Below are 57,671 nucleotides of genomic sequence, written 5' to 3' on the forward strand. Positions count from 1 at the left end.
TTACAGCGCAAGCCCAATGACTTCAAAACGAAAAGTGAAATCGTCCTTGTATACATGCAGAGTGACGAACATGAATTGGCTTTTGATCTGGCAAAAGAAGTTTACGAAAGAATCCCGAACAATCCGTTAAATGCCAATAACTATCTATCATGCCTTTTTTACAAGGATCGTCATGATGTGGATCGTGGCTTATTAGAAGAACTCGCACTAAGGCTGAAATCCAACTCTTCCAACAGGGCACAGGAAATGTATTCCTCTGCCCGGGCAAAGATTCTCGCCAATTACGACGGAGACCTACACGGAGCATTTCAACTTATCGAGGAGTCTATTACGCGTTATCCAGATGTTAACTATCCGGTTCTCACATTGGCTGATCTCGCAATTCAACATAAACAGCTATCGAAGCTGGAGCGGGCAATAAAGCTTTTGGACTCTACCGAAACCAAAAGCAAGCAGACATACAGAACTTACATACGTTATAAAGCAACGTATCTGGCCATGAAAGGGCAAAAAAGCAGCGCAGTAGCACTTGTTAACAGGGAGCTGTCAGGCATCAGACGCGAGTCTCTCACCAAGCTATGTGAGCGACTGATGGCCATTTAATGGAGCGGTTGGCGAAGTTACGGACCCTCTGCCGGAGTTGAGTGGAGGCGTTCGCTACTGAGTGCTTGGATGACAATAGATCATTCATACATACATGCCAATGGAGCATGAGGTGGGATACTACAGCTTGAGTGTATCCTGCTCCAGCGAGGCCACGCCCTATGAATACAGCGGTGAAAGCGCCGTTTCGGACAGTCTCGCTCAACTTTAGCATCAGCTCGGCCTCCCGGATGGCCTTCGCTATAGCGTCGGTGCTACTCATCGCTTACATCCTCCCTTGATTTCTAGCGAGCCTAGATGCCCAAAACTGAGTTCCATACCTCGCTTGACCAAAACCGAGTGGTGGTGGCACGGTTCAACAGCAACAGCCCCTCAGCAAAATGAAGAACCAACACGAATCACTACTACGAAACCATTTTATGGGGTATAGTGCCGCCCGGCTGCGCTGCTCAAGTCAGCCGCTCAAAGCGGGTGTCGTATAATGGTATTACTCCAGCTTCCCAAGCTGATCACGCGGGTTCGATTCCCGCCACCCGCTCCAATTTCCTGATTTCACATGTTCCTGCGTATAGCGGAGAGCAGTGAAAACCAAAAAACCGGCCTCTTAGCCGGTTTTTTTTATGCCTGTAAGTTTTCGTATAGCGGTCGGCCATGGGGAAATGACGGCTTAACGCGCAAGCCGCTGCCGTGAGTCAAATCTCCTCTGAGCATTTGACTCACCGCGCAGGACCTTCAAACGCGAAACTGATCCATCAGTTTCATCTGGTGAGTCGCCAAGGCGTTGAGTTGGTGGCTGACCTGCGCCGACTCGGTGGCCTGACCGGCAAGGGTCTCGGTGACGGTGCGAATGGCCGAGACGTTGCGGTTGACCTCTTCGGCAACGGCGCTCTGCTGTTCGGCCGCGCTGGCGATCTGCAGGTTCATGTCGCTGATCACCGTGACTGCGTCACTGATTTTGCTCAGAGCCTGAACCGCTTGATGAATGTGCTCAGCGTTCTCCTGGGCCTTGCTGTGGCTTGAATGCATGGTCTGCACGACGCCGCGAGTGCCGCTTTGGATGCGCTCGATCACGTGGCGAATCTCTTCCACGGAATCCTGGGTGCGCTTGGCGAGGTTGCGTACCTCGTCGGCGACTACCGCAAAACCGCGCCCGCTTTCGCCGGCACGCGCAGCCTCGATGGCGGCATTGAGGGCCAACAGGTTAGTTTGCCCGGCAATGCTGCGGATCACTTCCAGCACCGAACCCACCTGCTCACTATTGACCGCCAACGCTTCGACTTCGGTCACGGCATTACTGACTTCTTCGGCCAGCAGGGTGATATCGCGTGTGCTGCGCTCGATGATCGTCAAACCGTCCTTGACCGACTGGTCGGCACCTCGAGCAGCACTGGCCGCACTTGAGGCATTGCTCGCAACGTCCTGGGCGGTGGCGCTCATCTCGTTGGAGGCTGTTGCCACCTGATCGATTTCGCGGAACTGCACCTGCATGCCATCACTGGTACGACGGGCGATGCCTGAAGACTGGTCGGCGGTTGCACGGGCTTCGGTGACGCTTTGCTTGATCTCGGCGATGGTCGGTTGCAGTTTGTCGAGGAAGCGGTTGAACCAGCTGACCAGTTCACCGAGTTCATCGCGCTTGGCGTATTTCAGGCGCTGTGTCAGGTCGCCGTCACCGCTGGCAATGTCCTTGAGCATGGCCGCCACACTGTTGATCGGCCGAGTCACGCCCGAGGCCGTCAGCCAGATCAGCAGCAGACCCAGTAGACCCGCGAGGGCTGCGACCAACAGAGCCTTGACGGTGCCACTGGTTTTCGCGGCGTCGAGCACGGCCTGCAATTTGACCGCGTCGGCCAGGAGCACCTGTTCTGGCAAGTCGATGACCACACCCCAAGGGGTAGCACCGGGGATCGGTGTCACCGGAAAAATCGCCCGGATCACGTCGCCCTGTTTGACCACGCTGACCTTGTTGGTGCCGATCGCCCGGAGGATGTCCTTACCGTCGCCGCCCAAGACCTGCTCAATGCCTTTGCCCAGGGTGCCGGCGTCGACGCTGTTGGCTGTCAACAAGCCACTGCCCGAGACAATCAGCATGTGCCCGGCGCCGTCGAACAGTTCTTTCTGGGAGCTGACCGCCTCTGCCTGTAGCGAACTCAGGGCCAGGTCCACACCCACCACACCGATGACCTTGCCGTCGACACGAACGGGCACGGCGATGGTTGTCATCAACACCAGTTTGCCGCCGACCGTGTCGGCGTAGGGCTCAAGCAGGCAGGTCTTGCCACTATGGAGCGCGCAGGTGTACCAGGTGTTGTAGGGCATGCCGCTGAGGTTCAGTTCAGTCTTGGTCATGTCGCTTTCGAGAATGACGGTGTTCAGGCTGGTGTCATCGGCACGGCTCCAGTAAGAGGAAAACCGTCCCACTTCGTTGGCACTGTGCTTGGCGTCATTGGCAAACTCAGTGTCTCGACCATCCAGTGCGTTAGGCTCGAAGGATAGCCAGATACCCAGCACGCCGGTGTTGCGTTCAAAGACGGTGCCCAGGCTGTGGTTGAGCTCTTCGCGCAGCGCGGCGGCGTCCAGTGAGCGGTGACCGGCCATGGTGCGTATGTCGACGACTTGGTCGGCCATTGCATTGACGATCAGCAGACTGTCACCAAATGTCTTTTGTACCCGTAGCGCTTTTTCCGTCGCCTTTGCCTGTAACAGGTTCTGCACACTATCAGTGAGCATTTTCTTGCTTGAGGCGCCGACCAGTTGGTCATTCTGGTTAGTCTGGTAAAAATTCATCCCGACGATCAATCCAACCACACCCAGCAGGCAAAGTCCTGAGAGCAATACAATCTTCAGGCGGATAGAAAAGTTATCGAACATAAGTGTTCTCATAGTGGACCGGCCGGGAGGATGGCGAGAGCCGCATATGGTGTTACCCGCCATATTCTTGTAGTTATATATTTGTAACGGCCTTGGGCCTCGTAACTTGAGACCGAGGCCTTTTTGGGTCGAGGCCGCACGGATCGCCGATGATCGTGATCGGTTAGCCCCATGTACCGAATACGTACCAGAACCGTTACCCGATGAGACTGGAGATAGTCGCGCCGGGGAGTGTATAAAATATCCACTTCAACCCGGATATCCGCATCATGCCTGCCAACAGTCGCGCGTGTTCAGATCAGGTCGATGCTGACCTGATCAAGATCACTCGTCTATTCGCCACGCCTATCGCCAGCTTGATCCACCCAGAGCATGAGCTTCTGAACGAACAACTGCGGTCGATCATCCTGGAGCGTTCGGCACACGACCTTGGCACATTGCACAGTAACGATGGCGGCTGGCAATCTCAGGACGACTTCGCCACGTGGGCTGGTGAGCCTGGCGCAAAACTGGTCGCCTTCGCACAGGAGCTGGCCAACCAGCTGTCAGCCATCAGCTCGCCGGAGCACGGTCTCATAGAAGCTCATTTGCAGTGGCGCTACAGCGCATGGGCAAATATCAACCGCAAGGGCCACTCCAACTCATTACATGCGCACCCGGGGGCATTTTGGTCTGGAGTGTATTGGGTAGACGATGGCGGTCGCGGGCACAATCCTGAACTCGGAGGCGAACTGGAATTCATCGACCCGCGTGGGATCACACCGGCGCTGCTCAATCCCGCCCTGCGCATGCGCATCGCGGGTTGTCTGGCGGCAGGCTACGCGAGCACAGTCACGCCCTCAAGCGGTACGCTGCTGATGTTTCCCTCCTGGCTAATGCACGCTGTGCGTCGCTACGAAGGTGATCGGCCGAGGATTTCCGTGGCGTTCAACTTTGCTATTTGAGCCGACGTTATCGCAGTGCCATCAAGGACAGACACCGGTTTCCTGTTCTGGAATCACAGGTCTGTCCTGACGTTCGAGCCTCTTCACACCCCGCCCTTCAATTTCCGCACTGCCGTTATCTCCGGCAAATCCACGCGTCTTACATAAACCCGCAGTGGCTCGGTGATGTTCAGCCGGTCATCAATGTTCTGCTCCAGCAACAACGCCAACAGGTCGCGCTTGAGTGTCATGACCTGGTTATCACCAGCTTGCCAGACGAATTCGTGAGTCGGCGTGATGGTATGGTCGGGCACGTCCATGCCAAAGGCGTCTTCGCTGAAACGAACGATGTACCGGTCCGCTTTGTGGTGGTAGCCGACAAAGCCTTTAAGCAGGTCGGAAGCGTCACAAATGACGCTCGAGGTAATGCTCATGGTTAGCCTCTGGGACGTATCAAAGTGCGCTGCGGAAAATCGCTTCGATCTGAAGCTGTTCAGCCGGGCGCGGATTGGTCAGGCCGCAGGCGTCTTTCAAGGCGTTGGCAGCCAGGGTTGGAATGTCTTCCTCCTTGACGCCCAGTTCTCTGAGGCCCGCAGGGATGTCGATGGCACGGGACAGATTGCGAATCGCGGCGATGGCCGCCCGGCTGCCGTCGTCGGGGGAGAGGCCGCGCGTGTCTTCACCCATGGCGTGGGCAATGTCGGTCAGCCGTGACGGGCAGACGCTGGCGTTGAAGCTTTCGACATGGGGCAGCAAGATTGCGTTGCACACGCCGTGGGGCAAGTTATAGAAGCCACCCAATTGGTGAGCCATCGCGTGCACGTAACCCAAGGAGGCGTTGTTGAACGCCATGCCCGCGAGAAACTGCGCATACGCCATGTTTTCCCGCGCAACCATGTCGCTGCCATTGGCCACGGCCTGGCGCAGGTTATCGGCGATCAGCGCCATGGCTTTCAGGGCGCAGGCATCGGTGATCGGGGTAGCGGCCGTTGAGACGTAGGCTTCAATGGCGTGGGTCAGTGCGTCCATGCCCGTGGCTGCCGTGAGCGCTTTAGGCATCGCGACCATCAATCCGGGATCGTTGACGGAGAGCACGGGGGTGACATTACGGTCGACGATGGCCATTTTGATGTGGCGGACTTCGTCAGTGATGATGCAAAACCGCGTCATCTCGCTGGCTGTGCCCGCCGTGGTGTTGATTGCAACTACAGGCAACTGCGGCTTGGCCGACTGATCGACACCTTCGTAGTCGCTGATGTGCCCGCCGTTGGTCGCGCACAATGCGATACCTTTTGCGCAATCGTGGGGCGAGCCGCCGCCGAGGGAGATTACGAAATCGCAGCCGCTGTTCTTGAGCAGCGCCAAGCCCTTCTCAACGTTACCCACGGTAGGGTTGGGTTGTGCGCCGTCGAACACCAAGGCATCGATGTCCTGTTCGGCCAACAACCCGACGATTTTCGCCGCAACACCGGCCTTGGCCAGCCCGACGTCGGTTACGATCAACGCTTTGTGAAATCCGAAGTTGCGGATGGCGGTCATCGCTTCGGCCATGCAGCCAATGCCCATGATGTTCACCGCAGGAATAAAGAAAGTGCTGCTCATGGCAAGTCCCCTGTAACCAAGCCAAGCCAGTCGATCCGGTTTGGCGAATGCGTGCAGCATCTTCTGATTGCAAACATTTCGCATTGATCTGGCTCAATACCGGCATCAACGTCGGGATCAGCCGATAGGCGTGATAAAGTCCCGGCGCTGCCTTTCCCCGACCTGACGACGAACAGAGACTATGGACTTCACGGATTTTGACGCTGAGCTTGCAGACTGGAATGAGCTGCGGGCGACCACCCCATTTTCCGGTTTGCTGATCGGAAACGGCGCGAGCATGGCGGTGTGGAAGAACTTTTCTTACGACTCGCTCTTCGAAAAAGCCGAGACCACCCGTAACAAACCGTTGAGCCATACCGAACTCGCCGTATTCAAGGCCATAAACACCAGCAATTTCGAGCCGATCCTGAGTGCGCTGAAAACCACCATGAGGGTCAACGCAGCACTGACCATCAGTTCTTCATCGCCACGTAATCGGTATTTCGCGATTAAAGAAGCCCTGATCCACGCCGTGCGTTCAGTCCACATTCCATGGCGTCTGGTGGAAGAAAGTACCCTGACCCGTCTCAATCAAGAACTCAGCCAGTACCGTACTGTTTATTCGACCAACTATGACTTGCTCTGCTATTGGGCCGTGATGCAGTCGCCGCAGGCCTTCAACGACCTGTTCGACGATGACGCCACTTTCGACCTCAGCAATACGCCGACCAATGCCACGCGCATTCTTTATCTGCACGGCGGCTTGCACCTTGTGAAAAACCTTGATGGCAGCGTTCGCAAACTGCTGTCATCGGAAAGCACCCTGCTGGGCAGCTTCGCCATCAATGCCCTGGACGACGTGCCGCTATTCATCAGCGAAGACAACAGCGAGAACAAGCTGAAGATGATCCGCCACTCGGATTACCTGTCTTTCTGCTACTCGCAACTTGCGACTCATGAAGACGCCCTGTGCATCTTCGGCCACGCCCTTGGCACCCAGGACAAACACATCGTCGACGCGATCAGGCATGCCGGGGTCAAGACCATCGCCCTCTCCATTTACCCGCGCAGCGCCGCCTTTATCCAACACCAAAAGCGGCACTACAGCAGCGTCTTCGCGGGGCTGGATGTGACCTTGAAGTTCTTCGATGCCAAGACCCACCCGCTGGGCAGCCCTGAATTGTCGGTGCCCGTCGAACGTCTGAATACGACTGTAAGCGCACTGAAACCAGTGGGCTCAAAGCGCTGAGAGCAATTCACGCCTGAAGAAGCACCCGAACTGTACGGATAAATCTCTCTGTAGCTGTGAGGGCGCGTGCGGGTCGGTTTGTGGCTAGATGAGATGTTCTTGTATCCCATAACAACAAGGCCACGTTTCGATCATGTCCTCTCGCGAAAACACCGGTATGGCCTTGGGCCTGATCGGGGTGATTATTTTCAGTCTGACGCTGCCCATGACCCGCATCGTGGTCCAGGAAATCCACCCACTCCTCAATGGCCTGGGCCGCGCATTACTGGCGGCGATTCCAGCTGCGGCGCTGTTGCTTTGGCAGCGCGAAAAGTGGCCGACCTGGACGCAGATCAAAGGTCTGAGTCTGGTAGCGCTTGGAGTGATTGTCGGTTTTCCGGTGCTGTCCGCCTGGGCGATGAAAACCCTGCCTGCGTCCCACGGCGCGCTGGTCAATGGCCTGCAACCCTTGTGCGTGGCGATCTATGCGGCGTGGCTCTCACATGAGCGCCCATCGAAAGCCTTCTGGGCCTGTGCGGCATTGGGCAGTGCGCTGGTGCTCGGCTATGCGTTGATCAGCGGTGCGGGGAATATTCAGGCGGGCGACGTGTGGATGCTGGCGGCGGTGGCCATCGGCGGGCTGGGTTATGCCGAAGGCGGCCGTCTGGCCAAGCAGATGGGGGGTTGGCAGGTGATCTGTTGGGCCTTGGTCCTGTCCAGCCCGCTGCTGCTCGGGCCGGTGATTTATCTGGCATTGCAGCATCAAGGACCGATCTCCACCGGCACGTGGTGGGCATTTGGTTATGTGTCGATTTTCTCGCAATTCATCGGCTTCTTCGCCTGGTATGCCGGCCTGGCCATGGGCGGCATCTCGCGAGTCAGTCAGGTGCAACTGCTGCAGATTTTCTTCACCATCGTCTTTTCAGCGCTGTTTTTCGGTGAGCACATCGAGCCAATTACCTGGGTGTTCGCGGCCGGCGTCATCGCTACGGTGATGTTGGGACGCAAGACCACGGTCATTGCGCCCAAGCCGATCACCACCCGAGTCTAATCAGCTGATGTAGCCGTCTGCCTGGAGCAGGGTTTCCAGGCAGTGTTCCTGAATACCGTAGAACGCTTTCAATTCCTGGATTTTGCTCAACAACTCCGGCTGTTTGAGCGGCTCGGCGCGTTTGACCGCAAGAATCATTTTGTTCTTGTTGGTGTGCTCCAGCGAGATGAACTCGAACACCTTGGTCTCGTAACCGCAGGCTTCAAGGAACAGGGCACGCAAACTGTCGGTAACCATTTCTGCCTGCTGGCCCATGTGCAAACCGTATTGCAGCATTGGCCGCAACAGCGTCGGGCTTTGAATCTGCAAGCGGATCTGTTTATGGCAGCACGGCGAGCACATGATGATCGACGCCCCGGAACGAATACCCATGTGGATCGCGTAATCGGTGGCGATATCGCAGGCGTGCAAGGCAATCATCACGTCGATGGCACTGGGCGCCACAGTGCGCACATCGCCATGCTGGAACACCAGCCCCGGATGCTCCAAACGCGCAGCGGCGTTGTTGCACAGCGTGACCATGTCCTCGCGCAACTCGACCCCGGTGACATGGCCTTCTGCGTGCAAGGTGTTGCGTAAGTAATCGTGAATCGCAAAGGTCAGGTAGCCCTTGCCCGAACCAAAGTCCGAGACCTTGATCGGCTGATCCAGCGCCAGCGGCGAGGTGCTCAAGGCGTGGGAAAACACCTCAATGAACTTGTTGATCTGCTTCCACTTACGCGACATGGACGGGATCAGTTCGTGCTGTTTATTGGTCACGCCCAAGTCGGTCAAAAATGGTCGATTCAGCTCCAGAAAGCGCTTCTTCTCACGATCATGCTCGACCGAGGGCGCTTCGCGCTGCTGCTGGGCCTTGCTGGTGAACAGCGTACTTTTACCTTTTTTGCTGTATTCCAACTGCACTTCGTCAGTCAACGATAACAAGTGCGCGTTCTTGAACGATTCGGGCAATAAACCCGCGATCACCTCGACCCCTTCCGCCAGCGGGAAATTCTTGGTGATGTCGCGGGTTTTATAGCGATACACGAACGACAGGTGCGGCAGCTCCTTGATCGTCGTCAGCTTGATGATGATGCGCTGCAACTCCACCTCAGCGCCGACGTACTTGGCCAGTACCAGCTTGATAAAGGAGTTCTGCGACAGACTGGTGTCCAGCAGGCTCAAAAACTGCGCACGATGATCCGGCACAGACTGGGTGGACGTTGCAGTGGCTGACATTGGAAAGCGCCTCGGACGGGCTAAAAATAACGAGGCGGCCATTTTAGAAGAGTTGATGGTAGAAACGTACGATTATTTTCTTATAGGTAAAGCGCCCTATAGCGAGCCAGACAAAATATGACGCGAACATTTCCTACAACAACTGATGAAATAACTTCCGAGCCAAATCCCAAAACGTAAAGTGCGCAGACTGAAATCCGGCTATATTTAAGAGCGTCTAATGAGCAAACAGACTGCAGTGTCCGCTATTAATTTTTATTATCACGCACAGGAAGTGCCCACTCTATGAACAAGCTTATTGAACTAAAAAACGACGACACCTTGGAACACGCTGTAACAAAACCGCTCGATTACTTGAAAATCTCCACGACAGCAGAACAAAATGGTGGCCGCGGCTCAGCGCTAATTCTGACAAAAGAAGACATTCTGACTATCAAGCGTTATGAAAAACAAAGTTTGAACTTCCCGTTGACACTTGCTGAGGTGGAGAACCACCTCGGTTTCAAAACCAGTAACATTAAGGGCCTTGAGCCCATAGACATCCTGCAGACCTATACGAGCATCAACGCCCACGCCAAGCGTTGGGCACCCCTTGAAAGTGAAATAAAACTGGTTGGCACATCACTGGATATATTTGCAACCAGCTTTACCGTATCCGGCCAAAGAATTCTGAACATCATCGACAGAATGGACATTCTGGACCAACTGGAGTTGACCGTCGCCGACCTGTCACTTGAAAGCATTCAGGACCTGCCATTGGCACCCTTGAATCCAAAAGACCAGAAAATCAAAACGGCGCTGGTTTCTTATTTAAATATAATCGCAGCCGACATCGCGAAATCAAAAAAAGAAACCCATGACGTAAAACAAAAAATCACACATTTTGCAAAGACGCTTGCGGAACAGTTGATCCCGAGCGTGAACGATAAAATCACCCTCACGAGCACGTCCAATCTCAATCAGAAAGTGACAGATTTGGAAAAGGATATTGACGAACTGACGAGCGTGATCGATCAAAAAAACAAAGAATACAAATCGCTAACTACTAACGTCGCATGGGGAGGGTTTGGGGGCCCTATAGGTCTCATCGTTGTCGGTGGAATTCTTGGTGCTAAAGCGGAAAAAATCCGCAAGGAAAAAAATAGTCTTATCGCTGAAAAAAACAAAAAAATCAGCTCCCTTAAAATAAAACGTCCACTCGTTGCCGCTCTGCACGGGTTGAGTTTACATTTCCAAAATATGGAAATTCGCATGTTGGATGCCGAACAAAGCTCGAAGAACCTTGAAGACATGTGGGCCGTTCTGGCCAAGTACATCGATCGTTCTGCGGAAGAACTCGAGAGCATCAATAACACCCATGATCTTTTGACGTTTGCCGTACGATTTGAGCGCGTCGTTTCTCCGTGGCATACCATCAAAAATTACACCCACGAATTACTGATTGCGTTCGAAAGCGCACTCACCGAATACAAACTTAGCCGGCATTATTTATTCATAAGGATATGAAATGAACGTTTATCAACTGAACACCTCTTTGCCATTTTCCAGCCCTGACTTGTCGGTCATGGCGGCGTCCAAACAACTGATCAATGTGCAAGCCATGTCTCTGCGACTGGCGTTCCTTTCGGCAATGGACGACAAACTTCAGCACCTGGATATCACCATCAACCGTGCGGATCAGGTATTCCGGGACGAATTAAGAAATGTCTTCGTCATATTGGACACTACCCACCTGGCGCCTATCGACACCAAAATCCAGCAAATCAAAGACAGCGATCGATTAACGGCAGCCCAACAACAACGCGGCATTGATCTGCTGAACCAAGAGAAAATGCGGATTATCGCCACCGTAATCACCTCCATTCAAAAAGGCGCCAGATCCATCTCCCGGGGTGCCGATGACATCAGTGCAATCAACCTGAAATTGAAAGACGGCACGTTACACACTACATTGCAAAACCGAATCAACACACTGACCCAGAAAAACGCCGGGCTTAATGTTCAGCTCAGCAACATTGTCGATGATCGACGCACGCTGAGTGAAGCCATCAAGGTTTTTGAAAAATATAATATAGCGGACCTGTTCAAGGACACGTTACCTACCGCCGCAGAGTTGGGTGCCTTGAATATAGAGATGCCAGAAATTGCGGCGATTCAGCTGGCGGCAGGCCGACTGGAGAAGTTACTGGAGCATGTCAGTCGCACGCTTAACTACGTAGACCTCATCAACGAGAGGGATAAGCTGCGCAATCGTTATAACGCCCTTACTACCCAATCCCGTGATATTGACGCTGAGATCAACACCCTTATCGATCAGTCCAATCAACTTATGGGGTTGGCCAATGTCGAGCAGACCAAAACCGTTTGGGTGCAAGAGGCCCAAAAAGTCGCTAAATCATTTCAGATCTTTCTAGGTTCAAACAGCAATGACGTTCTGCTCGACGAGAATTTTTCTCAGCACCTTGTTCAACTGAAGGCCTATGTGCATTCTTTTTACACTGTAACCCGCACACTCTAATCAATCTCTCGCCGCAAAAGCAGATGCCTGGGAAACCGTCATCTGCTTTCACTTGCCGGTCACCCCAGCACCACCAACCGATTCGGCAACTCATTGCGCGTCTGCGTCACAGGCACATGGGTCGCCAACAATTCGCCGCAGGCTTCAATGCAACCCAGGAACCCTTGCAAGGTCTTCCCGTCACTGACCTGTTGAGTGAACACCTCGATCAGCGCTTTCCAGACAGTGTCGTCCACACGGCTGCTGATGCCCCGGTCTACGATGATTTCAACATAGCGCTCAGCTTCACAGACGAAGATCAGGATGCCGGTACCGCCGAGCGTATGGTGCAAATTCTGCTCGAGGAATTGGCGGCGAGCCAGGTTACCAGCACGCCAATGGCGTACGGATTTGGGGATCAAACGGGTTGTCACCGCCGGAACGCGCATGATCAGTGCGGCAACGATAAAAGTGGCCATCTGCACCAACAGCAGCTGATTGGCGTTCAGCCAGCCTGGGTAATAGTTGATCAGTCCAGGCAGCAACAGCGCCACTAGCCCAGCCCCGATCAACGGCGCGTACGTGTAATCGTCGGCCTGTGCGGCCAGCACCGTGACCAGTTCGGCATCGGTTCGTTGTTCGACCCGGCGAACGGCCTCGGCGACCTCGCGCTGTTCTTCTTTATTCAGTAAAGCCATGTGCGATCACCTATAGGACCCATCATTTACCAATTACCGGACGCGCCGCCGCCGCCGAAGCTGCCACCACCGCCACTGAAGCCGCCACCACCAGAGCGTGAGCCTCCAGAGCCAAAACCGCCCATGCCGCCCATGCCGCCCATGAAGCCACCGCCACCGCCTCGTCCTCTGCCCCAGAGCATGTTCATCACGATAAAGATCAAGAACAGCGCCAGGTACACCATGTTCTGCATAGCATCGCCGGAGCCATTGTCGGCGGCGGGCTCGGCCAGCGGGTTGCCTCCGAGCACCTGGATCATGGCCTGCACGGCCTGGCTGATGCCGCCGGAGAAGTTACCGGCCTTGAACGCCGGGGTGAGTATCTGGTTGATGATCACCGAAGACTGGGCATCGGTCAGGCGTTCTTCAAGGCCGTAGCCCACCTCAATCCGCACTTTATGATCATCGCGGGCAACAATCAGCAACGCGCCATTGTCTTTGCCCTTTTGCCCGACACCCCAGAAACGGCCGAGTTGGTAACCATAATCCTCAATGCTGGTGCCTTGCAGGTTGGGCAGCGTGACCACCACAACCTGCTCGCCGGTCGCCTGCTCATGAGCCTCAAGCATGTGTGACAGTTGCGCTGTTGTTTGCGCATCTATCAGGTGCACGGTGTCGACCACGCGTCCGGTCATGGGCGGAAACACCAGCGCGGCCAGAGTCACCGTGGCGCAAGCCAACAGTAAACCCACCAGGGACAGCCGCAGGGCGCGCATCAGAATTTCACTTCAGGGGCTTTCTCGGAGCCTGGCGTCGTGGCTTCAAAGTTCGGCCGGATCGGCAGATCGCTGTACATCACGGTGTGCCAGAGGCGACCGGGGAAGGTACGAATTTCGGTGTTGTAGCGCTCGACCGACGCGATGAAGTCTTTGCGCGCCACGGCGATGCGATTTTCCGTGCCTTCAAGCTGCGATTGCAGGGCAAGGAAGTTTTGGTTGGATTTCAGGTCCGGGTAACGCTCGGAGACCACCATCAGACGACTCAGCGCACTAGTGAGCTCACCCTGAGCTTGTTGGAACTGCTTGAGTTTTTCCGGATCGTTCAAGGTGCTGGCGTCGACCTGAATCGACGTGGCCTTGGCCCGCGCCTCAATGACAGCGGTCAGGGTGGTCTGTTCCTGTTTGGCATAACCGCGCACAGTCTCGACTAGATTGGGGATCAGGTCGGCCCGACGCTGATACTGGTTCTGCACCTGCGCCCAGGCAGCCTTCACCTGCTCGTCATAGGTCGGAATGTTGTTGATGCCACAACCGGCCAATAACGTGCTCAGCAGCATCAGCGCCGTCATGGACCAACTGAAACGAAAGCCCCGTTGTGTTTGCATGTCCTTTTCTCCCCGTTTGAAATGCTTATTCATTCTGACCCGACAGACTGACTTTAGCCAAACCAGACGATCCGCTGCATAATCCGCGGTCAAGACTGGATTGCTAACGCGCAATACGCTAAAACTCCCTGCGCTAAAGATGCTCTGCGCGACAAAGAGTTCAGTGGCGACCCCTTCGCCCTGATCGACAATAAGCGCAACAGGCTCAATACCCAACATTTGGCTGACCAGTACTTAACGTAAGTTGCTGAAGAACGCCTTGAGAAAATAGTCATGAATAAGCTGTGTTTGCTGGGCCTTGTCGTCGGCCTGGCCAGTCACTCGGTAATGGCCGAGACCAATGACACCACCCTGCAGACTAAAAACGTCTTCATTTCCGACCTGATGAAACAAATGACCCTCGATGAAAAAATCGGGCAGTTGCGACTCATCAGTATCGGCCCCGAAATGCCGCAGCCGAATATCCTCAAGGAAATTGCTGCCGGCAGAATCGGCGGCACGTTCAACTCGATCACCCGTTCCGAAAACCGTCCTTTGCAGGAAGCGGCAGTTGCGAAGAGTCGCCTGAAGATTCCCATGTTTTTCGCCTACGACGTGGTCCACGGCCATCGTACGACCTTTCCGATCAGCCTGGGTCTTGCGGCGAGCTGGGACATGGACGCGATAGCCTTGAGCGGTCGTACGTCAGCCATTGAAGCCAGCGCCGATGGCCTGGACATGACCTTCGCACCGATGGTCGATATCTCCCGCGATCCCCGCTGGGGCCGCAGTTCGGAAGGGTTTGGCGAGGACACCTACCTGGTGTCGCGCATTGCCAAGGTGATGGTCAACGCTTATCGCGGCGAGCATCCCGGTGGCGCTGACAGCCTGATGGCCAGCGTCAAACACTTTGCGCTGTATGGCGCGGTAGAAGGCGGTCGTGACTACAACACCGTCGACATGAGTCCGGTGCGCATGTACCAGGACTACCTGCCGCCTTACCGCGCCGCGATCGATGCCGGTGCAGGCGGGGTAATGGTCGCCCTCAACTCGGTCAACGGCGTACCGGCCACGTCCAATACCTGGTTGATGCAGGACCTGTTGCGCAAGGAGTGGGGCTTCAAGGGCGTGACCGTCAGCGACCACGGCGCCATCAAGGAACTGATCCGCCACGGTGTGGCCAGCGACGAACGTGAAGCCGCCAAGCTGGCGATCAGGAACGGCATTGACCTGAGCATGAATGACTCGGCCTATGGCAAACACTTGCCTGGTCTGCTCAAGGACGGGGAGATTTCCCAAAAAGATATTGATAACGCCGTGCGCGAAGTGTTGGGCGCCAAGTACGACATGGGCCTGTTCGCCGACCCGTACCGTCGTATCGGCAATGCCGCTCATGACCCGGTCGACACCAACGCCGAAAGCCGCCTGCACCGCAAAGAAGCGCGTGAGGTGGCACGCAAGACCATGGTATTGCTGAAAAACGATAACCAGACGTTGCCGCTGAAGAAGCAAGGCACCATCGCGGTGATTGGCTCTCTGGCGACAAGCCAGATGGACATGCTGGGCAGCTGGTCCGCTGCAGGCGTACCGAAACAATCGGTCACTATTTTTGACGGTCTGGCCAATGCGGTCGGCGACAAGGCCAAGCTGGTTTATGCTCGCGGCGCCAATGTCTCTGACAACCCGAAAGTCATTAACTACCTGAATTTCATGGTCACCGAAGTCGAGATCGACCCGCGCCCGGCCGAAGAAATGATTGCCGAGGCGGTCAAGGTTGCCCAGCAGGCTGATGTGGTGGTAGCAGTGGTTGGCGAGTCGCGGGGCATGTCCCACGAATCGGCGAGCCGCACTGACCTTAATATCCCCGGTAGACAGCGCGACCTGATCAAGGCACTCAAAGCCACCGGAAAACCCCTGGTGCTGGTGCTGATGAACGGCCGCCCGCTGACTCTGGTCGAGGAACAGAAACAGGCTGACGCGATGCTCGAAACCTGGTTCACCGGCACCGAAGGCGGTAACGCAATAGCTGACGTGCTCTTCGGTGACTACAACCCGTCAGGCAAATTGCCGATGTCCTTCCCTCGTTCGGTGGGGCAGATTCCGGTTTACTACAACCACCTCCGCACCGGCCGTCCTTTCACGCTCGGTTCGCCCCCGAACTACACGTCAAACTACTTCGAAGAAGAAGTCACTGGCCCGCTCTTTCCCTTCGGTTATGGCTTGAGCTACACCCAGTTCAGTCTGTCGGACGTCACGTTATCCAATAAACATATGAAACGCGGCGGCCAGTTGACCGCCAGCATCGCGGTAAAAAATACCGGCAAGGTTGCTGGCGAAACGGTGGTGCAACTTTATCTGCACGATGTTGCTGCCTCCATCAGTCGCCCGGTCAAAGAGCTGAAGAACTTTCAGAAAGTCATGCTCCAGCCGAAAGAAGAGAAAGTCATCAACTTCGTCATCACTGAAGACGACCTGAAGTTCTACAACCCGGCCCTGAAATACGCTGCTGAGCCGGGCGAATTCAACGTGATGATTGGTCTCGACTCTGAAGACGTGAAAACAGAGAGCTTTGAGTTGTTATAAGCGGCCCTGTATCAGGCGCGGTCCAGCCTCTGGACCGCGTTGCATCCTTCGCGAAGACTGAACGTCACACGACATGAAATCTCGACGTTCACCCAGCGTTCTCGGCCCTGCCCCGTGCTAAGGTGCCTGCCGACTCACTTCCGTCTCCGCCACCATGTCCTTCACTTCCCGCACCTTTCGCCTGCCTCTCTATGTGCTGCTGATCCTGGCGGGCGCGGTGTTGGCTGCCGGACTGGCGATGCAGCAGACCGAACGTCACGCCCTGGCCGACGATGCCGGGCGAGCCCGTGGGCAACTGGCGTTGTATGGCAATACGCTGCACACCCTGATCGAACGCTATCGCGCGCTGCCCGCAGTGCTGGCGCTGGACCCTGAACTGCGTTCGGCCTTGAGCGGACCGGTCAGCTCAACGACTCAGGACACGGTGAACCGCAAACTGGAACGGATCAACAGCGCGGCGCAGTCATCCACCCTGGAGCTGCTCGACCGCAACGGTTTAGCGGTCGGCGCCAGTAACTGGCGTTTGCCGAGTAGCTATGTTGGCCATAACTATGCGTTCCGCCCCTACTTTCTGCAGACCAAAGCCCAAGGCGTGGGGCGCTTTTATGCGGTTGGCGTGACCAGCGGCATTCCCGGTTATTTCTTATCGAACGCCGTCACCAGCGACGCGGGCGATTTTCTCGGTGCCATGGTGGTGAAACTGGAGTTTCCCGAACTGGAACACGAATGGGGCCAAGGCAGCGACCTGCTGCTGGTCAGCGACGCCAAAGGCATTGTGTTCATCGCCAATCAGCCCGGCTGGCGCTATCGCGAGTTGCAGCCGATTTCCGCCAGCGACCGCGCGGAACTGGCCGCCACCCGCCAGTACGACAAACAACCGTTGTCGGCCCTGCATCGTCAAGTGATCCAAGCGTTCGACGACAACGGCCATCTCGTCAGGATCGAAGGCCCCGACGGTGCGGTGGATTATCTGTGGGAGTCTTTGCCACTCACCGCCGAAGGCTGGACCCTGCATCTTTTGCGCAAGCCACAGGTGGCGGCCGAAGACATGCGCAATGCTGCTCTGGCAGCGGCCGGCACCTGGCTGACGTTGGTGTTTCTGAGCCTGTTTCTTTATCAGCGTTGGCGTTTGGCACGCGTGCATCAGCGCAACCGTGAAGAACTGGAGCAACTGGTCGAAGAACGCACCCGCGACCTGCGTACCGCTCAGGACGGGTTGGTGCAGTCGGCCAAACTCGCGGCGTTGGGGCAGATGTCTGCGGCGCTGGCCCACGAGATCAATCAGCCGCTGACCGCCCAACGCATGCAACTGGCCAGCCTGCGTCTGCTGCTTGATCATGGCCGCATCGACGACGCCTATCAGGCCCTGACCCCGCTGGATCAACAACTGACGCGCATGGCAGCGCTGACCGGGCATTTGAAAACCTTTGCCCGCAAAAGCCCCAGCGGCCTGCGGGAACGGCTGGATCTGGCGGCGGTGGTTGATCAGGCGTTGCTGTTGCTCGAGCCCCGGCTGCGTGATGAACGCGTCAGTTGCGTCTTGCACCTGACCCGACCCGCGTACGTGCGCGGTGATGCGATCCGCCTGGAACAGGTGCTGATCAACCTGCTGCGCAATGCGCTGGATGCCATGCGCGATAAACCGCTCAAGCGTCTGGAAGTACGCATTGAGGCTGAGCAGCCTGCACACAATTCCACTAAGCCCAGGCAATGGCGGCTGACAGTTGGCGACAGTGGCGGCGGCATTGCGCAGGAGCATCTGACCAACGTTTTCGACCCGTTCTTCACCACCAAACCAGTGGGCGACGGTTTGGGCCTGGGCCTTGCGGTGTCTTATGCCATCGTCCACGAATCCGGCGGCACGCTGTGCGTCGACAATCATGGCGGCGGCGCGCGATTCACACTGACGCTTCCCACTGATCCAGAGGCCTGATCCTGCATGCTGAATTCTGTAATTGTGGTCGATGACGAAGCCAGCATCCGCGATGCGGTGCAACAATGGCTGTCGCTGTCCGGGTTCCGTGTGCAGGTGCACAGCCGCGCGGAAGATTGCCTGGCCGCCCTGCCCGATCATTTCCCCGGCGTAATCCTCAGCGATGTGCGCATGCCAGGGATAAGCGGCCTGGAGTTTCTGGCCCGCCTGCAACGCTTAGACCCGGACTTGCCGGTGATCCTGCTGACCGGGCATGGCGATGTGCCCATGGCGGTGGATGCCATGCGCGACGGTGCCTATGACTTTCTGGAGAAACCCTTCAGCCCGGAAACACTGATGAGTAGCCTGCGCCGGGCGCTGGAGAAGCGGCAGTTGGTCCTGGAAAACCGACGCCTGCATGAACAAGCCGATGCCAAGTCCAAACTGGACGAAACCCTGATGGGCGTTGCACCCAGTCTGCACACCCTGCGCCGGCAAGTGCTGGAGCTGTCGCAACTGCCCGTCAACGTGGTCATTCGCGGCGAAACCGGCAGCGGCAAAGAACTGGTCGCGCGCTGCCTGCATGACTTCGGCCCTCGGGCGGGCAAACCCTTTGTCGCACTCAACTGCGCGGCGATCCCCGAGCAGTTGTTCGAAGCCGAACTGTTCGGCCACGAAAGCGGTGCCTTCACGGGGGCGCAGGGCAAACGTATTGGCAAGCTGGAGTACGCCGACGGCGGTACGTTGTTTCTCGACGAAATTGAAAGCATGCCGCTGGCCCAGCAGGTCAAATTGCTGCGCGTTATTCAGGAGCAGCGCCTCGAACGGCTGGGCTCTAACCGGAGCATCTCTGTCGACATCCGGATTATCGCCGCGACCAAACCGGATCTGCTGGAAGAGGCACGGGCCGGGCGTTTTCGCGAAGACCTGGCGTATCGCCTGAACGTGGCCGAACTGTGTTTACCGCCGTTGCGCGAGCGCCGCGAAGACATTCCGCTGCTGTTCGGCCATTTCGCCCGCACCGCCGCCAAACGCCTGGGGCGCAAGGCGCCGGTATTGAGCGGCGCGCAACTGAGCCATCTGCTCAGCCATGACTGGCCGGGTAATGTCCGCGAACTGGCCAACGCGGCAGAACGTCAAGTCTTGGGATTGGGCCAGGCAGAGCCCACAGCCACCGACTCGGGGCAGTCACTGGCCACTCGGCAAGAGGCGTTCGAAGCCCATTGCCTGCGCAGCGCACTGACCCGGCACAAAGGTGACATCAAGGCCGTCCTCCACGAACTGCAACTGCCACGCAGGACCCTCAACGAGAAAATGCAGCGTCACGGCCTGCAACGGGAAATGTTTCTGCTGGGCGCTGAATAAGCCCCTCTATCGGCAACTTTCCGCTCATGGGAATCACGCCAATGAGCGGATTCCCGCCTAAAAAACCAACCAACCCCCTCTAGACCGGCCATCACCGGCCTGGCACAGCTCCTGCTATAGGACTGCCAGGCTGCGCTTGCGCGTGCTCCACTAAAAACAATGACTTAAAGGATCAGTGATGGACATCCCCAACTCTCTGTCTAAAGGGTCGGCTGCCGCGTCGACCAAAGAAAAAACCACAGGCAGTCGCCTGAAATCGATTTTCAGCGGCTCGGTCGGCAACCTGGTCGAGTGGTACGACTGGTACGTCTACGCCGCTTTCTCGTTGTACTTCGCAAAATCGTTCTTCCCTCAGGGCGACACCACCGCACAACTGCTCAACACCGCTGCGATCTTCGCTGTGGGCTTTTTGATGCGCCCGATCGGCGGCTGGCTGATGGGCATTTACGCCGACCGCAAGGGACGCAAAGCTGCACTGATGATATCGGTGTTCTTGATGTGCTTCGGCTCGCTGATCATCGCCTTGACCCCGAGTTACGAAATCATCGGCGTCGGCGCACCGATTCTGCTGATATTCGCCCGCCTGCTGCAGGGCTTGTCCGTGGGTGGCGAGTACGGCACTTCGGCAACTTACCTGAGCGAGATGGCCACCAAAGAGCGTCGCGGCTTCTTCTCCAGCTTTCAGTACGTCACCCTGATCTCCGGCCAGCTCATCGCGCTGGCGGTGCTGATCATCCTTCAGCAAACCCTGACCACTGAGCAGCTGTACGCATGGGGCTGGCGTATTCCGTTCGTGATCGGCGCGCTGTGTGCCGTGGTCGCGCTGTACCTGCGGCGCGGGATGGAAGAGACCGAGTCGTTCACCCAGAAAAAAGAGAAGCCAAAAGAAAGCCTGATGCGCACCTTGATGCGTCATCCGAAGGAGCTGATGACCGTGGTCGGCCTGACCATGGGCGGCACCCTGGCCTTCTACACCTACACCACCTACATGCAGAAATACCTGGTGAACACCGTCGGCATGAGCATCTCCGACTCCACCACCATTTCAGCGGCCACGCTGTTTCTGTTCATGTGCATCCAGCCCTTGGTCGGCGCACTGTCGGACAAAATCGGACGGCGTCCTATCCTGATTGCGTTCGGCGTGTTGGGTACGCTGTTCACGGTGCCGATCCTGACCACCTTGCACACCGTCCAGAGCTGGTGGGGTGCGTTCTTCCTGATCATGGCGGCGCTGATTATTGTCAGCGGTTACACCTCGATCAATGCCGTGGTGAAGGCCGAACTGTTCCCCACCGAAATTCGCGCCTTGGGCGTGGGCTTGCCTTATGCCTTGACCGTATCGATCTTCGGCGGCACCGCGGAATACATCGCGCTGTGGTTCAAAAGCATCGGCATGGAGACGGGCTACTACTGGTACGTCACCGCCTGTATTGCCGTTTCGCTGCTGGTTTACGTGTTCATGAAGGACACCCGAAAGCACTCACGGATTGAAACCGACTGAGCGTGAATGTCGATTTCTAATCGGGACACGCAGTCAAAAAAGGGGTGACCACTTCAAGTGGTCGCCCCTTTTCTTTACACCTCAACGGCCTCCCCAATCGGGCATGAGTGGGTCGCAAGAAAGTCGGAAATATCCATTAGACGTTTGCATACCCCACCGACAACTGCACACATCTACATGATTTTATTGGCTTTTATTAATTATTATTTTTAATGACAGTTAATAGCACCCTTTGTTTAATTATTAACAAAGCTGAGCGGCGTAGCGGCTGAGTGATGACGCGGACAGTGCAAACCGTTTGAGGTAACACCTCTTGGATTTACCTTCAGCCCGGCCTATGCCGGGCTGATTCTTTTACGGAGTTTATGAAAGCCCGTTGTATTGTTGCACCGGCAAACAACACGTAACTTCGGTATGAAAAGTGCGTGCACTACCTCTCCAGAATAATAATTCTACTGCTCACTCTACTGCTGCCAACCTCGTGTCTGACGTCACCGAAAAAGCGAGTACCCAGTGCACATTACCCTCCGTTCCCGACGCCCACTACCACAGCAACCACATGATTTATATGAGAATTTACGTACTATTAATTTCAGCAATAGTCGCTAGCATCCTTAATGACTTCTTAATTAAACCGAGCGGCGTAACATTCACCCAATAGCAACTTACAACCCACGAACATGCAGAGCAAACATCATGAAAACTTCAAAACTTATCTTCGGCCTGGCGTTCTCGGTATTGGCCAGCAGCGCGTTCGCCCTTCCCGCTTTTGCAGAAAATGGTTCGGCTCACACTAGCGCTACTCATGTTGCTGCTGATGGTGCTGATCACGTCGGTGCAAACCGTGTCGCCGCTGATGGTGCTGATCACGTCGGTGCAAACCGTGTCGCCGCTGATGGTGCTGACCACGTCGGTGCAAACCGTGCCGCCGCTGATGGCGCTGACCACGTCGGTGCAAACCGTGTCGCCGCTGATGGCGCTGATCACGTCGGTGCAAACCGTGTCGCCGCTGATGGCGCTGATCACGTCGGTGCAAACCGTGTCGCCGCTGATGGTGCTGACCACGTCGGTGCAAACCGTGTGAGCTAACAGCTCACACTGCTCCTTCCAGCCCGGCTTATGCCGGGCTTAATTTTGCGCGGCATGAAAGTCTGGAAACGCTGGTCGATGCCTTGCACTATGGCAGTCTTTCCCAAAGCAGCTGTTGTCATCAGGAATCCCGCCATGCCAGACGATATCCATTTCTACGAACCTTCCCAAGGGCATCGCCTGCCCCACGACCCGTTCAATGCCATCGTCGGCCCGCGTCCTATCGGCTGGATTTCATCCCAGGATGCTCAGGGCAATCTGAATCTGGCGCCTTACAGTTTCTTCAACGCCTTTAACTACATTCCGCCAATCATTGGCTTTTGCAGTGTCGGTCGTAAGGACAGCCTGAATAACATCGAACAGACTGGCGAGTTCGCCTGGAATCTGGCGACCCGGCCACTGGCCGAAGCAATGAACAAGAGCTGCGCAGCCGTCCCGCCGGGAACTGATGAATTTGAGTTGGCGAACCTGACCCCCGTGGCATCGCGCATCATCAAGGTGCCGCGCGTGCTGGAGACGCCGGTGTCGTTCGAATGCAAGGTCACGCAGATCGTGCAGCTGCAACGCGCGAACAGAGAGTTGGTGTCGAGCTGGCTGATTCTTGGCGAAGTGGTGGCGGTGCATATTGCCAAGTCACTGTTGAAAGACGGCATCTACGACACTGCGGCCGCAGAGCCTATTTTGCGCGGAGGCGGCCCTGCCGATTACTTTCAGCTGGGGCCGGAATCACTGTTTAAGATGTACCGGCCCACCGTTTAAACCAGGTTAAAACACCAACTCGCCGTGCGCATCGACATCGACCAGACGGGCCAATACCTCGGTCGCGGCCTGGTCGGCTTCATGCGCTGTTTTGAATTTTTGCCCGTCCAGCACACGATGAAAACGTGGCGCGCCACCCGCGCCATGGGCTTTGACGGCAATCGCCGCATCGTAACCGCCCTCACCGGGCATGACTGCGGAAACCGCTTCGACGTCTTTGAACTCTTTACGTGCCATGCCGCTTATCCTGCCTGTTAATGGGATCGCGGCAATTCTAAACCGTTTGCACGCCAGACCGCAGGGCGGTGGTCATGTCCACACCGTGCATCTGGTTAGCCTGCGCCGCGCTAACAGTGGCAAAGGTATGAAAATCCAGACTGCTGACCACCAGTTCCTGCACCACGTCGGCGAAAACGCTTAGTTCCGGGGTCGAGAAGTAAGCGTTCATCGCCTGCTCGCTGGACCATAAGCCAGACACCAACCACAAATCCGGGTCGCACATTGATTGCTGCAACGCAAAGTGCAGGCAGCCCGGTGCCTTCAACGTCGGATCGATCAGGCGACTCAATCGCACGCCCAAGTGTGCACTGCATCCGGTTCGGGCACGGGCAAAGGCAAGGTGGCTCACGGGGCCTGGATTGGGCATGATCTGCACTCCTGAGGTGGACAGCTTTTATGGGGCGCGGCGCAACTCGCTACAGCACCAGAGATTAGGCCGGTAGGGGAATTTGCCGTTAGCCGGTTTCTGCCCGGTTATTGCCTATTACTGCATCAGGGTGTTTGCTGCCTGTTGCACCTGAACCTGAGCGCAACAATTCCGCGCCTGTCGAACAACGGAGCATCAAGCAAGTTCAGGCCTTGATAAGCGGGAGTTGCTGCCTCTCTGCACGCGCGCCGACAGAATCAGGCAAGCATTGAGCAGAATCCAGGTAGCGCTTTTTTTTGCACAAAAATAGGCTGTGCTCATCGGTGAACCATCAGAGGATTCGAGGCATGTTACAGCGTGAGCCCCCTAGCGTTCAGGTGGACGATGATATGGAAAAGCAGCGTGCCGAGCTGGCCGATATCATTCGACGCTTTGCGCCTGAAGATGGCATTTTCACCACTGCCGTCGCGCCGCTGTACATGGTTCGCTACGATCATCCGGTCCAATCGTTTCCGACGCTGGCGCAACCGGCGCTGTGCATCCTCGCCCAAGGCAGCAAGGACGTGCGCCTGGGTGACGAAAGCTACACCTATGACCCGCTGAATTATCTGGTGCTTTCGGTGGCGATGCCGCTCAGTGGCTGTATTCAGCATGCCACGCCGGAGCACCCGAACCTGGCGCTGCGTCTGGACATCGACCCCGCGCAAATCAATACCCTGATCGCCGAAGCCGGCCTCATGAGCGTGCCGACCCGTCCGACCGGACGCGGGCTGTATATCGAGCGCATTGATTCGCAACTGCTCGATGCAGTGCTGCGTCTGACACGCTTGCTGTCCACTCCAAAAGACATTGCCATGCTCGCGCCGCTGATTCAGCGCGAGATCCTTTACCGTCTGTTACGCAGTCAGCAGGGCTATCAGCTGTATGAAATCGCGATGTCCAACAGCCAGACGCATCGCGTCACGCAGGCAATAAAATGGCTCAACAGCAACTACGAGCAACCCTTGCGGATCGAAGATCTGGCGCGCGAAGTGAACCTCAGCGTGTCAACGCTGCACCATCGCTTCAAGTCGGTGACGGCCATGAGTCCCTTGCAGTACCAAAAGCAGCTACGGTTGCAGGAAGCCCGACGGTTGATGCTGGCTGACGGGCTGGACGCCTCGGCAGCCGGTTATCGGGTCGGCTATGAAAGCCCTTCGCAGTTCAGTCGCGAGTACAGCCGTCTGTTCGGCGCACCGCCCTTGCGCGACCTGGCTCGGCTGCGCAAGCGCGTTTAACCCGCCACCAGCGGTCAGTCATACACGTTCAGGCCGTCAGTACCCGGCAAGCCTCGGCAGGAATGGTGATCGACACCGGATTGCCGATGCTCAGACCGAAGCCCTGGCACGGGGTACTCAGCGCGGTCAGCGAAACACCGGCGCAATCGATAGTGGTTTCGATGGTCGCGCCGATATCACGAACGAAGGTCACGGTGCCCAACAGACGATTGCCAGCAGTCGGCAGCGGCAACGATAGTTGCAGATCCTCCGGGCGCACCAACATTTTGATCTTGGCACCCGCCTCAATGCTCGCGCAGATCGGTACGTCCAACGCTTCACCGCCGGGCAAGCCGACGCGCCCGTTGCCCAGTGCGATAGCAGGAAAGATATTGCCCGAGCCAATAAAGTCGGCGACGAACTCGTTGGCCGGGTTGCGATAGATCTCAATCGGCGTGCCAACTTGTTGCACGCGATTCTGCCCCAGTACCACCACAATGTCGGCCATGGTCATGGCTTCGCGCTGATCGTGAGTCACCAGGATAGTGGTGATATTCAGCCGTTGTTGCAGTTGGCGAATCTCCACCTGCATCGACTCGCGGAGCTTGGCATCGAGTGCCGACAAGGGCTCATCCAACAGCAGCAGTTTGGGGTGCGATGCAATCGCCCGCGCAATGGCCACGCGCTGACGCTGACCACCCGAAAGCTTGGCCACTGGCCGATCAACCATTTGCTGCAACTGGATCAACTCAAGCAATTCCTTGACCCGCGCTTGCTGGTCGGCCTTGCTTACGCCACGCAGTTTCAACGGGTACGCGATGTTTTCCCCCACCGTCATGTGCGGGAACAGCGCCAGTGACTGGAACACCATGCCGAAGTTGCGCTGGTGCGCCGGGGTATGGCTCACGTCCTCGCCATCGAGACGAATCTCGCCGCCGCTCAAGGTTTCCAGGCCCGCGATCATGCGCAACAAGGTGGTCTTGCCGCAGCCGGAGGGGCCGAGAAAACATACCAGTTTGCCTTCGGGCAGGTGCAGGTTGACGTCCGTTACCGCGCAGGCCGAGCCGTAGAATTTCTCGACGTTTTCCAGGATTAATCCGGTCATTTACCTAAACCTCAAAAAATTAGAACGAAACGCCACCTTCACCGACCAGCTTCTCCAACGCCCAAATCAGGACGAAGTCGATCAGCACGATCAACACGGCAAACGAAAAGACGGTCGGATCCAGCGATGACACGGTGCGGCTGTACATCCAGATCGGCACGGTCATCACGTCGATGTTGTAGAGGAAGTAGGTGACGGTGAACTCGTTGAACGAGACGATAAACGCCAACAACATCCCGGCAAGAATCCCCGATTTCATCAACGGCACAACCACGTCGACAATGGCCCGCAACGGTGAAGCGCCGAGCATTTGCGCGGCCTCCTCGACTTCGCTGCCGATGGACATCATCGCCGCAGTGCAGTTTTTCACCACGAACGGCAGCGCCAGAATTACGTGTGCGATAACGAGCCGCGAGGTGTTCATCTGAAACGGCAGGCTGTCGAATATCAGCAGCAACGCCAGACCGAGCACCACCATGGGAAACACCAGCGGCAGCGACATTAGTTGCAGTGCCACACCCTTGCCGCGAAATTCGCAGCGTGTCAGGGCATAGGACGCAGGCACCGCGACCAGGGTCGCCAGGACCATGGTCAGGCACGCGACCCACAGACTGGTGGTCATGGCTTTACCTAGACTCAACACATCACTGGCGTCGGGGGAAACAAAGGTATTCCAGGCGGCCTTGTACCACTGCAGGCTGTAGCTGCTGGGCGGAAAGTCCAGGTTCGAGGCACCACTGAACGACATGACGATCATGGTCAGAATCGGCAGCACGGCCAGCAACAGAATGAAGCCTGAGAGGACACCCGCCAAGCGACCGGTGTCTCCAGGTAGGATCGGTTGAAAGCGCAAGCGGCTTTTCGAGGGGCTGCTCATTGCGAAGCCTCCAGCAGACGGCGACGACGGCCGGTGATGTATTCAGAGAGGGTCATGATTGCCAGGGTGGTGACGATCAACACCACACCGGCAGCCGAGGCAGCAGGCCAGTTCATCAGGGGCGCGATCTGGTCGTGGACCATCACCGCCAGCATGGGCACCCGCCGACCGCCGAGCAGTAACGGCACGACGAAACTGCTGGCGTTGTAGGCGAACACCAGCGTGGCGCCGGTGATGATGCCAGGCAGGCTCATCGGCAACACTACTTGGCGAAACACTTGAAAACGACTGGCGCCCAAGGTGGCGGCGGCTTCTTCATAGCTGCGCGAAACCCCGCGCATGGCGCTGGCAATCGGTAATACCGCCAATGGGAAAGCGGTTTGCACCAGGCCCATCAGCACACCATTTTGGTTGTAGAGCATCATCACCGGACGGGTGATGATGCCCAGCCCCATCAACGCCTGATTGAGCATGCCGCCCGGGCCGAGAATCACCAGCCAGCCGTAGCTTTGCAGCAGCAGGTTGACCAGCAGCGGCAGGAGCACGGCAGCCAGAAACACCCGACGCAACAAAGGCGACTGCAAGCGCGACATGGTGTACGCCACCGGAATCGCCAGTACCACCGCGATCACCGCACTGAACAATGCCAGGCGCAAGGTCAGCAGTAATGACTTCAGGTAATACGGCTCAGCCAGTTGTGCGTAGCTGGCAAGGCTGAAGCCGGACCATTCGGCGCCCTTGGTGCCGACACTCATGCGCAACACCAGGAGGCTGGCGGCAATCAACACCGCGAGAAACAGCATCGATGGCGAGAGAAAAAGCCAGGCGCGCGCCGTGGGGGAAATCGTTTTAGCCCGGTGTACCGAGGGCGCGGCGGCCGAGCTGATCAAAGGAGGGTGTTCCATGGCGGTGATCTCGTGGGAGATGGATTCAGCATCGCGGGCAAGCGCGTTCCTACAGGAGCATGTAGGCGCTTGCTTGCCCGCGATTCGCAACTCAGGAAGAGAAGATTTCCGTGTAACGACGAATCCACTGATCGTGAACGGTGGCCAGGAAAGCGTTGTCGTGCATGATCGCTTTGTCGGCAATCTGTTCCGGCGTAAGGATGTACGGGCTCTTGCGCGCTTCTGCCGAGATGATTGCCTTGGCGTTGACCGGGCCGTTGAAGATGTCTTCGGCCATCTTGCCCTGCACCAAAGGGTCGAGAGAATGGTTGATGAAGGCGTAAGCCAGATCGGTGTCGCCCGGACGATTTTTCGGCATGACCGACTGCATCAGGTCGGTATAGAAGCCTTCTTTCATACCAAAGGTAGCACCCAGACCGTAGGCCGGATCGCGAATCTGTTTCGGAAAGAACGCCGGGGCATACAGGCCACCCATGTCCAGCGAGCCCGTGCGGAACAGCTCTGCAATCTGGTTCGGGTTCTCGCCCAAGGTCACTACGCGGTCCTTGAGCTCTGCCAGTTTCTTGAAACCGGGTTCGATGTTGTGCTCATCGCCACCGGCCAGTTTGGCGGCGATGATGATCAGGTCCATGGCCTCGGTCCAGTTCGGCGGCGGCAGGAAAATGTTCGGTGCCAGATCCCGATCCCACAGTGCGGCATAGCTGTCCGGCGCTTCTTTTACCGTGCGGGTACTGTAGATCAGGCTGTTGCACCACAGTAGATAACCGATGCCGTGACCGTTGGCGCCTGTGCGGTATTTTTCAGGCACGTCGACAATATTGGGGATGCGATTGAGGTCTGGTTTTTCCAGCAGACCGGCAGCGGCCAGGCCTTCAGCACCGACACCGGCGAGGGTGATGATGTCGTATTGCGGACGATCACCACCGGCCTTGAGCTTGGCGACCATTTCCGAGGTGCTGCCAGTACGGTCGGCAATAACCTTGGCACCGGTTTTGGCTTCGAAGGTGGCCGCGATATTGCGCAGTGCCGCCAGGCCAGTGTCGTCGGACCAGGTGAGCAAGCGCAGGGTTTTCCCCTGAAACCGGGTATCACTGGCACTGGCCCTGATGAAGGGCATCGACATCGCAGCCGCGGCGACCGATGCAACGCCCACCGTCTTGATGAATTGCCTTCTGTTCAGATCATGCTCGCCCATGACGGACTCCTTTTGTTTTTCTAAAAGTGAGGATTGATCGCAGCTTCGCCCCAGGCTGAGTGCGCCAGTTGATCCCGCTACAGCTCCCGTGCTCCGGGGGCCGTAGCTGATTCGACACGGTCATCCTGAGGCGGGGCTTGAGACGCAACAATCGAAAATTTGTCATTGAAGCCATGTGTCAAACGCATGCCTCGACAGGAGGCATGCGTGAGCTGCTTTGGTGCTAAAAGGCGGCGCGGATGACGTGTTTGAGTTCCTGAAAAGCCTGCAGTCCCCAAGGCCCCAGCTCGCGACCGATGCTGCTCTGCTTGTAGCCACCCCACGCGGCCTGCGGAAAAATCACCTGCGGCGCGTTGATCCATACCAGGCCTGCTTGCAGTGCATTGGCGACACGATCAGCCGTGCCCGGATTGCGACTGACCACGCTGGCCACAAGGCCGAATTCGCTGTCGTTGGCCAAGGCGATGGCCTCGTCTTCCGTGGCGAAACGGCGCACGCACAGCACAGGGCCGAAAATCTCTTCGCGCCATAACGCACTGTCCAGGGGCACATCGGTGAACACCGTGGGCTGTATAAAATATCCGCGGGATAGATCCGCAGGCCGCTTACCACCGCACACCAGGCGTGCGCCGTCGTTCACACCCCGCGCGATATGCCCGAGCACCCGTTGGTATTGAGCCTGATTGACCAGTGCGCCCATCTCGACTTCGGGCTCGAAGGGGTCGGCCACGCGGATGGCTTCAGCGCGCGCCTTGAGCTTTTCGAGGAATGCGTCGACCAACTCATCGGCAACCAATACACGACTGGTGGCTGAACACATCTGCCCGGCATTGAAAAATCCGCCACCGCTGGCCAGCTCCACCGCCAGATCCAGATCGGCATCGGCCAGCACCAGCAGCGAGGACTTACCGCCGAGTTCCAGGCTCACGCCCTTGACCGTTTCAGCGGCCCGCTGCATAACCTGAACCCCCACCGCAGTGCTGCCGGTAAATGAGATTTTCGCGACGTTCGGGTGCGCCGACAGTGGCGCACCGACTGCCAGCCCGGTCCCGCAGACCAGGTTGAACACCCCGGCGGGCAGACCGCTTTGCGCAATGATGTCGGCCAGTTCGAGCTCCGGCAGCGGCGTGACTTCCGACGGTTTCAATACCACGCAACAGCCGGCTGCCAAGGCGGGGGCCAGCTTCCAGGCAGTGGTGACCATCGGGAAGTTCCACGGCACGATCAACCCGACGACGCCACACGGTTCACGCCGTAGACGCGCCGCGAAGTCTTCACTGGGTAGCGTCACGGTGCTGTCTTGCTGCCCGTCCAGCGCTTCGGCCAGGCTGGCGTAATAGTCGAATGTGGCGATGACATCATCGACATCGATTGCGGCCTCAAACAGCGGCTTACCGTTGTTGCGCGATTGCAGCTCAATCAGTCGCTCGCGTCGTTCCCGCACCCCGCTGACGATCTTGCGCAACAGCACGCCCCTGGCCGCTCCCGTGGTCTGTGACCAGATAGGGAGTGCCAGACGCGCGGCTCGCACAGCGTGTTCGACGTCCGTGGCATCGCCGCCAGCCAACGTCGCCAGCGGCGCTTCGGTGGCCGGGTTGATCACCCTAAGTTGCTCACTGCCCGACAACCATTGGCCATCAATGTAGAGCCCAGCAAGGGGTGTGCTATTCGGGTTCGCTTGAGCGTTCAGCATGCTTTCATTCCGGTCATCCAGAGGGTCTGGTCTATTTCGATCAAGGTCGGGCATTGGCGGTCGCCCGCTTTTCGCAACGCCAGCTTCAGTTCCTCGACGCCAGCAATCCTCTCTGCTTCACAGCCCAAGGCTTTGGCGACGCCGATAAAGTCGGGGGTATAAATGTCGACGCCCACCGGTTCAATCGAGCGGTTGACCATGTATTTTTTGATTTCCTCGTAGCCCTGGTTATTCCAGAGCAGGACGATGATCGGCGTGCGCGCTTCCACGGCGCTGGCCAGTTCCGAGAGGGTAAATTGCAAACCCCCATCGCCTATCAGGCACACCACGGCGCCACGAGCCTTGGCTTCAGAAGCACGCCCCAGCCAGGCGCCAATCGCGGCAGGCAAGGCGTAACCGAGGGTGCCGTAACCGGTCGATGAGTTGAACCAGCGACGCGGCTGCTCCAGATTGAGGGTCAAATTGCCGGTGTAGACGGGTTGAGTCGAGTCGCCGACCAGCACCGCATCGGGTAACACGTCGAGCACCGTCTGCAAAAAAACAGTCTGCCCGCGAGTGGCGTCGTCCCAGGTGGTCGCCAGGGTTTCGCGCAACGCAGCGGCGCGCGTGAGGCCCCAGTCCGCGCAGCGTGGAGCCAGTTCTTTTTTGCCAAGCCCGGCCAACAAAGCTTGCACGGCCGTGTCGGCATCGGCGACCAGCGCCACCTGCGGCGCATAGTTGCGCACGGTCTGATCAGGGTCGATATCAATGCGCAGCAATGCACCCGGGATCTCGAAACCACCGGCGAAGGTGATGTCGTAATCGGTTTCGGCCAGTTCGGTGCCGATGGCCAATACCACATCGGCCTCAGCTACCAGCGCACGCGTCGCCACCAGCGATTGGGTTGAGCCGATCAACAGTGGGTGACGCGATGGCAGCATGCCCTTGGCATTGATGGTCAGCGCTACCGGGGCTTCCAACTGTTCAGCAAGCCGTGCCAACGCAGGCGCGGCATCGATGGCGCCACCACCGGCCAGAATCAATGGCCGCCTGGCCGCCGCCAGCAGGCTGACCATTCGCGCGATGGCCTCGGGCGCCGCACCGGCACGGCTGACATTCACAGGTTCGCTGGTGAGCAACGCGTCGGCATTTTCTACCAATACATCAAGGGGGATTTCGATGTGCACCGGGCGTGGACGACCGGCCTGAAACAACGCAAACGCGCGAGCCAGCACTGCCGGTAATTCCGACGCCGACATCAAGGTGTGGGAAAACGCGGCAACGCCCGCGACCAGATTGCTCTGCGATGGCAGCTCATGCAACTTGCCGCGCCCGCCGCCCAACTGGCTGCGCGATTGCACACTGGAAATCACCAGCATCGGAATCGAGTCAGCGTAGGCCTGGCCCATGGCCGTGGTGATGTTGGTCATGCCGGGGCCGGTGATGATGAAGCACACACCCGGCTTGCCACGGGTGCGCGCATAACCGTCGGCCATGAAGCCGGCGCCTTGCTCATGGCGCGGCGTGACATGGTTGATCGACGAGCCGGCGAGCCCGCGATAGAGCTCGACGGTGTGCACACCCGGGATACCGAAGACCTGCTCGACGCCATAGCCCTCGAGCAATTTGACCAATACTTCGCCGCACGTTGCCATGTTCGTCTGCCTTTCTTTTATTCGGGAACTGCACGTTGTCGCGGCGCTCAGGCCTGCCAGACACACTGCAGATGAGGCCCAATTGGACCCGGCATGCCGTAGCGGTGACAACGCAAAAAATGTCATGCTAGGCATGTCCTCCATTCATGCCTGAGCCCCGATGAAACGCCTGCCGCCCTTACCTGCCCTGCATACTTTTCTGATTACAGCCCAGTGCTGCAATTTCACGCGGGCCGCAGAACTGCTGCACATCACCCAAGGCGCAGTGAGCCGGCAGATCTCGGGGCTGGAAAGTCATCTGGGCTATACGTTGTTCCAGCGCCAGGCACGCGGACTGAGCCTGACCGCCCAAGGGCGCGAGCTGTTCCCACGGATTCAGAAAGTGTTTTCGTTGATCGACGAAGCGGTCGAACACGTCGGTGCGAAACGCGAAACCCTGCGACTCAAGGCCCCGACGTGCATGATGCGTTGGCTGCTGCCGCGTTTGTTGCAGTGGCAGAAAGAGCGCCCGGATGTCCCCGTCGAGCTGACCACCACCGTGCAACATGCCGTGGATTTCCGCCGCGAAGAGTTTGATGCCGCCGTAGTGTATGGGGCACCGCCGGCCAATTCGGTGGCGGCACATCATCTATTCGATGAGCAATTGACCCCGGTCTGTTCTCAGCAACTGTTGGCCGGGCCGATACCGCTCAAGACCCTGGCCGATCTGGAGCAGCACATGCTGCTGCACCCGACTCGCGACCAGCGTGATTGGGAAAGCTGGCTCAAGGTCGCCGGAGCGACCGTCAGTAATATCGCCAAGGGCCAGCATTTCGACACGCTGGACCTCGCCATGTCAGTCGCATCACAAGGGACAGGCGTGGCCATCGGTGATTGGGCTCTGATCGGCGAGGACCTCAGCGCCGGACGGCTGGTGGCGCCCTTCGACCTCAAGGTGCGCACCGGTGCCGCGTATTACCTGGTGTATCCCGAACGCTCCGACCCATCGCCCGAGTTACGCGAACTGATCGACTGGCTGCTCGTCCAGGCGGCCGAGCGCGCCAGTCAATAACTGACGCTCAATAGCCAACTGTAAAGCGCTGACGCGGGTGCGCGTGCTGCTCAACTTCATCGAGCATGGCGATGGCATAGTCGGCAAAGCTGATCGAACTTTTACCGGCGGCACTGACCAGCAAATCGTCTTTACCCAGACGAAATGCACCGGTGCGTTCGCCTTCGAAGAACTCCGCCGACGGCGAAAGAAAGGTCCAGTCCAGCGACTTTTCCTGACTCAGCGTCTCCAGAAACGCCACACCCGCGCCGGCTTCGGCTTTGTACTCTTCAGGGAAGTCTGGCGTATCGATCACCCGCAGACCCGGCGCGACGAACAGACTGCCAGCCCCGCCTACCACCAACAGACGGGGAACCCCAGCCTGCTTCACCGGTTCGATGGTCGCGCGGGCCGACACACTGGAAAAATGCGTCGCACTGATCACCACGTCATGCCCGGCGACTGCATCGGTATAGGCCTTGGCATCGCTGACATCCAGGTTTTTGCAGACCACGCCCGCACGTCCGGCGAGAGAGGAAGGGTCCCGAGCAATGGCCGTCACGCTATGACCACGGCGCAGGGCTTCTTCTAACAGCTGACTTCCGGCACGGCCGGTGGCACCGATAATTGCGATTTTGCTCATGGTGGTTCTCCGAAGGTAAGGTAATGAACAGAGCTTAGTTGCGCGACTCAGTACAAAAAATGCGATGATTGAGCATAGTTTGTTTCTAAAATCGGGCAAATCATGGATCGGCTAATCGCAATGCGGGTGTTCGTGACAGTGGTGGACAGGGGCAGCCAGTCAGCAGCGGCGGACCATCTGGACATGTCGAGACCAGTGATTTCGCGCTACCTGGCCGAGCTGGAAGACTGGATCGGCGCACGCCTGATGCACCGCACCACGCGCAAACTGAGCCTCACCGCCGCAGGCAACGAAACCCTGCCACGCTGCCGGCAGTTATTAGAGCTGTCGGCCGATATGCAGGCGGCTGTCAGCGTTCCGGCCGATACGCTGCGCGGCGCTTTACGCATCAGCGTCAGTACCTCTTTCGGTCACGCGCAAATGGCCGATGCGGTCAGCGACTTCGTTAAACGGCACCCCGGCGTGAGCATCGATATGCAGGCCCTGGACCGCACGGTGAATCTGATCGACGAGCGCATTGATCTGGCCATTCGAGCCAGCAATGACTTGGACCCGAATCTGATTGCGCGGCGCCTAACGGTCTGTCGCTCGGTGATCTGCGCGTCACCGGGCTACTTGCACGAACATCCCTCGCCACTGCGAGTGGAAGACCTCAGCGAGCATAATTGCCTGACACATTCCTATTTCGGTAAAAGCCTGTGGCATTTCGAGCAGGATGGCGAACAGGTCGCTGTGCCTATCCACGGCAATATCAGTGGCAACGAAACCACCGCCCTGATGCGTGCAACCATGGCTGGAGCCGGCGTGGCAATGCTACCGTCGTACCTGGTCAGCCCGTTTCTGCGCAACGGTGAGCTGATCCGGCTATTACCCGAAGCGCGGCCTCTGGACCTGACCCTGTATGCGGTGTACGCCTCACGCAAGCATATGCCCACCACCTTGCGCAGTTTGTTGGACTTCCTCGTCGACCGGTTCAAGGCAGGACCCGAATGGGATGAGAACCTTTGACAGAGATTCGCAATTTGTTATTCGGCCGGCATGCATACCGCCCTATCGAGTAGCCTGCTATCGGTCTAGAATAGCCTGCCCTGTCCTGCCGACTTTTACGGCGAGGTCACTGCTAGTTGAGCCCCTACTTGACCAGTCTCAACCAACCTAAACCTGCGATCCGAGGCGTGTTATTCGCGCTGATGATGGCGGTCTTTCTCAGCGCACTGGATCAGACCATTGTTGCAGTCTCGATGCCGGCGATCTCTGCGCAATTCAACGATTTCGACCTGCTCGCGTGGGTGATCTCTGCCTACATGGTGGCGATGACTGTTGCGGTGCCTATTTATGGCAAGCTCGGCGATCTGTATGGACGCCGGCGCCTGATGCTGTTTGGTCTGGGAATGTTCACCCTGGCCTCATTGTTCTGCGGCGTGGCCCAAAGCATGGAGCAACTGGTGCTGGCGCGGATACTTCAGGGCATCGGCGCGGGCGGCATGGTTTCGGTCAGTCAGGCGATCATTGGCGACATCATCCCGCCTCGCGAACGCGGGCGTTATCAAGGTTACTTCAGCGGCATGTACGCGCTGGCGAGCGTGGCCGGGCCGGTGCTCGGCGGCTTCATGACCCAATACCTGTCGTGGCGCTGGGTATTCCTGATCAATCTGCCGCTGGGCATCAGCGCCTTGTGGATCGCCCACCGCAGGCTGGTCGGGCTGCCTATTCCACAACGCAAGCCGATCATCGACTACCTCGGCACGCTGCTGATGATCATCGGCCTGAGTGCGCTGTTGCTGGGCATTACCGAAATCGGCCAAGGCCATGACTGGCGCGACAGCCAGGTGCTCGCGCTGCTGGGGATCGCGCTCTTGGCCCTGATCACGTTTGTCGGGTACGAGCATCGCACCCAGGAGCCCTTGCTGCCGATGCACCTGTTTGCAAATCGCAACGCGGTGTTGTGCTGGTGCACGATGTTCTTCACCAGTTTCCAGGCCATCTCCTTGATCGTGTTGCTGCCACTGCGCTTCCAGACCGTGACCGGCGGCGGTGCCGACAGCGCAGCCCTGCACCTGATGCCATTGGCCATCGGCATGCCCATGGGCGCGTATTTCGCCGGCCGGCGCACCTCAATGACCGGGCGCTACAAACCGATGATTCTCATCGGAGCAGTGTTGATGCCCCTTGCCATCCTGGGCATGGCCTACACCCCACCGCAAGCAGCGCTGCTCAGCGGTGCGTTCATGGTGTTGACCGGTTTTGCCAGCGGCCTGCAGTTCCCAACGTCGCTGGTCGGCACTCAAAATTCGGTGGCGCAGCGAGACATGGGCGTCGCCACCAGCACCACCAACCTGTTCCGCTCACTGGGTGGCGCAGTCGGTGTGGCACTGATGTCGGCGCTGCTGCTGGCAATGCTGCAACGGTCCGGCCTCGCACAACTGAGCGGCACCCCCATGGGCGCCGAAGGCAGTTCGGGCAACGTATTGATGGACAGCCTGAATGCCGCCAGTGGACCGGCGCAACAATACTTGCGAGGGGAATTGCTCCTGACATTCCGGCATTTACTGATGGTCAGCGCGGGGATTTCGCTGTTAGGTCTGGCCGCCGCACTGGCGATGCCTGACAACCTGTTGCGCGGGCGCGGGGACAAAGACAGGGACGTCTGAAACAGCTTCGCCAGGTCGCTGATTCGCGGCGGCCTGACGAAGCGACAGGGTTGATGACGTTATAGGCTGTAGTAACCCACCGCGACCAGATAGTGACCGACCTTGCGCACGTACGCGTGCTTGTTCTCTACCTTGTTGGTCACCGGGTTGCGCCAACGGTATTCGTATTCGCCCTCGTCCTGTTTTTTGATCAACGCCAGAATCGGCTCGCCCACGGGCTTACCTTCAGGGTCTTTGACCTTGCTGAAATCCGTATTGATCAGCCGCAGATTGGTACCGTGGGCGGCATAACGCTGGTTGTTCAGATCGACCACGAACACATAGAGGTCATCGTGAAGGAACCCGCCTTTCAAACTGTTGATGGCGCTGAGGGTGCCCTGCTCGTCCTTGGCCAGTTCAGCGGAGGCTTTGTCCAGCAAGGCCTTGGCCTGTTCGGACGATGCGCGTGGCAGGTAATAACCGACCGCCAGGATCCGGTCACCCACACGCTGGTAGTACACGTGCTTGAGCTCGACCTTGCCATCGCTCCAGTTCTGCCAGCGGTATTCTGCCTGCTGGATACCCTCGGCTTGCGGTGCCGCCAGGCCTTGCTTGAACGCTTTTTGCAAATCAGGTCCCAGTAAATCGGACACGTCACGTCCGATCAACGCAACGGAAGGCCCGCCGCTGGCCAGCATCACGCCGTTGGTATCGACCACATAGACATAGAGTTCCCCCTTGACGAAGTCCCCCTGACGGCTGAATTCGGCAAATGCCTTATCGCCCTGATCGTGATATCGAGCCAGCGCTTTGACCAGCAAGGCCTTGGCGGCCTGCCCATCATCGACTGTTTTCGCCGTCGTTTCAGCTGCCGCCCAAGCATGGCTGAAGCACAGGCATAACAATCCGCCCACTACAGCTTGTTTCAGCAGACCCCTCATTGCGCATTCCCCAATCTTATTAGTGTCGTCATAGCTTAGACGGCTGGTGGAGATAGGGAATTATTCACAAAGACAAGGTTCGCTGGACCGCCCCCTTAAGCCGAGCCTGCCTGACCGGCCTCGCAGAATGTTTCAATCGGAAATCACCTTGCACCCCGTAGCGTCTTGCAGCGCTTGCAGGCTCACTCCAGGGGCAATTTCCACCAGTTTCAAACCGGCCTCGGTGACATCCAGCACGGCCAGGTCGGTGATGACCCGGTCGACCACGCCAACGCCGGTCAACGGCAGGTCGCAGTTTTTCAACAGCTTGTGGGCGCCGCCCTTGGCCGTGTGCTCCATCAATACGACAACACGCTTGACCCCGGCTACCAGGTCCATGGCGCCCCCCATGCCCTTGACCATCTTCCCAGGGATCATCCAGTTGGCCAGATCACCTTTTTCAGAAACCTGCATGGCCCCAAGAATCGACAGGTTGATATGGCCGCCCCGGATCATCGCAAACGAGTCGGCACTGTTGAAAAAGCTGCTGCCGGGCAACGTGGTGATGGTCTGTTTACCCGCATTGATCAGGTCAGGGTCGACTTCGTTGTCACGCGGAAACGGGCCGATACCCAGCAGGCCATTTTCACTTTGCAGCCAAACGTCCATGCCTTCGGGAATGTAGTTGGCGACCAACGTCGGCAAACCGATACCGAGGTTGACGTAAAAGCCGTCCTGCAATTCTTGGGCAGCGCGTTGCGCCATTTCTTCACGAGTCCAGGCCATGATCAGGCGCTCCGCACAGTGCGTTGTTCGATACGTTTTTCAGGCGTGGCGTTGAGCACCAGACGCTGTACGTAAATGCCCGGCAAGTGAATCTGATCCGGGTCCAGCTCGCCGAGCTCGACGATCTCTTCGACTTCGACCACGCAGACTTTCGCGGCCATGGCTGCCAGCGGGTTAAAGTTGCGCGCGGTCTTGTTGAACACCAGGTTGCCGGATTTGTCCGCCTTCCAGGCTTTGACCAAGGCAACGTCGGCGCGCAGGGAGCGCTCCATCACGAACCACTCGCCATCGAACTCACGGGTTTCCTTGCCCTCGGCGACCAAGGTGCCGTAACCGGTTTTGGTAAAAAACGCCGGGATACCCGCGCCGCCCGCACGCAACTTTTCGGCCAGTGTTCCTTGAGGGGTGAATTCAAGCTCCAGCTCTCCAGCCAGATACTGACGCTCGAACTCTTTGTTCTCGCCCACGTAGGACGAGATCATTTTGCGGATCTGCCGGGTGGTGAGCAGTTGGCCCAGGCCAAAGCCGTCAACGCCAGCGTTGTTGCTGATGACGGTCAACTCACGCTTGCCGCTGTCTCGTAGCGCGGCGATCAAGGCTTCCGGAATACCACACAGGCCAAAGCCGCCAACCGCCAGGGTCATGCCATCTTCGACGAGACCTTGCAGAGCTGATTCGGCGGTCGAGTAGATTTTGTTCAATTGTTATTCCTCGAAGATCGCCATGCCCAAGGTTATCGCGGGCAGCGGCGCAGGTTTCGGGTCGTGGCTTTACGGTGTCGTCTGAGCGTAGACCGCTGATGGGGATAACGCAGTATTCATCGAGACGAGTTTGGGTACCCCTGGCGTCGGTCCCTGGTCCTCAGAAAGTCATTGAGCCCACTATCACTTGGCCCCTTCCACCCAAAACCATTGAACCCGCCCAGCCTTCAAGTGCGGGAAAGCCGGCATGACGTCACCTTCGGTAAACAGTCGCCGCGAGCGCGCCGTGGCGTTGCTGAACCAGTAACCGGTGTGCGTGCAGGGGTCACCCACGTTAAGCGCAGGCTTGGGCTGTTCGTCGAAGCGCGCATACCACCGCGCGGTGGACGCTTCGCTAAAGCCTCCATGCACGGGATAGGGGTGCAGACAACCGGTGTCCTGTACGCGTATCGATTTGAGCGCAGCGTTCACATCAACGTAAGCCGCTGGCGACGCCTCACCCTGCCTGCCCAGGTCCGGCAAGACGCCGGCGCGGATGATCAAGCCATCGTTATAGGCATGAAAAACGACGGCACTGCAACGGCTGAGCTGTCGGCGCAATGCATCGCTGCCGCCCAACCGCGCGACAAAGCGGTTACCAATAATCGTGTACCAATTCACCCCTTTGATGTGATCGAGCAAGCGCAAGCTGTCTATATGCGGCAAGGGATCGACCATCAGGCCGGTATATTTCTGCGCCAGTTGGTATTCCAACGGGAAGTAGTGATGACCGTCATTAGGAAACACGCACGCCAGACCACCATAACCATGCTCTGCCTGGACCTGATCACACAGGTATTTAAGCCAGCACTCATAGCGTTGAGCGCCTTCGGGCTCAAGCAGCATGGACAACGGCAAGACCATTTTCAGACAGGAGCGATCAATGTCGGCCTGGCTTCGGGGCGTGTTCATGACAAACAGCCGATACTCGGCAGTTTCTTGCAACGTGCCACTGCCAATCGACCAGATAAATTGCTCGTCCGGCGAACTGTCGAGAATCTTGCGTCGACAACCGGCAAAGCTGCTGGGCGTCATTTTTCGCAGGTGCTTGTAGAACTGCCATTTGAGCCTGGCTTTGAACTGCTGGCGAAACCAGACGAAACATTCTTCTATCCGCTGTTTGGTTTCCAGTGTGTGGCCGTGCCTGAAGTAGAGCGTGGTAATCAGCCCTAGGCGAACGACTGGATCGCCTTCAGCAGAGTTGATCGCCAGACTCGCAGCCTGATACCTGAGCCGACCCAAAGGGCTTACGTCATCAGAGACAATTTCTGACATGCCCTGTCCTCTCAATCTGAAGTTTTCTGACTGCAGAGACTGAAGGGTCTTTCGGAGAGGGGCAATACGCGAAAATTACTTTGGGAAATCAGCCACGCATTTCAAGAAGCGTCCTACTCATGTCCTACAAAAATAGCGACTTTTCAGCGTTTTCGAGGCATGGCAGCGCGAGCCGAAGCGCAGCAGGACGTTCTGCACGCCCACGCACGCTGGCAAAAAAGGTAGGTAAATACTTAGTAAACTAACTATCCCGACAACGTGCAGGAAGATATAAATACAGGCCAAGCGCCATCCGGTTATATTCGTTCGGATAGCGCTGCCTGAGCACCGTTCAAGAACGCAAAGCGGGGCTCAAGCGAAGCATGTCCAGAACGGTATCGACCAGTTGCTCGGCCTCTTTACAGAGCGCAAAGCTGTCCGGGATCAGCAACCACTGGCCAAGAATGCCGTCAATATAGCCATGCAGACAGATCGAGGCGCGTGTGGTGTTCAGATCGGCAGGCAATTGGTTTTTACGCACGGCATTGCTCAGGGCCAGCCCGATGCGGTCATTGCAGTCGACGGCTGCAGCTTGACGCTGTCGCCGCATGTCACACATTTCATCGGTGAATTCGCACTTATGAAACAGAATTTCATTGATGCGACGGGTTTTAGGGTCTAGTGCAACTTGATGAAACAAATGAATCAGCAATTTTCGCATGCAGCCCAGCGGGTCAACTTCGTCCTCACTTTCGCTGGCTTTGGCCATTTCATCGAGCGGCTCATGCAGGCTGTCGAGCATCGCCTGCACCAGATCAGCTTTATTGCTGAAGTGCCAATAAATGGCGCCACGAGTCACACCCGCAAGCTTGGCAATGTCCGCGAGCGTGGTGCGGGCCACCCCGCGCTCATAGAACGCCTTCTCGGCAGCTTCCAGAATCTGGCTTCGGGTTTCCTGAGCTTCCTCTTTGGTGCGACGGACCATGGCAGTAAAACCTCAATCAAAATGTCGCAAGCTGATGACGTCAATCGGCCTGCGACTGCACCGGGCAGCCTTTGTATTGCCTTGTCCCGGACCTACTTTCATGCCTTGCCGTGCTGGAGTGTCGCAGTGCAGGGTATTTACAAACAACCATGAACGTAAGTATATTCCTTAGCATGCTACTTATCTAGTCACCCCTTTTTTCACCTTTTTACTTTCTTGAGCAACTCAAGCTCCTGAGCCGAGGATCTTCATGCAATTCAAGCCAGCTGTTACCGTTCTGGTCACTGCCGTCGCCCTGGCAACACTGCTCAGCGGATGCAATAAAAAGCAAGAGGCTGCGCCAGCGCCGCCCCCTCCTCAGGTCGGTGTCGTTACCCTGCAAACGCAAGCTTATACCCTGACCACTGAGCTGCCGGGCCGTACCACGGCGTACCGCATTGCTGAAGTGCGTCCTCAGGTCAACGGCATCATTCTCAAGCGGTTGTTCACTGAAGGCGGTGACGTCAAGGCTGGCGAGCAGCTTTACCAGATCGACCCGGCGCTTTACGAAGCGACGGCCAACAGTGCCAAGGCGACCCTGCAGTCGGCAAAATCGCTGGCTGATCGTTATAAGCAGTTGGTGAACGAGCAGGCGGTGAGCCGCCAGGAATACGACACGGCACAAGCTTCCGCCCTGGAAGCACAGGCAGCCCTGCAGACCGCTCAGATCAACTTGCGCTACACCAAAGTGCTCGCCCCGATCTCCGGGCGTATCGGCCGCTCTGCCGTCACAGAAGGCGCGCTGGTCAATAACGCCCAGACCAACGCCATGGCAGTGATTCAGCAACTGGACCCGATCTACGTCGACGTTGTCCAGTCTTCGACCGACATGCTCAAGCTGCGGCATGAACTTGAAGGCGGCCAACTGCAAAAAGCCGGAGAAAACGCGGCCAAGGTCAAGTTGACCCTGGAAGACAACAGCCCCTATCCACTTGAAGGCAAACTGGAGTTCTCGGAAGTCTCGGTCGATCAGACCACAGGCTCCGTCACCTTGCGCGCCAAGTTCCCGAACCCGGCTCACACCTTACTGCCAGGCATGTTCGTGCATGCTCAACTGCAGTCTGGCGTGAACAAAGCCGCGATTCTGGTTCCGCAACAGGGCGTAACGCGTGACCTGAAAGGCACGCCGACCTCGCTGATCGTGAACAAGGACAACAAGGTCGAACTGCGCACCCTTGTGGCCTCGCGCACCGTTGGCAACGACTGGCTGGTCGAAAGCGGTCTGAACCCGGGTGACCGTGTCATTACCGAAGGTCTGCAGTACGTCAAACCTGGCGCTGAAGTGAAGGTCGCCGAAGCGACCAACGTCAAGGCAACAAACCCGGCACCTGCACCGGCCACTGAAAAAGCCGCGAGCAGTAAAGGGGAGTAATTCATGTCGAAATTTTTTATCGACCGTCCAATCTTTGCCTGGGTAATTGCCCTGATCATCATGTTGGTCGGGGCACTCTCGATCCTCAAACTGCCGATCAACCAATACCCGGCCATTGCACCGCCCGCCATCGCGATCCAGGTGACCTACCCAGGTGCGTCCGCACAGACCGTGCAGGACACCGTGGTTCAGGTCATCGAACAACAACTCAACGGTATCGACAACCTGCGGTATGTCGGTTCTGAAAGTAACTCCGATGGCAGCATGACCATCACTGCGACGTTCAACCAGGGCACCAACCCTGATATCGCGCAGGTTCAGGTCCAGAACAAACTGAACCTGGCAACACCCCTGCTGCCACAAGAAGTGCAGCAGCAAGGTATTCGTGTGACCAAGGCGGTGAAAAACTTCCTGATGGTCGTCGGTTTGGTGTCCGAAGACGGCAGCATGACCAAGGATGACTTGGCCAACTACATCGTGTCGAACATGCAGGACCCTATCTCACGGACCGCCGGTGTCGGTGACTTTCAGGTCTTCGGTGCCCAGTACGCCATGCGTATCTGGCTGGACCCGGCCAAGCTGAACAACTTCCAGCTGACCCCGGTGGACGTTAAAGCCGCTATCACGGCACAGAACGTTCAGGTTTCATCGGGTCAGATCGGTGGTCTGCCTGCGCTTCCCGGCCAACAACTGAACGCCACCATCATTGGCAAAACCCGTCTGCAAACAGCCGAACAATTCGAAAAAATCCTACTCAAGGTCAACCTTGATGGCTCCCAGGTACGCCTGAAAGATGTCGCCAGCGTCGGTCTGGGGGGCGAGAACTACAGCGTCAGTGCCCAGTTCAACGGCAAAGCGGCTTCCGGCCTTGCCATTAAACTGGCCACTGGCGCCAACGCACTGGACACCGCGAAAGCGATCCGCACCACGATTGCCCAACTGGAACCTTTTTTTCCGCCTGGCATGAAAGCGGTGTATCCGTATGACACCACGCCAGTCGTCACTGAATCGATCTCGGGTGTAATCCACACCCTGGTCGAAGCCATCGTTCTGGTGTTCCTGGTGATGTACCTGTTCCTGCAGAACTTGCGGGCCACGATCATCACCACGATGACCGTGCCCGTGGTCTTGCTCGGTACGTTCGGTGTCCTCGCGGCGGCGGGCTTTACCATCAACACCCTGACCATGTTCGGCATGGTGCTGGCCATCGGCTTGCTGGTGGACGATGCGATTGTGGTGGTGGAGAACGTCGAACGGGTAATGGCCGAAGAAAAACTGTCACCCAGAGACGCCACGCGAAAATCCATGGGTCAGATTCAAGGGGCTCTGGTCGGTATTGCCTTGGTACTGTCGGCGGTTCTGCTGCCAATGGCGTTCTTCGGCGGCTCCACAGGGGTGATTTACAAACAGTTCTCGATCACCATCGTTTCAGCCATGGCGCTCTCGGTGCTGGTTGCCCTGATCTTCACGCCAGCGTTGTGTGCAACCCTGCTCAAACCGATTGACCACGAAAAACACGGTCAACCCAAGCGTGGTTTTTTCGGCTGGTTCAACCGCACCTTCGACCGCAGCGTACTGAGTTACGAGCGCGGCGTCGGCAACATGATCAAGCACAAAACTCCGGCTTATCTGGCCTATGCGCTGATCTTTGCCGGGATGGTCTGGATGTTCAACAGCATCCCGAGCGCGTTCCTGCCAGAAGAAGACCAGGGCGTGATCTTCGCCCAGGTGCAGACACCCGCGGGCTCATCCTCAGAGCGTACGCAAACCGTACTCGACAATATGCGCAGCTACCTGCTCGATAAGGAAGGCGCAGGGGTCAAGTCGGTGTTCACCGTGAACGGCTTCAACTTCGCCGGTCGCGGCCAAAGTTCGGGCCTGGCGTTTATCATGCTTAAACCATGGGACGAGCGCACGGCCGAGAACAGCGTGTTCGCGCTGGCCAAGCGTGCCCAGGCACACTTCTTCAGCTTCCGCGACTCGATGACATTCGCTGTCGTTCCACCCTCGGTACTGGAACTGGGTAACGCCACGGGTTTCGACCTTTACCTGCAGGATCAGGCAGGGCTCGGCCATGCCAAGCTGATGGAGGCTCGTAACCAGTTCCTCGGTCTGGCCGCCCAAAGCAAGATTCTTGCAGGTGTGCGCCCCAACGGTCTGAACGATGAGCCCCAGTACCAACTGGTCATCGATGACGAACGTGCCAATGCCTTGGGCGTGACGATGCTGGACATCAACACCACGCTGTCGATTGCGCTAGGTGGCAATTACGTCAACGACTTCATCGACCGCGGTCGGGTCAAGAAGGTCTACGTTCAGGGTGAAGCCGGCAGCCGGATGTCACCTGAAGACTTGAAGAAGTGGTATGTGCGCAACGCTACCGGTGAGATGGTGCCCTTCGCCTCCTTTGCCAGTGGCAAGTGGGTGTATGGCTCGCCGAAACTGTCACGTTACAACGGCGTAACCGCTGAAGAGATATTGGGTGTGCCAGCACCGGGCTATAGCACCGGGCAGGCCATGGACGAAGTCGAATCCATCATCAAAAAACTCCCGGCCGGTATCGGTTACTCATGGACCGGCCTGTCCTATGAAGAACGTCTGTCCGGTTCTCAGGCGCCAGCGCTGTACGCCCTGTCGCTGCTGGTGGTGTTCCTCTGTCTGGCAGCCTTGTATGAAAGCTGGTCAATTCCTATCTCGGTCATGCTGGTGGTGCCACTGGGGGTTATCGGTGCGTTGATAGCCACCAGCATGCGTGGCCTGTCCAACGACGTGTTCTTCCAGGTGGGCTTGTTGGTGACCGTCGGTCTGTCGGCGAAGAACGCCATTCTGATCGTCGAGTTCGCCAAGGAACTGCATGAGCAGGGGAAAAGCTATACCGAAGCGGCGATTGAAGCCTGCCGCATGCGGTTGAGGCCAATTGTGATGACGTCCATGGCGTTCATCCTCGGTGTGGTCCCGCTGGCGATTTCCACGGGTGCAGGCTCGGGCAGCCAGCACTCGATCGGTACAGGGGTAATCGGCGGTATGATTACGGCCACGGTCCTGGCGATTTTCTGGGTGCCATTGTTCTTTGTTTCGATATCCTCGCTGTTCAAAAGCAAGGTAAAACCGACAGAAACTCCACACGATGAGGCTGGCCAATGAGCAAGTCCCTGATCGCTCTGGCAGTCACCGCGTTCATTCTTGGCGGCTGCTCGTTGATCCCCGATTACAATCAGCCAGCAGCGCCGGTGTCTGCGCAATGGCCACAAGGTCCGGCTTATTCGCCAACTGAATCGGCCGCAGTCGCCGCTGCCGAACAAGGCTGGCGTCAGTTTTTTCAAGACCCGGCCCTGCAACAGCTGATTGAGACCGCGCTGGTCAACAACCGCGACCTGCGTGTCGCGGCTCTGAACATCGACGCCTACCGTGCGCAATATCGCATCCAGCGCGCCGACCTGTTCCCGGCCGTTTCGGCCGATGGCAGCGGCAGCCGTCAACGCGTTCCGGCCGACCTGTCCACCAGCGGCAAAGCGGGCATCAACAGTCAATACTCGGCGACCCTGGGCATCAGCGCCTATGAGCTGGATCTGTTCGGCCGCGTACGCAGCCTCAGCGAGCAAGCGCTGGAGACTTACTTCTCCAGCGAGGAAGCTCGCCGCAGCACGCAGATCAGTTTGGTGGCCAGCGTCGCCAATGCCTACCTGGTATGGGAGGCAGACAAGGAACAGCTCAAGCTGACTCAGGACACGCTTAAAGCGTTCGAAGAGAGCTACCGGCTCACCGCCCGCAGCAATGAAGTCGGCGTCGCTTCTGCGCTGGACGTGAGCCAGTCACGGACGTCGGTTGAAGGTGCCCGTGTCAAACTGGCGCAATACCAACGGCTGGTCGCTCAAGACCAGAACAACCTGACGCTGCTGCTGGGCACCGGCCTCCCGGCCAACTTGCCTGCAAGCCAGCCGCTCAGTGCCGATCTGCTCAGCAAAATGCCGGCGGGCTTGCCGTCGGACTTGCTGCAACGGCGCCCGGACATCCTTGAAGCAGAGCATAAGCTCAAGGCCTCCAACGCCAACATCGGCGCAGCGCGAGCCGCGTTCTTCCCAAGCATCACCCTGACAGCCAGTGCCGGCACTGCCAGCCCTGATCTGTCCGGGCTGTTCAATGGCGGCTCGGGCACTTGGTTGTTCTCGCCGAAAATCAATCTGCCGATTTTCAACGCGGGCAGCCTGCGTGCCAGCCTGGATTACTCCAAAATCCAGAAAGACATTGGCGTCGCCAATTACGAAAAGACCATTCAGACCGCGTTCCAGGAAGTCTCCGACGGGCTGGCCTCGCGCCAGACCTACAACGACCAGCTCAAGGCCCAGCGTGATCTGGTTGCTGCCAACCAGGACTACTACCGTTTGGCCGAGCGTCGTTACCGGATCGGGATCGACAGCAACCTGACGTTCCTCGACGCCCAGCGCTCGCTGTTCAGTGCGCAACAGTCATTGATCACTGATCGCCTCTCGCAACTGGTCAGCGAGGTCAATCTGTACAAAGCCTTGGGTGGCGGTTGGTACGAACAGACCGGACAGGCCAAACCTGCGACCGGCGACGTGCCTGAAACCAGACTGTTCTAGTTTCAGCACCCCATAAAAAACCCACCGTCTGGTGGGTTTTTTATGAGCGGCTGAAACCTCGTTGCCTCAATCCTGCTCAGCTCAACAAAAACGCCAACACCCGACTGGTAAACACCTCGCCCGCCTCTACGTTGGACAGGTGCGCCGCGTGGACTTCTTCGTACTCGGCGCCATCGATATGGTCGTGGATAAAACGCCCACCCGCAGGCGGCGTCACCGGGTCGTGGATACCGGAGATGATCAGTGTCGGCGCGCTGATCGACCCCAGATCCTCTCGGAAATCCGCATCGCGCACGGCGGCGCAGTTTGCGGCATAACCTTCGGGCGAAGTCGCCGCGAGCATATCGGTAATGCGCTTGGCCTGATCCGGGTTGGCGGCGGCGTACTCAGGCGTGAACCAGCGTGCGATTGACGCATCACGCAACGCGACCATAGCCGCCGGGCCATCGCGCAGCACCGTTTCAATTCGCGGATCCCAGGTCTCGGGACCGCCGATCTTAGCCGCGGTGTTGCATAGCACCAGCTTGTGCAGCCGCTCGTTGGCATGGATACCCAGCCATTGGCCAATCAGGCCGCCCATGGACAAACCGCAAAAATGCACCTGTTCAATCTTCAGCCCGTCGAGCAACGCCAGCACATCTTGACCCAATTGTTCGATGCTGTAGGGGCCCGGCGTCACCAGCGAGCGACCGTGCCCGCGGGTGTCGTAGCGCAGGACACGGAAGTATTTGCCGAAGGTCGGCAACTGGGTGTCCCACATATGCAGGTCGGTGCCCAACGAATTGGACAAGACCAGTACCGGCGCATCTTTCGGGCCATCAAGTTGATAGTGCAGTTGACCATCGGCAAGTTGTACAAATCCCACAGCAGCCTCCTTCGGGCACGTTACATGAACGCATAATCTAAATGACGCGCGCCCTTCCGGGCGCGCGCGGATGGATCAATGATCGTGATGCAAAAACGCCGGTTGTTTCGGCAGGCGCAGGCTGAACAGGAAAGCGATCGCCATCATGACGGTCACGTACCAGTAGAAGTTGCTCTCCATACCCATATTCTTCAGGTTCAGCGCGACGTATTCGGCCGAGCCACCAAAGATCGCGTTGGCCACGGCATAGGCCACGCCGACACCCAATGCACGAACTTGAGGCGGGAACATCTCGGCTTTTACCAGACCGCTGATCGAGGTGTAGAAGCTGACAATCGCCAGCGCCAGAGTGATCAGGAGAAACGCCATAAACGGATTGGTCGTGGTTTTCAGCGTCATCAGAATCGGCACCGTACACAGTGTGCCCAGCGCGCCGAACCACAGCATCGAGTTACGGCGCCCGATCTTGTCCGCCAACATACCGAACAGTGGTTGCATGCACATATAAAGGAACAGCGCGCCGGTCATGATGTAACTAGCGGTTTTGGCTTCCATGCCCCCGGTGTTCACCAGGTATTTCTGCATGTAGGTGGTAAAGGTGTAGAAAATCAGCGAGCCACCGGCGGTGTAACCGAGCACGGTGATAAAGGCCGTTTTGTGATCCCTGAACAACGCCCGCATGCTCCCGGCGTCTTTGTCCTTACGCGTTTCTGCCGTCGTGGTTTCTTTGAGCGAGCGACGCAGGAACAGGGAAATCACTGCTGCGATGGCGCCAACCACGAACGGGATGCGCCAGCCATACGCACGCAGCTCTTCAGTACTGAGAAACTGCTGCAGGATGACCACTGTCAACACAGCCAGCAACTGGCCGCCGATCAGGGTCACGTACTGGAACGAAGCGAAAAAGCCGCGCTGCCCTTTGAGCGCAACCTCGCTCATGTAGGTTGCCGTGGTGCCGTATTCGCCACCCACGGACAACCCCTGGAACAGCCTGGCGACCAATAGCAAGGCCGGTGCCCACGCGCCAATCGTGCCGTAGGTCGGCAGGCAGGCGATGACCAGTGAACCACCGCACATCATCAGTACCGAGATCATCATGGAGTTCTTGCGGCCATGCTTGTCGGCCACCCGGCCAAACAGCCAGCCACCGATCGGACGCATCAGAAAACCGGCGGCGAACACGCCCGCCGTGTTAAGCAACTGCACGGTCGGGTCATCGGAAGGGAAAAAGGCCGGCGCGAAATAAATGGCACAGAAGGCGTAGACGTAGAAGTCGAACCACTCCACCAAGTTGCCCGAAGAGGCACCGACAATGGCAAAAATCCGCTTGCGACGCTCCTCCCCGGTGTAATGCACGGGCTCGGAGACGGTGGTACTTGTTATTGTCATTGGGAGTTCACTCTGAGGGGTAACTACCCCATTCTAGACACATTCTGTAACCAACTGACCTCTCAAAACGCAATCATCCAGAAGAGGGTCCGACTCTTGTGGAGGCGGTCCTTTCCTGGATGCTTTAAAACGTTGTGATCAGACTCTTTCGATGGCTAACGCCAAGCCTTGCCCGACCCCCACGCACATGGTCGCGAGCCCTTTCCGGCCACCGGTTTTTTCCAGCTGATGCAGGGCCGTCAGGATCAGACGTGCGCCACTCATGCCCAAAGGATGACCCAACGCAATCGCCCCACCGTTGGGATTGACCTGCGGAGCATCGTCGGCGAGACCCAGTTCACGCAACACAGCCAGGCCTTGGCTGGCGAAGGCTTCGTTGAGTTCGATCACATCGAAATCAGTCACGGCCAAGCCAAGACGCTCGACCAGTTTGCGAACTGCAGGCACCGGACCAATGCCCATCACGCGCGGAGCGACTGCCGCGCTGGCCATCCCCAACACCCGAGCCCGGGCGGTCAAACCATGCTTTTTCACGGCATCGGCAGAGGCCAGAATCATGGCTGCCGCGCCATCATTGACGCCTGAAGCATTGCCAGCGGTGACGGTCTTGTCTGCCCCGTTGACCGGTTTAAGCTTGCTCAGGGTTTCCAGGCTGGTATCGGCACGAGGGTGTTCATCGTGCGCGACAATGGTTTCGCCTTTTTTATGCGTAACACGCACCGGCACGATTTCTTCAGCGAAATAGCCTGCGGCCTGAGCCACGGCCGTGCGCTGTTGGCTGCGAAGGGCGAAAGCATCCTGATCAGCACGAGAAATCTTATAGTCATCAGCGACGTTGTCGCCGGTCTGCGGCATGGCATCGACGCCGTACTGAGCCTTCATCAATGGGTTGATGAAGCGCCAGCCAATGGTGGTGTCTTCCAGTTTCATGTTGCGCGAAAACGCGGCATCAGCCTTGCCCATGACGAAAGGCGCGCGGGACATCGACTCAACACCGCCAGCAATCGCCAGCTCCATCTCACCGCTGGCGATGGCGCGGAAGGCTGTACCGACCGCGTCCATGCCCGAGGCGCAAAGACGGTTGAGGGTCACCCCGGGAATGCTCTGCGGCAGGCCCGCCAACAAAGCGGCCATACGCGCCACATTGCGGTTGTCTTCACCGGCCTGATTCGCGCAGCCGAAAAACACTTCATCGACCTCGTCCCAGTTCACCGACGGGTTACGCTCCATCAGCGCTTTGATCGGCAGTGCAGCCAAGTCATCGGCACGCACCGTCGACAGGCCACCGCCAAAACGGCCAATCGGTGTACGAATCGCATCACAGATATAAACGTCACGCATCATGCTTCTCCCGGTGCCTGACCATGAGCGATGGCGGTACGCGCTTCCAGATCACGCAAAGCGGTCAATTCTGTTTCGGTAGGTTCAGCCGAGTACACGACATTCTCGGCAAAGCGCAATTCCCAACCGGTGGCGGCGATGACTTGCTCGCGAGTCACGCCTGGATGCAGGGTCGTGACCACGAACTCATGGGTACCGGCTTCAGGTTCCATGATGCACAGATCGGTGATGATCCCCACCGGACCGGCACCGGGCAAACCGAGTCTCTTGCGTGAATCCCCGCCTTCGCCGTGACCGACAGACGTGATGAAGTCGAGCTTGTTGACGAACGCCCGCGCCGATTGCTTTAGGATGATCAACACCTGCTTCGCGGAACCGGCAATCTCCGGCGCACCGCCAGCTCCCGGCAAGCGGACCTTCGGATTGTGATAGTCGCCCACCACGGTGGTGTTGATGTTGCCAAAGCGGTCAACCTGAGCGGCACCCAGAAAACCGACGTCGACCCGGCCACCTTGCAACCAGTAGCGAAAAATTTCACCGGTGGAGACAACAGTGTCGGCGGTTTCCGCCAGTTCGCCGTCGCCAATCGACAGTGGCAGCACGTTCGGCTTGGCGCCGATCGGACCGGATTCGTAAATCAGCACCACATCCGGCGAGGACGTCAGGCGGGCCAGGTTAGCGGCCTTGGAAGGCAGACCGATGCCGACGAAGCAGACCGAGCCGTTCTTCAAACGACGGGCTGCAGCGACTGTCATCATTTCATTGGTGGTGTACGTCATTTATTGAGCCTCCGAAACGCTAGCCAACCGGGCTTTGAATTCATTGAAATCAGCGGTGCCGTGGATATAGTCGGCAATCCACGCAGTGAAGCTGTCACGGTCGCGGGCAATAGCGTCCCAGGCTTGATAGAAGCGGTTATCACGCTCGTAGTAACCATGGGCATAGGATGGATGCGCACCACCGGGGACCAGGCAGACGGCGCTCAGGGCCCAGGTCGGCAGTACGCAAGCGTTCATCGGGGCCTTGAGATCATCAACGATCTCCTCAACCGTGACGATGCAACGCTTGGCCGCCAGTGCCGCTTCTTTCTGCACACCCAGAATGCCCCACAGCAGCACGTTGCCTTTACGGTCGGCTTTCTGCGCATGGATCACGGTGATGTCCGGGCGTATAGCAGGGACCGCCGCCAGCACTTCACCGGTGAAGGGGCAGGTGACCGTTTTGATCATCGGGTTGACCTTGGGCAGGTCGGAACCGGCGTAAGCCCGCAGCACCGCGAAAGGCAGCCCGGACGCACCTGCAACATAGGCGTTGGCAAGGTCCGCGTGGCTGTGTTCTTCGATTTCCATCGCATGCGGCCACTGTTTCTCGACCGCGTCACGCAAGCGATGCAAGGAGCCAACACCAGGGTTGCCGCCCCACGAGAAAATCAGTTTTTTCGCACAGCCAGCACCGATCAATTGGTCATAGATCAAGTCGGGGGTCATGCGTACCAGGGTCAGGTCTTTTTTACCCTGACGAATGATTTCGTGGCCCGCAGCAGTGGGTATCAGATGGGTGAAGCCTTCCAGTGCAACGATGTCGCCATCGTTGACGAATTGCTTCACGGCATCGTGCAGAGAAAGAATTTCAGCCATGGAGTTGCTCCCGATCTCGCATCACAATCAATAAATAGCGCAAGTGAGCTGCGCTGGAATGCGAATCAGGTTATGCCTGAGCGAAGGGGCAAACAATCCGATAATCGACTAACCGTTCGTTAATCGCACAAATTAAAGAAGGCGACTGAAGGCTGAAAGTGCCCGCTCTTCGCGAAGAGATCGAACAGGCACCCTGTATTCAAAATGTCAGGTAAATAGCTGTGTACTCAAATCGCGGCTGGCATCGAGCATGATCGGCAGAAAGCGTTGCTCCAATTCACTGCGGGCCACGCGTCCAGCGCTGGTGCTGACGTTGAGTGCGGCCAACACTTGGCCGGAGGCGTCATATACAGGGACGGCAATCGAGCGCAGGCCTTGCTCGAGTTCCTGGTCAACGATGCACCAGCCCTGCTGGCGAACCTGCTGCAGGCATTCCAACAAGTCCTCGGGTGTCGATAACGTGCGACTGGTTTTAGGTTGCAGGTCGACGTGATCGAGGTATTCACCGAGCGAAACATCGTCCAGCGCGGCCAACAGAATGCGCCCCATGGACGTGCAATAGGCGGGTAACCGTCCGCCCACCGAGAGGTCCACCGAGATCAATCGCTGGGTCGTGGCCGAGCGGGCTATATACAGAATATCGTCGCCTTCGAGGGTCGCCATGTTGCAGGCCTCATGCAATTGATCGCTCATGCGGTCCAGATAAGGCTGGGCCGAGATCGCAAGCGGCGTCGATGATAGATAGGCATGCCCCAACGTCAGCACTTTAGGCAACAGCGAGTAGGTCCGGCCATCACTGGTGGCGTAGCCCAGCTTGATCAACGTATGCAGGCAACGGCGTACCGCCGCGCGGGGGATTTCCGTGCGATGGCTGATCTGGGCAATCGTCAATTGACGCTTACGCTCCTGAAAGGCATGGATCACCGCCAAACCTCTGGCCAGGGACGTCATGAAATCCGGGTCGCCGGTCAGCGCCTGAATCCGCTTGGCCGGTGACGCCACAATCGGCGGCGCCAGCGAGGCAAATGAGTTGCGCAGTTGATCGTTCATCCCAAACACCGCCTATCGACGCCTTTTCAGGCCGGATACAAAGCCCTTCACAACGTTTCACTAAGGAATTCATCGGGCCCGTCTCGGGCGATTATCGAACCAATGACCGATAATCGCAATTGACCCATCGCCTTTATCCTTATACCTTTCACTCGCCGCTTAAGTGGCTTCTTGGAAATACTGGTCAGGTACCCACGAGAAGTCCATTGGTACGGCCTTGCCCACGAAGCGAGGCCGTTTTCTTTCAGCGCCGTACACGAGCGCAACGCTACCCGATACGCAGCCTCTTCCGGCACCACGGGAGAACCGCTGCGCTATTGTTTCTGATGCGCCCTGTCTGCCCCTGCGCTCTGTGCCACAAAAACCGTGGCTTATACCCGTGCCCCTACTGATCATCCTCAATTGGAAACAGTCTGTGGCCCGGGCATGAAGTTGTAGTGGTATTCAATCGCTGTCTAAACTTCAGAACTGTCGTACAGAAAAAGAGTACTGATGGAAGACATATCGTAACAATCGCGCACATAAAGTTGACGGCACCGAACATCTTGGAGATAGTGTTCTTCGGTTGACTGGCTATAATGCCCCGCAGTGATTGAAACTCCAGCGCGCTAAGCGTGGATCCAGTCACGTGGACCCTGCACTGACCCGGTGCACGATCCAGACAGTCCGCGGATGAGATACCGAGCCATTGATAGCCACCGCGCTTGTAATCCATATCTGTTGCTACGACAGCTGTTTTTTCTGGTGCCCGTAGCCGCGAGCAGCAAGAAGGTATTTACACGTAGTGTGTAAAGGAATGTCCGACTGTTTAAACAGCCCGGCAGACTGGACATCGCCGGTGTAAGCACTTCCCGCGCTCTGCGCTGTCACCGGAATTAATCTCGACATTATTAGGTAACACTGTGACGAAAGATGAACTGCGCGTGGAACTTGAGCGCCAGGAACAACGTTACAAGGATGTATACGGCGGGGAAGTCACCACCTACGCCGCACAACCAGAGCCCGAACGTAAGCCTTGGCGCAAAAGAGCCAGCCTTCTCGATCAGGCGTTCAAGCAAGAACTGCAAAAAATGGAAAAAGACCTCAAGGAAGAACCTTAGCCTTTGCGGCTAAAATCAGTAGCGGTTTACGGTGCGCCACCTTCTTGATGGGCGCAGAGCTCGTTTTTACTGAGGTTTGAGGCAACTTTGAACCAAAGGCTGTCTTCCCGACAGCCCTTTGGGGCGGTAGCTGTGGCCATCCATTTCGTTTAATGATGTAACCAATGAGCAGCAAGTGCATCGATTTATAGGGTTTTCTGGCATAATCACGCCCCCTTACGACCGGGTCAGAAGATTTTCATGATCGATTTATTCAGCGGGCTAGATGCTTGGGTGCTTGTGAGCTTGCTGCTTGCCCTGGCCTTCGTTCTCACGTTCGAGTTCATCAACGGCTTTCATGACACCGCTAACGCGGTAGCTACTGTCATCTACACCAAAGCCATGCCGCCCAACCTGGCCGTATTCTTTTCCGGTTTGTTCAACTTTCTGGGTGTATTGCTGGGCGGTGTAGGCGTGGCCTACGCCATCGTCCACTTGCTGCCCGTCGAACTGCTGATCAACGTAAACACCGGCCATGGCCTGGCCATGGTGTTCTCGCTGCTCGCGGCGGCGATTACCTGGAACCTCGGCACCTGGTATTTCGGGATTCCGGCATCCAGCTCGCACACTCTGATCGGCTCTATTCTGGGAGTCGGGCTCGCCAACGCATTGATTACCGGCATTCCGCTGGCCGACGGCGTGAACTGGCAAAAAGCGATCGACATCGGTGCGTCGCTGATCTTTTCGCCGCTGGCAGGCTTCATCGTTGCCGGTTTGGTGTTGCTCATTCTGAGATGGTGGCGCCCGCTGTCCAAGATGCACAAAACGCCGGAGCAGCGCCGCAAGATCGATGACAAAAAACACCCGCCTTTCTGGAACCGTCTGGTATTGGTGGTTTCCGCCATGACCGTCAGTTTCGTACACGGCTCCAACGACGGTCAGAAGGGTATCGGCCTGATCATGTTGGTCTTGATTGGTATCGTACCAAGCCAGTTCGTTCTCGACCTGAGCAGCACCACCTATCAGATCGAACGGACCCGGGATGCAACCCTGCACCTGAGCCAGTTCTATCAGCGCAACACCGACACCCTGAGTGAGTTCCTGGCCTTGGGCAAATCGAAGGATGGCGACTTGCCGGAGCGCTTCAGCTGTAACCCGACGCAAACCGAGCCGACCATCAACGCCCTGCTCAGCACGCTTAAAGGTGTCGTCGATTATCACGCTCTGTCGACTGAAAGCCGCATCGAAGTGCGTCGCTACCTGCTCTGCATGGATGACACTGCCCGAAAAGTCGGCAAACTTTCCAACTTGGCACCTCGTGAAAAATCCGACCTTGAGAAGCTGCGCAAGGACCTGACGGCGACCACTGAATATGCGCCGTTCTGGGTCATTCTTGCCGTCGCCCTAGCGTTGGGCCTGGGCACCATGATTGGCTGGAAACGCGTGGTACTGACCATAGGTGAAAAAATCGGCAAGCAAGGCATGACCTATGCCCAAGGCATGTCGGCACAGATCACCACCACCTGCGCGATCGGCCTGGCTAACGTTTTCAGTCTGCCGGTTTCGACCACCCATATCCTGTCCTCTGGCGTTGCCGGGACCATGGTCGCAAACAAAAGCGGTTTGCAAGGCGGCACGGTGCGCGCCATTATCCTGGCCTGGGTCTTGACCCTGCCAGCGACCATCGCACTGTCGGCTGGCTTGTTCTGGGTGGCGTCAAAAGTGTTGGCTTAAACAGTAAGACTCAAGAAAAGCGCCCTGTTCGGCGCTTTTTATTGGCCTGTCAGCCTGGATTCTCAGCGATCAAACAAAGTAGCACCGAACGTTTAATTTTGGTGCTGCCACACCAGCGCCTCACCTTTTTGCACCGAACATCTATTCTTCTCAGTGGTCAACCTTAGGAACAACCACGCTGCGGAGGGATTGCCGTGCATATCGCTGACATGACCATGTTCTACGCACCAGCCAGCGGTGGCGTGCGCACTTATCTAGATGCAAAACATCGTCGTTTGGGACGTTATTCAGGCGTTCGTCACAGCCTCTTGATCCCCGGCGCCAGCCTGAGCCACAAAGACGGCATTTATAAGGTACCGGCGCCGGCCCTGCCCTTCGGTAACGGCTATCGCTTCCCTCTCCGCCTCGCACCGTGGCGCAATGTCCTGAAAGATCTGCAGCCCGACGTGATCGAAGTCGGCGATCCCTATTTAACCGCATGGGCCGCACTGGACGCGCGTCGCCAACTGGATGTACCGGTCATTGGTTTCTATCACTCGGATTTACCACTGCTGGTCAGTAATCGCATCGGTAATTGGCTCGGCACTAATGTCGAGACCTACGTCAGCAAGTTGTATAACAATTTCGACCGGGTCTTGGCGCCCAGCACCATCATGGCCGACAAGTTGATCCGATTGGGCGTCGAGAATGTGCACATGCAACCGCTGGGCGTGGACCTTGTGACATTTACACCAACCCTTCGCGATCCATGCCTTAAAGCCGAGCTAGGCCTCAACGAAGACACCCGTTTGCTGATTTTCGCCGGACGCGGATCGCGTGAAAAAAACCTGCCCGTGCTGCTCGACTGCATGAAACGACTGGGCGCTGGCTATCACCTGTTGTTGGTCGGCTCGCACATGCCAGATGCAGTTCCGGACAATGTGTCGGTCATCGGTCATTTCTGCCCCGCCAGCGAAATCGCCCGTTTGTTGGCCAGCGCCGACGCCTTACTGCATGCAGGCGATCAGGAAACCTTTGGCCTGGTGATTCTCGAAGCCATGGCCA

49 protein-coding genes, 1 tRNA gene and 1 pseudogene (1 of these 51 running past the window's edge) are annotated in these 57,671 nt (G+C 57.5%); 23 read left to right on the plus strand and 28 right to left on the minus strand.

What is annotated here, in order from left to right; translation table 11 throughout:
- The coding region (locus RGU44_RS14705; RefSeq protein ID WP_322217835.1) for a hypothetical protein at positions 1–603 on the plus strand (603 nt) is incomplete at its 5' end.
- A 467-nt stretch (positions 604–1,070) separates the two neighbouring features.
- Positions 1,071–1,144: transfer RNA gene (locus RGU44_RS14710), tRNA-Gly, on the plus strand.
- 191 nt (positions 1,145–1,335) lie between these two features.
- Here the strand turns inward: RGU44_RS14710 and RGU44_RS25110 are convergent.
- Together RGU44_RS25110 and RGU44_RS25115 are read right to left on the minus strand one after the other, a co-directional pair.
- Positions 1,336–2,091 carry a methyl-accepting chemotaxis protein gene (locus tag RGU44_RS25110; RefSeq protein ID WP_407074625.1) on the minus strand — a complete coding sequence of 252 codons (756 nt, stop codon included), beginning with the start codon at positions 2,089–2,091 and terminating at the stop codon, positions 1,336–1,338.
- Positions 2,092–2,193: 102 nt separating this feature from the next.
- Positions 2,194–3,537, minus strand: a pseudogene (locus RGU44_RS25115) (HAMP domain-containing protein); the annotation flags it as partial.
- Positions 3,538–3,743: 206 nt separating this feature from the next.
- Between RGU44_RS25115 and RGU44_RS14720 the strand changes: the two are divergent.
- On the plus strand, positions 3,744–4,418 hold the full coding sequence (locus tag RGU44_RS14720; protein ID WP_322217839.1) for a TIGR02466 family protein: 675 nt from the start codon (positions 3,744–3,746) through the stop codon (positions 4,416–4,418).
- Between the two features lie 83 nt (positions 4,419–4,501).
- Here the strand turns inward: RGU44_RS14720 and RGU44_RS14725 are convergent, their stop codons facing one another.
- A complete protein-coding gene (locus tag RGU44_RS14725; protein WP_322181586.1) occupies positions 4,502–4,831 on the minus strand; it encodes a DUF2025 family protein in 330 nt (109 codons plus the stop codon).
- Positions 4,832–4,850: 19 nt separating this feature from the next.
- Positions 4,851–5,999: an L-threonine dehydrogenase gene (yiaY, locus tag RGU44_RS14730; RefSeq protein WP_322217840.1), complete on the minus strand. Its 1,149-nt coding sequence runs from the start codon at positions 5,997–5,999 to the stop codon at positions 4,851–4,853.
- Between the two features lie 181 nt (positions 6,000–6,180).
- Between yiaY and RGU44_RS14735 the strand changes: the two genes are divergently transcribed.
- Together RGU44_RS14735 and RGU44_RS14740 are read left to right on the plus strand one after the other, a co-directional pair.
- A complete protein-coding gene (locus tag RGU44_RS14735; RefSeq protein ID WP_322217842.1) occupies positions 6,181–7,227 on the plus strand; it encodes a DUF4917 family protein in 1,047 nt (348 codons plus the stop codon).
- A 133-nt stretch (positions 7,228–7,360) separates the two neighbouring features.
- The gene (locus tag RGU44_RS14740; RefSeq protein ID WP_322217844.1) at positions 7,361–8,257 is read left to right on the plus strand and encodes a DMT family transporter; all 897 of its coding nucleotides are present in this window, start codon (positions 7,361–7,363) and stop codon (positions 8,255–8,257) included.
- Here the strand turns inward: RGU44_RS14740 and RGU44_RS14745 are convergent, their stop codons facing one another.
- Positions 8,258–9,475, minus strand: coding sequence for an SAM-dependent methyltransferase (locus RGU44_RS14745; RefSeq protein WP_322181595.1), 1,218 nt, complete (start codon positions 9,473–9,475; stop codon positions 8,258–8,260).
- Between the two features lie 285 nt (positions 9,476–9,760).
- Between RGU44_RS14745 and RGU44_RS14750 the strand changes: the two genes are divergently transcribed.
- Positions 9,761–10,981 (plus strand): alpha-xenorhabdolysin family binary toxin subunit A, encoded by a 1,221-nt coding sequence (locus tag RGU44_RS14750; RefSeq protein WP_322217846.1) that lies wholly within the window; start codon positions 9,761–9,763, stop codon positions 10,979–10,981.
- A 1-nt stretch (position 10,982) separates the two neighbouring features.
- Positions 10,983–11,993, plus strand: coding sequence for an alpha-xenorhabdolysin family binary toxin subunit B (locus tag RGU44_RS14755; RefSeq protein WP_322217849.1), 1,011 nt, complete (start codon positions 10,983–10,985; stop codon positions 11,991–11,993).
- Between the two features lie 59 nt (positions 11,994–12,052).
- Here RGU44_RS14755 and RGU44_RS14760 read toward each other — a convergent pair whose 3' ends face one another.
- Genes RGU44_RS14760 through RGU44_RS14770 form a run of 3 tightly spaced genes read right to left on the minus strand, consistent with a single transcriptional unit; the run spans position 12,053 to position 14,033 of the window.
- On the minus strand, positions 12,053–12,670 hold the full coding sequence (locus tag RGU44_RS14760; RefSeq protein WP_322181601.1) for a hypothetical protein: 618 nt from the start codon (positions 12,668–12,670) through the stop codon (positions 12,053–12,055).
- Positions 12,671–12,696: 26 nt separating this feature from the next.
- A complete protein-coding gene (locus tag RGU44_RS14765) occupies positions 12,697–13,425 on the minus strand; it encodes a TPM domain-containing protein (protein ID WP_322217851.1) in 729 nt (242 codons plus the stop codon).
- Positions 13,425–14,033 carry a LemA family protein gene (locus RGU44_RS14770; RefSeq protein WP_322181606.1) on the minus strand — a complete coding sequence of 203 codons (609 nt, stop codon included), beginning with the start codon at positions 14,031–14,033 and terminating at the stop codon, positions 13,425–13,427. The genes RGU44_RS14765 and RGU44_RS14770 overlap by 1 nt, the downstream gene beginning before the upstream one ends.
- A gap of 273 nt (positions 14,034–14,306) precedes the next feature.
- Between RGU44_RS14770 and bglX the strand changes: the two genes are divergently transcribed.
- From bglX to RGU44_RS14800, 6 genes are all read left to right on the plus strand, one after another.
- On the plus strand, positions 14,307–16,595 hold the full coding sequence (gene bglX / locus RGU44_RS14775) for a beta-glucosidase BglX (protein ID WP_322217853.1): 2,289 nt from the start codon (positions 14,307–14,309) through the stop codon (positions 16,593–16,595).
- A gap of 154 nt (positions 16,596–16,749) precedes the next feature.
- The gene (locus RGU44_RS14780) at positions 16,750–18,528 is read left to right on the plus strand and encodes an ATP-binding protein (protein WP_322217855.1); all 1,779 of its coding nucleotides are present in this window, start codon (positions 16,750–16,752) and stop codon (positions 18,526–18,528) included.
- Positions 18,529–18,534: 6 nt separating this feature from the next.
- Complete coding sequence (locus tag RGU44_RS14785) at positions 18,535–19,872, plus strand: sigma-54 dependent transcriptional regulator (protein WP_322217858.1); 1,338 nt, start codon at positions 18,535–18,537, stop codon at positions 19,870–19,872.
- A 178-nt stretch (positions 19,873–20,050) separates the two neighbouring features.
- Positions 20,051–21,373 (plus strand): MFS transporter, encoded by a 1,323-nt coding sequence (locus RGU44_RS14790; protein WP_322181612.1) that lies wholly within the window; start codon positions 20,051–20,053, stop codon positions 21,371–21,373.
- Between the two features lie 696 nt (positions 21,374–22,069).
- Entirely contained in the window at positions 22,070–22,462 is a 393-nt protein-coding gene (locus RGU44_RS14795) for a hypothetical protein (RefSeq protein ID WP_322217861.1), read from the plus strand.
- A gap of 135 nt (positions 22,463–22,597) precedes the next feature.
- Positions 22,598–23,221 carry a flavin reductase family protein gene (locus RGU44_RS14800; protein WP_322181616.1) on the plus strand — a complete coding sequence of 208 codons (624 nt, stop codon included), beginning with the start codon at positions 22,598–22,600 and terminating at the stop codon, positions 23,219–23,221.
- A gap of 6 nt (positions 23,222–23,227) precedes the next feature.
- Here the strand turns inward: RGU44_RS14800 and RGU44_RS14805 are convergent, their stop codons facing one another.
- Both RGU44_RS14805 and RGU44_RS14810 read right to left on the minus strand, forming a co-directional pair.
- A complete protein-coding gene (locus RGU44_RS14805) occupies positions 23,228–23,458 on the minus strand; it encodes a hypothetical protein (RefSeq protein ID WP_322181618.1) in 231 nt (76 codons plus the stop codon).
- A gap of 37 nt (positions 23,459–23,495) precedes the next feature.
- Complete coding sequence (locus RGU44_RS14810; protein ID WP_322217863.1) at positions 23,496–23,867, minus strand: antibiotic biosynthesis monooxygenase family protein; 372 nt, start codon at positions 23,865–23,867, stop codon at positions 23,496–23,498.
- A gap of 347 nt (positions 23,868–24,214) precedes the next feature.
- Between RGU44_RS14810 and RGU44_RS14815 the strand changes: the two genes are divergently transcribed.
- Entirely contained in the window at positions 24,215–25,144 is a 930-nt protein-coding gene (locus tag RGU44_RS14815; RefSeq protein ID WP_322181622.1) for an AraC family transcriptional regulator, read from the plus strand.
- A 28-nt stretch (positions 25,145–25,172) separates the two neighbouring features.
- On the opposite strand, the gene RGU44_RS14820 is transcribed toward RGU44_RS14815, so the two are convergent.
- The 6 genes from RGU44_RS14820 to RGU44_RS14845 all read right to left on the minus strand — a co-directional run bounded on the left by RGU44_RS14820 (position 25,173) and on the right by RGU44_RS14845 (position 32,532).
- Positions 25,173–26,228 carry an ABC transporter ATP-binding protein gene (locus RGU44_RS14820; RefSeq protein WP_322181624.1) on the minus strand — a complete coding sequence of 352 codons (1,056 nt, stop codon included), beginning with the start codon at positions 26,226–26,228 and terminating at the stop codon, positions 25,173–25,175.
- A gap of 19 nt (positions 26,229–26,247) precedes the next feature.
- Positions 26,248–27,105 carry an ABC transporter permease gene (locus tag RGU44_RS14825; RefSeq protein WP_219062157.1) on the minus strand — a complete coding sequence of 286 codons (858 nt, stop codon included), beginning with the start codon at positions 27,103–27,105 and terminating at the stop codon, positions 26,248–26,250.
- Complete coding sequence (locus RGU44_RS14830) at positions 27,102–28,010, minus strand: ABC transporter permease (RefSeq protein WP_322217865.1); 909 nt, start codon at positions 28,008–28,010, stop codon at positions 27,102–27,104. Before RGU44_RS14830 ends, RGU44_RS14825 begins: the two co-directional genes overlap by 4 nt.
- A gap of 91 nt (positions 28,011–28,101) precedes the next feature.
- Positions 28,102–29,205, minus strand: coding sequence for an ABC transporter substrate-binding protein (locus RGU44_RS14835; RefSeq protein ID WP_322181629.1), 1,104 nt, complete (start codon positions 29,203–29,205; stop codon positions 28,102–28,104).
- A 223-nt stretch (positions 29,206–29,428) separates the two neighbouring features.
- Entirely contained in the window at positions 29,429–30,898 is a 1,470-nt protein-coding gene (locus RGU44_RS14840; protein WP_322181631.1) for an aldehyde dehydrogenase family protein, read from the minus strand.
- Complete coding sequence (locus RGU44_RS14845) at positions 30,892–32,532, minus strand: 5-guanidino-2-oxopentanoate decarboxylase (protein ID WP_322217867.1); 1,641 nt, start codon at positions 32,530–32,532, stop codon at positions 30,892–30,894. Before RGU44_RS14845 ends, RGU44_RS14840 begins: the two co-directional genes overlap by 7 nt.
- A 160-nt stretch (positions 32,533–32,692) precedes the next feature.
- On the opposite strand from RGU44_RS14845, the gene RGU44_RS14850 reads away from it, so the two are divergent.
- On the plus strand, positions 32,693–33,583 hold the full coding sequence (locus tag RGU44_RS14850; RefSeq protein WP_219062162.1) for a LysR substrate-binding domain-containing protein: 891 nt from the start codon (positions 32,693–32,695) through the stop codon (positions 33,581–33,583).
- 7 nt (positions 33,584–33,590) lie between these two features.
- On the opposite strand, the gene RGU44_RS14855 is transcribed toward RGU44_RS14850, so the two are convergent.
- Entirely contained in the window at positions 33,591–34,205 is a 615-nt protein-coding gene (locus tag RGU44_RS14855) for an NAD(P)-dependent oxidoreductase (protein ID WP_322181636.1), read from the minus strand.
- Between the two features lie 102 nt (positions 34,206–34,307).
- Here RGU44_RS14855 and RGU44_RS14860 point away from each other — a divergent pair, with 102 nt between their 5' ends.
- Both RGU44_RS14860 and RGU44_RS14865 read left to right on the plus strand, forming a co-directional pair.
- A complete protein-coding gene (locus RGU44_RS14860) occupies positions 34,308–35,213 on the plus strand; it encodes a LysR family transcriptional regulator (protein WP_322181638.1) in 906 nt (301 codons plus the stop codon).
- Positions 35,214–35,341: 128 nt separating this feature from the next.
- Positions 35,342–36,856, plus strand: a complete 1,515-nt coding sequence (locus tag RGU44_RS14865) for an MDR family MFS transporter (protein ID WP_322181640.1) — start codon at positions 35,342–35,344, stop codon at positions 36,854–36,856.
- Between the two features lie 59 nt (positions 36,857–36,915).
- On the opposite strand, the gene RGU44_RS14870 is transcribed toward RGU44_RS14865, so the two are convergent.
- The 5 genes from RGU44_RS14870 to RGU44_RS14890 form a co-directional block, all read right to left on the minus strand.
- Positions 36,916–37,776, minus strand: a complete 861-nt coding sequence (locus RGU44_RS14870) for a cache domain-containing protein (RefSeq protein ID WP_322181642.1) — start codon at positions 37,774–37,776, stop codon at positions 36,916–36,918.
- 132 nt (positions 37,777–37,908) lie between these two features.
- Positions 37,909–38,541, minus strand: a complete 633-nt coding sequence (locus RGU44_RS14875) for a CoA transferase subunit B (RefSeq protein ID WP_322217870.1) — start codon at positions 38,539–38,541, stop codon at positions 37,909–37,911.
- 2 nt (positions 38,542–38,543) lie between these two features.
- A complete protein-coding gene (locus RGU44_RS14880) occupies positions 38,544–39,242 on the minus strand; it encodes a CoA transferase subunit A (RefSeq protein ID WP_322181646.1) in 699 nt (232 codons plus the stop codon).
- 183 nt (positions 39,243–39,425) lie between these two features.
- Positions 39,426–40,556: a DUF3396 domain-containing protein gene (locus tag RGU44_RS14885; protein WP_322181648.1), complete on the minus strand. Its 1,131-nt coding sequence runs from the start codon at positions 40,554–40,556 to the stop codon at positions 39,426–39,428.
- Between the two features lie 331 nt (positions 40,557–40,887).
- Positions 40,888–41,520 carry a TetR family transcriptional regulator gene (locus tag RGU44_RS14890; RefSeq protein ID WP_322181655.1) on the minus strand — a complete coding sequence of 211 codons (633 nt, stop codon included), beginning with the start codon at positions 41,518–41,520 and terminating at the stop codon, positions 40,888–40,890.
- A gap of 250 nt (positions 41,521–41,770) precedes the next feature.
- Here RGU44_RS14890 and RGU44_RS14895 point away from each other — a divergent pair, with 250 nt between their 5' ends.
- The 3 genes from RGU44_RS14895 to adeC are packed head-to-tail and all read left to right on the plus strand — an operon-like array spanning position 41,771 to position 47,532.
- Positions 41,771–42,931 carry an efflux RND transporter periplasmic adaptor subunit gene (locus RGU44_RS14895; RefSeq protein WP_322181657.1) on the plus strand — a complete coding sequence of 387 codons (1,161 nt, stop codon included), beginning with the start codon at positions 41,771–41,773 and terminating at the stop codon, positions 42,929–42,931.
- A 3-nt stretch (positions 42,932–42,934) separates the two neighbouring features.
- Positions 42,935–46,075, plus strand: a complete 3,141-nt coding sequence (locus tag RGU44_RS14900; RefSeq protein ID WP_322217872.1) for an efflux RND transporter permease subunit — start codon at positions 42,935–42,937, stop codon at positions 46,073–46,075.
- Positions 46,072–47,532, plus strand: coding sequence for an AdeC/AdeK/OprM family multidrug efflux complex outer membrane factor (adeC, locus tag RGU44_RS14905; protein ID WP_322181661.1), 1,461 nt, complete (start codon positions 46,072–46,074; stop codon positions 47,530–47,532). Before RGU44_RS14900 ends, adeC begins: the two co-directional genes overlap by 4 nt.
- 76 nt (positions 47,533–47,608) lie before the next feature.
- On the opposite strand, the gene pcaD is transcribed toward adeC, so the two are convergent.
- From pcaD to pcaR, 6 genes are all read right to left on the minus strand, one after another.
- The gene (pcaD, locus tag RGU44_RS14910; RefSeq protein WP_322217875.1) at positions 47,609–48,397 is read right to left on the minus strand and encodes a 3-oxoadipate enol-lactonase; all 789 of its coding nucleotides are present in this window, start codon (positions 48,395–48,397) and stop codon (positions 47,609–47,611) included.
- A gap of 75 nt (positions 48,398–48,472) precedes the next feature.
- Positions 48,473–49,786, minus strand: coding sequence for an MFS family transporter (locus tag RGU44_RS14915; protein WP_322217878.1), 1,314 nt, complete (start codon positions 49,784–49,786; stop codon positions 48,473–48,475).
- 138 nt (positions 49,787–49,924) lie between these two features.
- Complete coding sequence (gene pcaF / locus RGU44_RS14920; RefSeq protein ID WP_322217880.1) at positions 49,925–51,130, minus strand: 3-oxoadipyl-CoA thiolase; 1,206 nt, start codon at positions 51,128–51,130, stop codon at positions 49,925–49,927.
- The gene (locus RGU44_RS14925) at positions 51,127–51,906 is read right to left on the minus strand and encodes a CoA-transferase subunit beta (RefSeq protein WP_322181668.1); all 780 of its coding nucleotides are present in this window, start codon (positions 51,904–51,906) and stop codon (positions 51,127–51,129) included. The genes pcaF and RGU44_RS14925 overlap by 4 nt, the downstream gene beginning before the upstream one ends.
- A complete protein-coding gene (locus RGU44_RS14930) occupies positions 51,907–52,764 on the minus strand; it encodes a CoA transferase subunit A (protein WP_322181670.1) in 858 nt (285 codons plus the stop codon).
- Positions 52,765–52,971: 207 nt separating this feature from the next.
- Positions 52,972–53,814 (minus strand): pca regulon transcriptional regulator PcaR, encoded by an 843-nt coding sequence (pcaR, locus tag RGU44_RS14935; RefSeq protein ID WP_219062179.1) that lies wholly within the window; start codon positions 53,812–53,814, stop codon positions 52,972–52,974.
- A gap of 902 nt (positions 53,815–54,716) precedes the next feature.
- On the opposite strand from pcaR, the gene RGU44_RS14940 reads away from it, so the two are divergent.
- The 3 genes from RGU44_RS14940 to RGU44_RS14950 all read left to right on the plus strand — a co-directional run.
- Positions 54,717–54,914, plus strand: coding sequence for a hypothetical protein (locus RGU44_RS14940; protein ID WP_219062180.1), 198 nt, complete (start codon positions 54,717–54,719; stop codon positions 54,912–54,914).
- A 240-nt stretch (positions 54,915–55,154) separates the two neighbouring features.
- On the plus strand, positions 55,155–56,627 hold the full coding sequence (locus RGU44_RS14945; RefSeq protein ID WP_322181673.1) for an inorganic phosphate transporter: 1,473 nt from the start codon (positions 55,155–55,157) through the stop codon (positions 56,625–56,627).
- 194 nt (positions 56,628–56,821) lie between these two features.
- Positions 56,822–57,671, plus strand: the 5' portion of a protein-coding gene (locus RGU44_RS14950) for a glycosyltransferase family 1 protein (protein ID WP_322217882.1). It continues 263 nt past the right edge of the window; the window shows 850 of its 1,113 coding nt (coding positions 1–850); the start codon lies at positions 56,822–56,824; its stop codon lies beyond the right edge, outside the window.

This window comes from Pseudomonas sp. 5C2, assembly GCF_034314155.1.
GTDB lineage: Bacteria > Pseudomonadota > Gammaproteobacteria > Pseudomonadales > Pseudomonadaceae > Aquipseudomonas.

What these genes read in the sequence shown, in the direction of transcription:
- RGU44_RS14795 (WP_322217861.1), top strand. Translation starts at nt 22,070, where the DNA reads ATGAAAACTTCAAAACTTATCTTCGGCCTGGCGTTCTCGGTATTGGCC.
- RGU44_RS14805 (WP_322181618.1), bottom strand. Translation starts at nt 23,458, where the DNA reads ATGGCACGTAAAGAGTTCAAAGACGTCGAAGCGGTTTCCGCAGTCATG.
- pcaF (WP_322217880.1), bottom strand. Translation starts at nt 51,130, where the DNA reads ATGATGCGTGACGTTTATATCTGTGATGCGATTCGTACACCGATTGGC.
- RGU44_RS14815 (WP_322181622.1), top strand. Translation starts at nt 24,215, where the DNA reads ATGTTACAGCGTGAGCCCCCTAGCGTTCAGGTGGACGATGATATGGAA.
- RGU44_RS14890 (WP_322181655.1), bottom strand. Translation starts at nt 41,520, where the DNA reads ATGGTCCGTCGCACCAAAGAGGAAGCTCAGGAAACCCGAAGCCAGATT.
- RGU44_RS14870 (WP_322181642.1), bottom strand. Translation starts at nt 37,776, where the DNA reads ATGAGGGGTCTGCTGAAACAAGCTGTAGTGGGCGGATTGTTATGCCTG.
- pcaR (WP_219062179.1), bottom strand. Translation starts at nt 53,814, where the DNA reads ATGAACGATCAACTGCGCAACTCATTTGCCTCGCTGGCGCCGCCGATT.
- RGU44_RS14845 (WP_322217867.1), bottom strand. Translation starts at nt 32,532, where the DNA reads ATGGCAACGTGCGGCGAAGTATTGGTCAAATTGCTCGAGGGCTATGGC.
- RGU44_RS14745 (WP_322181595.1), bottom strand. Translation starts at nt 9,475, where the DNA reads ATGTCAGCCACTGCAACGTCCACCCAGTCTGTGCCGGATCATCGTGCG.
- RGU44_RS14825 (WP_219062157.1), bottom strand. Translation starts at nt 27,105, where the DNA reads ATGAGCAGCCCCTCGAAAAGCCGCTTGCGCTTTCAACCGATCCTACCT.
- RGU44_RS14895 (WP_322181657.1), top strand. Translation starts at nt 41,771, where the DNA reads ATGCAATTCAAGCCAGCTGTTACCGTTCTGGTCACTGCCGTCGCCCTG.
- RGU44_RS14855 (WP_322181636.1), bottom strand. Translation starts at nt 34,205, where the DNA reads ATGAGCAAAATCGCAATTATCGGTGCCACCGGCCGTGCCGGAAGTCAG.
- yiaY (WP_322217840.1), bottom strand. Translation starts at nt 5,999, where the DNA reads ATGAGCAGCACTTTCTTTATTCCTGCGGTGAACATCATGGGCATTGGC.
- RGU44_RS14785 (WP_322217858.1), top strand. Translation starts at nt 18,535, where the DNA reads ATGCTGAATTCTGTAATTGTGGTCGATGACGAAGCCAGCATCCGCGAT.
- RGU44_RS14755 (WP_322217849.1), top strand. Translation starts at nt 10,983, where the DNA reads ATGAACGTTTATCAACTGAACACCTCTTTGCCATTTTCCAGCCCTGAC.
- RGU44_RS14835 (WP_322181629.1), bottom strand. Translation starts at nt 29,205, where the DNA reads ATGGGCGAGCATGATCTGAACAGAAGGCAATTCATCAAGACGGTGGGC.
- RGU44_RS14735 (WP_322217842.1), top strand. Translation starts at nt 6,181, where the DNA reads ATGGACTTCACGGATTTTGACGCTGAGCTTGCAGACTGGAATGAGCTG.
- RGU44_RS14900 (WP_322217872.1), top strand. Translation starts at nt 42,935, where the DNA reads ATGTCGAAATTTTTTATCGACCGTCCAATCTTTGCCTGGGTAATTGCC.
- RGU44_RS14840 (WP_322181631.1), bottom strand. Translation starts at nt 30,898, where the DNA reads ATGCTGAACGCTCAAGCGAACCCGAATAGCACACCCCTTGCTGGGCTC.
- RGU44_RS14765 (WP_322217851.1), bottom strand. Translation starts at nt 13,425, where the DNA reads ATGCGCGCCCTGCGGCTGTCCCTGGTGGGTTTACTGTTGGCTTGCGCC.
- RGU44_RS14820 (WP_322181624.1), bottom strand. Translation starts at nt 26,228, where the DNA reads ATGACCGGATTAATCCTGGAAAACGTCGAGAAATTCTACGGCTCGGCC.
- RGU44_RS14790 (WP_322181612.1), top strand. Translation starts at nt 20,051, where the DNA reads ATGGACATCCCCAACTCTCTGTCTAAAGGGTCGGCTGCCGCGTCGACC.
- RGU44_RS25110 (WP_407074625.1), bottom strand. Translation starts at nt 2,091, where the DNA reads ATGCAGGTGCAGTTCCGCGAAATCGATCAGGTGGCAACAGCCTCCAAC.
- RGU44_RS14930 (WP_322181670.1), bottom strand. Translation starts at nt 52,764, where the DNA reads ATGGCTGAAATTCTTTCTCTGCACGATGCCGTGAAGCAATTCGTCAAC.
- RGU44_RS14750 (WP_322217846.1), top strand. Translation starts at nt 9,761, where the DNA reads ATGAACAAGCTTATTGAACTAAAAAACGACGACACCTTGGAACACGCT.
- RGU44_RS14875 (WP_322217870.1), bottom strand. Translation starts at nt 38,541, where the DNA reads ATGGCCTGGACTCGTGAAGAAATGGCGCAACGCGCTGCCCAAGAATTG.
- RGU44_RS14725 (WP_322181586.1), bottom strand. Translation starts at nt 4,831, where the DNA reads ATGAGCATTACCTCGAGCGTCATTTGTGACGCTTCCGACCTGCTTAAA.
- RGU44_RS14925 (WP_322181668.1), bottom strand. Translation starts at nt 51,906, where the DNA reads ATGACGTACACCACCAATGAAATGATGACAGTCGCTGCAGCCCGTCGT.
- RGU44_RS14850 (WP_219062162.1), top strand. Translation starts at nt 32,693, where the DNA reads ATGAAACGCCTGCCGCCCTTACCTGCCCTGCATACTTTTCTGATTACA.
- RGU44_RS14720 (WP_322217839.1), top strand. Translation starts at nt 3,744, where the DNA reads ATGCCTGCCAACAGTCGCGCGTGTTCAGATCAGGTCGATGCTGACCTG.
- RGU44_RS14770 (WP_322181606.1), bottom strand. Translation starts at nt 14,033, where the DNA reads ATGCAAACACAACGGGGCTTTCGTTTCAGTTGGTCCATGACGGCGCTG.
- RGU44_RS14830 (WP_322217865.1), bottom strand. Translation starts at nt 28,010, where the DNA reads ATGGAACACCCTCCTTTGATCAGCTCGGCCGCCGCGCCCTCGGTACAC.
- RGU44_RS14915 (WP_322217878.1), bottom strand. Translation starts at nt 49,786, where the DNA reads ATGACAATAACAAGTACCACCGTCTCCGAGCCCGTGCATTACACCGGG.
- RGU44_RS14945 (WP_322181673.1), top strand. Translation starts at nt 55,155, where the DNA reads ATGATCGATTTATTCAGCGGGCTAGATGCTTGGGTGCTTGTGAGCTTG.
- bglX (WP_322217853.1), top strand. Translation starts at nt 14,307, where the DNA reads ATGAATAAGCTGTGTTTGCTGGGCCTTGTCGTCGGCCTGGCCAGTCAC.
- RGU44_RS14740 (WP_322217844.1), top strand. Translation starts at nt 7,361, where the DNA reads ATGTCCTCTCGCGAAAACACCGGTATGGCCTTGGGCCTGATCGGGGTG.
- RGU44_RS14760 (WP_322181601.1), bottom strand. Translation starts at nt 12,670, where the DNA reads ATGGCTTTACTGAATAAAGAAGAACAGCGCGAGGTCGCCGAGGCCGTT.
- RGU44_RS14810 (WP_322217863.1), bottom strand. Translation starts at nt 23,867, where the DNA reads ATGCCCAATCCAGGCCCCGTGAGCCACCTTGCCTTTGCCCGTGCCCGA.
- RGU44_RS14780 (WP_322217855.1), top strand. Translation starts at nt 16,750, where the DNA reads ATGTCCTTCACTTCCCGCACCTTTCGCCTGCCTCTCTATGTGCTGCTG.
- RGU44_RS14800 (WP_322181616.1), top strand. Translation starts at nt 22,598, where the DNA reads ATGCCAGACGATATCCATTTCTACGAACCTTCCCAAGGGCATCGCCTG.
- adeC (WP_322181661.1), top strand. Translation starts at nt 46,072, where the DNA reads ATGAGCAAGTCCCTGATCGCTCTGGCAGTCACCGCGTTCATTCTTGGC.
- RGU44_RS14885 (WP_322181648.1), bottom strand. Translation starts at nt 40,556, where the DNA reads ATGTCAGAAATTGTCTCTGATGACGTAAGCCCTTTGGGTCGGCTCAGG.
- RGU44_RS14860 (WP_322181638.1), top strand. Translation starts at nt 34,308, where the DNA reads ATGGATCGGCTAATCGCAATGCGGGTGTTCGTGACAGTGGTGGACAGG.